51 protein-coding genes, 1 other RNA gene and 3 riboswitches (2 of these 55 running past the window's edge) are annotated in these 57,671 nt (G+C 31.2%); of the genes, 45 read left to right on the forward strand and 7 right to left on the reverse strand.

Annotated features, from left to right (window positions below):
• From ACOMC1_RS02235 to arcC, 6 genes are all read left to right on the forward strand, one after another.
• Positions 1-1,072: the 3' portion of a low temperature requirement protein A gene (locus ACOMC1_RS02235; protein ID WP_420331014.1), read on the forward strand. It extends 197 nt beyond the left edge of the window; 1,072 of the gene's 1,269 nt are visible here — the last part of the coding sequence; its start codon lies beyond the left edge, outside the window; the stop codon is at positions 1,070-1,072.
• A gap of 286 nt (positions 1,073-1,358) precedes the next feature.
• Positions 1,359-3,827, forward strand: coding sequence for a valine--tRNA ligase (locus ACOMC1_RS02240; RefSeq protein WP_420331015.1), 2,469 nt, complete (start codon positions 1,359-1,361; stop codon positions 3,825-3,827).
• 355 nt (positions 3,828-4,182) lie between these two features.
• Positions 4,183-5,394, forward strand: a complete 1,212-nt coding sequence (locus ACOMC1_RS02245) for an arginine deiminase (RefSeq protein ID WP_420331016.1) — start codon at positions 4,183-4,185, stop codon at positions 5,392-5,394.
• On the forward strand, positions 5,394-6,401 hold the full coding sequence (gene argF, locus ACOMC1_RS02250) for an ornithine carbamoyltransferase (protein WP_420331017.1): 1,008 nt from the start codon (positions 5,394-5,396) through the stop codon (positions 6,399-6,401). The genes ACOMC1_RS02245 and argF overlap by 1 nt, the downstream gene beginning before the upstream one ends.
• Before the next feature lie 28 nt (positions 6,402-6,429).
• Complete coding sequence (locus ACOMC1_RS02255) at positions 6,430-8,043, forward strand: hypothetical protein (RefSeq protein ID WP_420331018.1); 1,614 nt, start codon at positions 6,430-6,432, stop codon at positions 8,041-8,043.
• Between the two features lie 9 nt (positions 8,044-8,052).
• Complete coding sequence (gene arcC, locus ACOMC1_RS02260; protein ID WP_420331019.1) at positions 8,053-8,988, forward strand: carbamate kinase; 936 nt, start codon at positions 8,053-8,055, stop codon at positions 8,986-8,988.
• Between the two features lie 35 nt (positions 8,989-9,023).
• Here arcC and ACOMC1_RS02265 read toward each other — a convergent pair whose 3' ends face one another.
• The gene (locus ACOMC1_RS02265) at positions 9,024-9,905 is read right to left on the reverse strand and encodes an ECF transporter S component (RefSeq protein ID WP_420331020.1); all 882 of its coding nucleotides are present in this window, start codon (positions 9,903-9,905) and stop codon (positions 9,024-9,026) included.
• Positions 9,898-10,947 carry a Mur ligase family protein gene (locus ACOMC1_RS02270; RefSeq protein ID WP_420331021.1) on the reverse strand — a complete coding sequence of 350 codons (1,050 nt, stop codon included), beginning with the start codon at positions 10,945-10,947 and terminating at the stop codon, positions 9,898-9,900. The genes ACOMC1_RS02265 and ACOMC1_RS02270 overlap by 8 nt, the downstream gene beginning before the upstream one ends.
• 27 nt (positions 10,948-10,974) lie before the next feature.
• Positions 10,975-11,071, reverse strand: a riboswitch (THF riboswitch).
• An 85-nt stretch (positions 11,072-11,156) separates the two neighbouring features.
• Positions 11,157-11,254, forward strand: a riboswitch (purine riboswitch).
• 45 nt (positions 11,255-11,299) lie between these two features.
• Here ACOMC1_RS02270 and ACOMC1_RS02275 point away from each other — a divergent pair.
• The 7 genes from ACOMC1_RS02275 (at position 11,300) to purB (ending at position 19,381) form a co-directional block, all read left to right on the forward strand.
• Positions 11,300-12,418 (forward strand): BMP family ABC transporter substrate-binding protein, encoded by a 1,119-nt coding sequence (locus ACOMC1_RS02275; protein ID WP_420331022.1) that lies wholly within the window; start codon positions 11,300-11,302, stop codon positions 12,416-12,418.
• Position 12,419: 1 nt separating this feature from the next.
• A complete protein-coding gene (gene mtnN, locus ACOMC1_RS02280) occupies positions 12,420-13,124 on the forward strand; it encodes a 5'-methylthioadenosine/S-adenosylhomocysteine nucleosidase (RefSeq protein WP_420331023.1) in 705 nt (234 codons plus the stop codon).
• A complete protein-coding gene (locus ACOMC1_RS02285) occupies positions 13,124-14,617 on the forward strand; it encodes an ABC transporter ATP-binding protein (RefSeq protein WP_420331024.1) in 1,494 nt (497 codons plus the stop codon). Before mtnN ends, ACOMC1_RS02285 begins: the two co-directional genes overlap by 1 nt.
• Positions 14,617-15,708: an ABC transporter permease subunit gene (locus ACOMC1_RS02290; protein WP_420331025.1), complete on the forward strand. Its 1,092-nt coding sequence runs from the start codon at positions 14,617-14,619 to the stop codon at positions 15,706-15,708. Before ACOMC1_RS02285 ends, ACOMC1_RS02290 begins: the two co-directional genes overlap by 1 nt.
• Positions 15,708-16,628: an ABC transporter permease subunit gene (locus ACOMC1_RS02295; RefSeq protein WP_420331026.1), complete on the forward strand. Its 921-nt coding sequence runs from the start codon at positions 15,708-15,710 to the stop codon at positions 16,626-16,628. The genes ACOMC1_RS02290 and ACOMC1_RS02295 overlap by 1 nt, the downstream gene beginning before the upstream one ends.
• A 58-nt stretch (positions 16,629-16,686) precedes the next feature.
• Positions 16,687-16,783, forward strand: a riboswitch (purine riboswitch).
• Between the two features lie 7 nt (positions 16,784-16,790).
• Positions 16,791-18,074: an adenylosuccinate synthase gene (locus ACOMC1_RS02300; RefSeq protein ID WP_420331027.1), complete on the forward strand. Its 1,284-nt coding sequence runs from the start codon at positions 16,791-16,793 to the stop codon at positions 18,072-18,074.
• Between the two features lie 17 nt (positions 18,075-18,091).
• On the forward strand, positions 18,092-19,381 hold the full coding sequence (purB, locus tag ACOMC1_RS02305; RefSeq protein WP_420331028.1) for an adenylosuccinate lyase: 1,290 nt from the start codon (positions 18,092-18,094) through the stop codon (positions 19,379-19,381).
• A gap of 9 nt (positions 19,382-19,390) precedes the next feature.
• On the opposite strand, the gene ACOMC1_RS02310 is transcribed toward purB, so the two are convergent.
• A complete protein-coding gene (locus ACOMC1_RS02310) occupies positions 19,391-20,203 on the reverse strand; it encodes a hypothetical protein (protein WP_420331029.1) in 813 nt (270 codons plus the stop codon).
• Between the two features lie 242 nt (positions 20,204-20,445).
• Between ACOMC1_RS02310 and infC the strand changes: the two genes are divergently transcribed.
• Genes infC through ACOMC1_RS02340 form a run of 6 tightly spaced genes read left to right on the forward strand, consistent with a single transcriptional unit; the run spans position 20,446 to position 23,485 of the window.
• Positions 20,446-20,964, forward strand: coding sequence for a translation initiation factor IF-3 (gene infC, locus ACOMC1_RS02315; protein ID WP_420331067.1), 519 nt, complete (start codon positions 20,446-20,448; stop codon positions 20,962-20,964).
• Positions 20,964-21,152: a 50S ribosomal protein L35 gene (gene rpmI / locus ACOMC1_RS02320; RefSeq protein ID WP_420331030.1), complete on the forward strand. Its 189-nt coding sequence runs from the start codon at positions 20,964-20,966 to the stop codon at positions 21,150-21,152. Before infC ends, rpmI begins: the two co-directional genes overlap by 1 nt.
• A gap of 10 nt (positions 21,153-21,162) precedes the next feature.
• Positions 21,163-21,519, forward strand: coding sequence for a 50S ribosomal protein L20 (gene rplT / locus ACOMC1_RS02325; RefSeq protein ID WP_131613777.1), 357 nt, complete (start codon positions 21,163-21,165; stop codon positions 21,517-21,519).
• 49 nt (positions 21,520-21,568) lie between these two features.
• Positions 21,569-22,051: a dUTP diphosphatase gene (locus ACOMC1_RS02330; RefSeq protein WP_420331031.1), complete on the forward strand. Its 483-nt coding sequence runs from the start codon at positions 21,569-21,571 to the stop codon at positions 22,049-22,051.
• 34 nt (positions 22,052-22,085) lie between these two features.
• Positions 22,086-22,781 (forward strand): M48 family metallopeptidase, encoded by a 696-nt coding sequence (locus ACOMC1_RS02335; protein ID WP_420331032.1) that lies wholly within the window; start codon positions 22,086-22,088, stop codon positions 22,779-22,781.
• An 11-nt stretch (positions 22,782-22,792) separates the two neighbouring features.
• Positions 22,793-23,485, forward strand: coding sequence for a TrmH family RNA methyltransferase (locus ACOMC1_RS02340; protein WP_420331033.1), 693 nt, complete (start codon positions 22,793-22,795; stop codon positions 23,483-23,485).
• Between the two features lie 31 nt (positions 23,486-23,516).
• On the opposite strand, the gene ACOMC1_RS02345 is transcribed toward ACOMC1_RS02340, so the two are convergent.
• The gene (locus tag ACOMC1_RS02345) at positions 23,517-24,434 is read right to left on the reverse strand and encodes a Cof-type HAD-IIB family hydrolase (RefSeq protein WP_420331034.1); all 918 of its coding nucleotides are present in this window, start codon (positions 24,432-24,434) and stop codon (positions 23,517-23,519) included.
• Positions 24,435-24,626: 192 nt separating this feature from the next.
• Here ACOMC1_RS02345 and upp point away from each other — a divergent pair, with 192 nt between their 5' ends.
• From upp to ACOMC1_RS02375, 6 genes are all read left to right on the forward strand, one after another.
• Positions 24,627-25,250 (forward strand): uracil phosphoribosyltransferase, encoded by a 624-nt coding sequence (upp, locus tag ACOMC1_RS02350; protein WP_420331035.1) that lies wholly within the window; start codon positions 24,627-24,629, stop codon positions 25,248-25,250.
• Positions 25,251-25,285: 35 nt separating this feature from the next.
• Positions 25,286-25,747, forward strand: a complete 462-nt coding sequence (locus ACOMC1_RS02355; protein WP_420331036.1) for a hypothetical protein — start codon at positions 25,286-25,288, stop codon at positions 25,745-25,747.
• The gene (gene cmk / locus ACOMC1_RS02360) at positions 25,740-26,390 is read left to right on the forward strand and encodes a (d)CMP kinase (protein ID WP_420331037.1); all 651 of its coding nucleotides are present in this window, start codon (positions 25,740-25,742) and stop codon (positions 26,388-26,390) included. The genes ACOMC1_RS02355 and cmk overlap by 8 nt, the downstream gene beginning before the upstream one ends.
• Before the next feature lie 11 nt (positions 26,391-26,401).
• Positions 26,402-27,712, forward strand: a complete 1,311-nt coding sequence (der, locus tag ACOMC1_RS02365) for a ribosome biogenesis GTPase Der (RefSeq protein WP_420331038.1) — start codon at positions 26,402-26,404, stop codon at positions 27,710-27,712.
• Positions 27,705-28,703 carry an NAD(P)H-dependent glycerol-3-phosphate dehydrogenase gene (locus tag ACOMC1_RS02370; protein ID WP_420331039.1) on the forward strand — a complete coding sequence of 333 codons (999 nt, stop codon included), beginning with the start codon at positions 27,705-27,707 and terminating at the stop codon, positions 28,701-28,703. Before der ends, ACOMC1_RS02370 begins: the two co-directional genes overlap by 8 nt.
• Positions 28,704-28,835: 132 nt before the next feature.
• Positions 28,836-29,108 (forward strand): HU family DNA-binding protein, encoded by a 273-nt coding sequence (locus ACOMC1_RS02375; protein WP_420331040.1) that lies wholly within the window; start codon positions 28,836-28,838, stop codon positions 29,106-29,108.
• A 38-nt stretch (positions 29,109-29,146) separates the two neighbouring features.
• Here ACOMC1_RS02375 and recU read toward each other — a convergent pair whose 3' ends face one another.
• Positions 29,147-29,626 carry a Holliday junction resolvase RecU gene (recU, locus tag ACOMC1_RS02380; RefSeq protein WP_420331041.1) on the reverse strand — a complete coding sequence of 160 codons (480 nt, stop codon included), beginning with the start codon at positions 29,624-29,626 and terminating at the stop codon, positions 29,147-29,149.
• A gap of 106 nt (positions 29,627-29,732) precedes the next feature.
• Here recU and ACOMC1_RS02385 point away from each other — a divergent pair, with 106 nt between their 5' ends.
• The 7 genes from ACOMC1_RS02385 to rplL all read left to right on the forward strand — a co-directional run bounded on the left by ACOMC1_RS02385 (position 29,733) and on the right by rplL (position 34,912).
• Positions 29,733-30,056: a DivIVA domain-containing protein gene (locus tag ACOMC1_RS02385; protein WP_420331042.1), complete on the forward strand. Its 324-nt coding sequence runs from the start codon at positions 29,733-29,735 to the stop codon at positions 30,054-30,056.
• A 17-nt stretch (positions 30,057-30,073) separates the two neighbouring features.
• An RNA gene (gene rnpB, locus ACOMC1_RS02390) (RNase P RNA component class B) lies at positions 30,074-30,385 on the forward strand.
• A gap of 84 nt (positions 30,386-30,469) precedes the next feature.
• Complete coding sequence (locus ACOMC1_RS02395) at positions 30,470-30,961, forward strand: MHJ_0274 family protein (protein WP_420331043.1); 492 nt, start codon at positions 30,470-30,472, stop codon at positions 30,959-30,961.
• On the forward strand, positions 30,961-31,572 hold the full coding sequence (gene pgsA / locus ACOMC1_RS02400; protein ID WP_420331044.1) for a CDP-diacylglycerol--glycerol-3-phosphate 3-phosphatidyltransferase: 612 nt from the start codon (positions 30,961-30,963) through the stop codon (positions 31,570-31,572). The genes ACOMC1_RS02395 and pgsA overlap by 1 nt, the downstream gene beginning before the upstream one ends.
• A gap of 65 nt (positions 31,573-31,637) precedes the next feature.
• Positions 31,638-33,797 carry an alpha-amylase family glycosyl hydrolase gene (locus tag ACOMC1_RS02405; RefSeq protein ID WP_420331045.1) on the forward strand — a complete coding sequence of 720 codons (2,160 nt, stop codon included), beginning with the start codon at positions 31,638-31,640 and terminating at the stop codon, positions 33,795-33,797.
• A gap of 175 nt (positions 33,798-33,972) precedes the next feature.
• The gene (gene rplJ / locus ACOMC1_RS02410; RefSeq protein WP_420331046.1) at positions 33,973-34,545 is read left to right on the forward strand and encodes a 50S ribosomal protein L10; all 573 of its coding nucleotides are present in this window, start codon (positions 33,973-33,975) and stop codon (positions 34,543-34,545) included.
• A 1-nt stretch (position 34,546) separates the two neighbouring features.
• A complete protein-coding gene (gene rplL / locus ACOMC1_RS02415) occupies positions 34,547-34,912 on the forward strand; it encodes a 50S ribosomal protein L7/L12 (protein ID WP_420331047.1) in 366 nt (121 codons plus the stop codon).
• A 99-nt stretch (positions 34,913-35,011) separates the two neighbouring features.
• Here the strand turns inward: rplL and ACOMC1_RS02420 are convergent, their stop codons facing one another.
• Positions 35,012-36,607, reverse strand: coding sequence for an APC family permease (locus tag ACOMC1_RS02420; protein ID WP_420331048.1), 1,596 nt, complete (start codon positions 36,605-36,607; stop codon positions 35,012-35,014).
• A 505-nt stretch (positions 36,608-37,112) separates the two neighbouring features.
• On the opposite strand from ACOMC1_RS02420, the gene ACOMC1_RS02425 reads away from it, so the two are divergent.
• From ACOMC1_RS02425 to ACOMC1_RS02455, 7 genes are all read left to right on the forward strand, one after another.
• The gene (locus tag ACOMC1_RS02425; protein ID WP_420331049.1) at positions 37,113-40,946 is read left to right on the forward strand and encodes a DNA-directed RNA polymerase subunit beta; all 3,834 of its coding nucleotides are present in this window, start codon (positions 37,113-37,115) and stop codon (positions 40,944-40,946) included.
• Positions 40,946-45,157 carry a DNA-directed RNA polymerase subunit beta' gene (rpoC, locus tag ACOMC1_RS02430; RefSeq protein ID WP_420331050.1) on the forward strand — a complete coding sequence of 1,404 codons (4,212 nt, stop codon included), beginning with the start codon at positions 40,946-40,948 and terminating at the stop codon, positions 45,155-45,157. The genes ACOMC1_RS02425 and rpoC overlap by 1 nt, the downstream gene beginning before the upstream one ends.
• Positions 45,158-45,267: 110 nt before the next feature.
• Entirely contained in the window at positions 45,268-46,455 is a 1,188-nt protein-coding gene (locus ACOMC1_RS02435; protein ID WP_420331051.1) for a phosphoglycerate kinase, read from the forward strand.
• 186 nt (positions 46,456-46,641) lie between these two features.
• Positions 46,642-47,292 (forward strand): hypothetical protein, encoded by a 651-nt coding sequence (locus ACOMC1_RS02440; protein WP_420331052.1) that lies wholly within the window; start codon positions 46,642-46,644, stop codon positions 47,290-47,292.
• 91 nt (positions 47,293-47,383) lie between these two features.
• On the forward strand, positions 47,384-48,121 hold the full coding sequence (gene tpiA, locus ACOMC1_RS02445) for a triose-phosphate isomerase (protein WP_420331053.1): 738 nt from the start codon (positions 47,384-47,386) through the stop codon (positions 48,119-48,121).
• 48 nt (positions 48,122-48,169) lie between these two features.
• Positions 48,170-49,681: a 2,3-bisphosphoglycerate-independent phosphoglycerate mutase gene (gpmI, locus tag ACOMC1_RS02450; RefSeq protein ID WP_420331054.1), complete on the forward strand. Its 1,512-nt coding sequence runs from the start codon at positions 48,170-48,172 to the stop codon at positions 49,679-49,681.
• A gap of 162 nt (positions 49,682-49,843) precedes the next feature.
• Positions 49,844-50,248: a hypothetical protein gene (locus ACOMC1_RS02455; RefSeq protein WP_420331055.1), complete on the forward strand. Its 405-nt coding sequence runs from the start codon at positions 49,844-49,846 to the stop codon at positions 50,246-50,248.
• 46 nt (positions 50,249-50,294) lie between these two features.
• Here ACOMC1_RS02455 and ACOMC1_RS02460 read toward each other — a convergent pair whose 3' ends face one another.
• Positions 50,295-51,482, reverse strand: coding sequence for an acetate/propionate family kinase (locus ACOMC1_RS02460; protein WP_420331056.1), 1,188 nt, complete (start codon positions 51,480-51,482; stop codon positions 50,295-50,297).
• Positions 51,483-51,647: 165 nt separating this feature from the next.
• On the opposite strand from ACOMC1_RS02460, the gene ACOMC1_RS02465 reads away from it, so the two are divergent.
• The 6 genes from ACOMC1_RS02465 to ACOMC1_RS02490 form a co-directional block, all read left to right on the forward strand.
• A complete protein-coding gene (locus ACOMC1_RS02465; protein WP_420331057.1) occupies positions 51,648-53,003 on the forward strand; it encodes an FAD-dependent oxidoreductase in 1,356 nt (451 codons plus the stop codon).
• A 105-nt stretch (positions 53,004-53,108) separates the two neighbouring features.
• Positions 53,109-53,834 carry a type III pantothenate kinase gene (locus ACOMC1_RS02470; RefSeq protein ID WP_420331058.1) on the forward strand — a complete coding sequence of 242 codons (726 nt, stop codon included), beginning with the start codon at positions 53,109-53,111 and terminating at the stop codon, positions 53,832-53,834.
• Positions 53,824-54,489: a hypothetical protein gene (locus ACOMC1_RS02475; protein ID WP_420331059.1), complete on the forward strand. Its 666-nt coding sequence runs from the start codon at positions 53,824-53,826 to the stop codon at positions 54,487-54,489. The genes ACOMC1_RS02470 and ACOMC1_RS02475 overlap by 11 nt, the downstream gene beginning before the upstream one ends.
• 44 nt (positions 54,490-54,533) lie before the next feature.
• Entirely contained in the window at positions 54,534-55,337 is an 804-nt protein-coding gene (locus ACOMC1_RS02480) for an Hsp33 family molecular chaperone HslO (protein ID WP_420331060.1), read from the forward strand.
• A gap of 199 nt (positions 55,338-55,536) precedes the next feature.
• Complete coding sequence (gene pheS, locus ACOMC1_RS02485) at positions 55,537-56,484, forward strand: phenylalanine--tRNA ligase subunit alpha (protein ID WP_420331061.1); 948 nt, start codon at positions 55,537-55,539, stop codon at positions 56,482-56,484.
• Positions 56,484-57,671, forward strand: the 5' portion of a protein-coding gene (locus tag ACOMC1_RS02490; RefSeq protein ID WP_420331062.1) for a phenylalanine--tRNA ligase subunit beta. Its footprint extends 975 nt past the window's final position; 1,188 of the gene's 2,163 nt are visible here — the first part of the coding sequence; the start codon lies at positions 56,484-56,486; the stop codon falls past the right edge of the window. The genes pheS and ACOMC1_RS02490 overlap by 1 nt, the downstream gene beginning before the upstream one ends.

A 57,671-nucleotide genomic window follows, 5' to 3' on the forward strand; every position in this document is an offset into this window, starting at 1 on the left:
ATTCTTTAGACAAAGATTTGAAAAGAATAATATATTCTTCAGGATATTAACAATGGTTAAGGTTATTGCTTTGGGTATAATCGCCACTGGGTTGGATTTAATGATATTTAGATTGAATGTTGTTGCTGATAAGGATCCTGAGTGAATTGCAAAAGTTTCAATGATTATTTGAGTTTCAGGTTTTGCTTTTTCAAGATTAATTTCATCATTCGAATACACATTATCATTGATCGCAAATAGAAAAGATGAAACATTAATTAAATTATTAGTTGGTAAAATGATTTCCAGAATCATTATTGTTATTTTAAATATAGTTCATTTGATTTTATTAATAAGAGGACATTCTATTCCAGTATTGACTTACGTATTCTTACCTTTATATTTAGTAATTGAATTCATGGGTAATATTGCATTTGTAACTGATGCGAACTTAAAGAAAGCTCCTAAGATTTCTATAAAATATGCATCACAAAGATATAAGAAATTAACTTATCTATATATTGGTTCATTATTTATTTCGGGAACAATCCAATTTGCTTATTATTTACATAATTCAAGTGATTTATATATGATTTATAGATTGGTATTTATTTACTTCACAGGATTCTTATTATGATGATTTTATTCTGAATATTCTCATAAATTAATAATTAAAACAAAAGCGAGACACTTAATCAAACTTGCGTTTCTAAATATATTCATTCAAGGATCTTTAGCTGTGTTTGGTGGGGCGATAATCAACTCGCACAATAGTGTTAATGCTCATTATATTATGATTGCTGCACCAACTGCATTAGCAATATTCTTAATAGGTATTCATTTATATCTTTCTTCGTTAAAAAGAGACGATACCGTAACTATATTAAACTTCAAGAAACAAGCATTATTTGCATGTATTTCTAATGTAATTATTTTGATTGCATATGCAATAACAAGTCATTTTATAAAAATGCCTATATGAACAGTATACATTGTTGTAGATTTTGCTTTAATAGTATCAACAGCATTACCTTACATATTAACTAGAAAATATTGTAATGAATTAGAAGAATGTAAACCAAAAGAAAAATAATCTAAGGGTTATTTTTTTAATCTTTAAATATAGAAAACAAATAATCTAATACAACATTTTTATATATAATATATATAACAAATAAATATATTTCAATGAAGAGAAGGTAGATAAGTAAACACTTTCATAGAGAGCCAGGATGGTGGGAGCTGGCAAAGTAAAGACTTAACGAGTTATCTTGGAGAAAAATAAGTTAAACGCTATAAGTTTTAAGAGTCTATACAAGGGTGGTACGTTAGCCCCTTGTTATAAGACTCTTTTTATTTTTGCGACAAAGGAGAAAAATATGATGGAAACAAAATATAACCATAAAAAAGTTGAAGAAGGTAAGAATCAAGAGTGAATAGATAAAGAAGTTTTTTCAAAACACGACAAATCTAAAGAACCATTCACAATCATTCTTCCACCACCAAATGTTACAGGTAAATTACACCTTGGGCATGCATGAGATGTTTCGTTACAAGATGCAATTATCAGATATAAGAAATTAAAAGGATTTGATACTTTATGATTACCAGGTATGGATCATGCAGGTATTGCTACACAAGCGAAAGTTGAAGTTAGACTTCAACAACAAGGTATTTCAAAACATGACCTTGGTAGAGAAAAGTTCCTTGAAAAAGTTTGAGAGTGAAAAGATGAGTATGCTTCAACAATCAGAACACAATGAGGTACATTAGGTATTGCTCTTGATTACAAAAAAGAAAGATTTACTCTTGATAAAGGTGCAAATGAAGCTGTTAATAAGGTATTTGTTGAAATGTATAACAAAGGTCTTATTTATAGGGGTAAAAGAGCTATAAATTGGGATCCTGAACTTCAAACAGCACTTTCTAACATGGAAGTAATCGGAAAAGAAACGGAATCATCAATGTGATACTTTAAATATCAAGTTAAAGATTCTGATGAATTCCTTAATGTTGCCACAACAAGACCTGAAACAATGCCTTCTGATGTTGCCGTTGCAGTTCACCCAGAAGATGAAAGATTCAAACATCTTGTTGGTAAGGTTGCATTATCTCCTTTAACTGGTAATGAATTACCAATTATTACTGATGAATATATCGAAATTGATAAAGGTACAGGTGCTATGAAAGTATCAGCACATGCTGCTATAGATATTGATATTATTAAAGCTAATAATTTAGAAATCAAAGAATCGATTTTAAAAGACGGAACAATGAATGAATTAGCTGGTGAATTCCAAGGTATCGATAGAATGGAAGCAAGACTTAAAATTGTTGAAAAATTATCAAACGAAGAAAAAGTTATTAAAACAGAAACAGTTATGAATAATGTTGGTTATTCAGAAAGAACTGGTATTGCAGTTGAAACACTTGTTTCTGATCAATGATTCGTTAAAATGGCTCCATTAGCAAAAGACTTAATGGAAGACTTACAAGGCGAAGATGGAGTTAATTTTGTTCCTGATAGATTCAGAAATACTCTTGAGCGTTGAATGGAAAATGTTTACGATTGAACAATCTCGCGTCAATTATGATGAGGACACAGAATTCCTGCATGATATAAAGACGGAGAAACAAAAGTTCAAGTAGAAAAACCTGGAGAAGGATGAGTTCAAGATGAAGATGTTCTTGACACATGATTCTCTTCTGGAATTGCTCCTTTCTCCTTCTTAGGATGACCAAACTCAATGGAGGATGTTAAGAGATATTACCCAACAAACGTGTTAGTTACTGGTTACGACATTATATTCTTCTGAGTAGCACGTATGTATTTCCAAGGACTTGAATTTATGGGCGAAAAACCATTTAAAGATGTTCTTATTCATGGGTTAATTAGAGATGAACAAGGACGTAAGATGTCTAAGTCATTGGGTAACGGTATTGATCCAATGGAAACTATTGAAAAATACGGAGCTGATGCATTACGTTGATTCTTATTAACTAACTCAGCACCTGGTAATGATATTAACTACTCACCTCAAAAATTAGAGGCTGCGTGAAACTTAAATAATAAATTATGAAACATCTCAAGATACATTCTTGAAGTAATGGAACATTCAACAGATGAAATAACTGATGCAGATAAATGAATTCTAGATAAATTATCAGTATTAGAAAAACAAGTTTCTATTCGTATGGATAAATATGAATTCACAATTGTCGGGAAAGACATCTACAACTTCATTCAAAATGACTTCTCATCTTGATACATTGAGATGACAAAAGCTCAACCAAATAAAAAGGTTGCTGAAGATGTTCTAAGAAAAACATTGATAATTATTGCACCACTTCTACCATTTATTTCTGAAGAAATTTGATCTAAATTCAATGAAGGAACTGTATTTGAGCAAGAGTGACCAACTATAGAAACAGAAAAAGCTGATTATATAGATGATGTTATTGAAGTTGTTAAATCAATTAGAGAATTCAGAGTAATACATAATTTACCAAACTCTCAAGAAGTTAATTATTCAACTACAAAAGAGATAAATGAAAAAACTAAACTATTTATTTCTAAATTAGCTAATGCCTCATATGAACTAAATGATGATGCTTTATTCAATCTAAAAGATTTTGATATTAATATTAAAATGACTGAAGAAATGAAAGAAGCTGAAAAAAAACGTATAGACCAAGAAATCAAACGTCTTAAAGGTGAAATTAAACGTTCAGAAGGAATGTTAGGAAACGAAAGGTTTGTTAATAATGCTTCTCCTGAAAAAGTTCAGAATGAAAAAGATAAATACAAGAAGTATAAAAAAGAATTAGAAACATTATTGAATATCTAAACAAAAGAGGCATCGCCTCTTTTTTCATTAAATTTAAATATTTATCAATGTTTTTTTGGGTATATAAATATTAACGCGCACGTATACGCACATGTGTAAGGGGCTGTCGAAAATAGATATAAAACAACTTAAAACAAAAAAGATATTTAAAAATAACAATATTTTTTTTGAATATTTTTGATTTACCCCTTATATATAAAAATTAAAAAAAGAGTTGAATTTTAGCAGTTTTCATATTTTTTTAATTTTTATCAATTCTTGTAAAACACAATTTTTTCAACTTATACCTACAAATTTTAAATAAGTTGTATATATAAGTTGAAAGGGGAGTATAATTTTTTTGGAGGCGAAAAATATGAAAATTAAAGTAAATTCAGAAATTGGTAAACTAAAAAAAGTTTTAGTTCACCGTCCAGGTAAAGAAGTAGAAAGATTATACCCAGAAATATATGAAAGACTGCTATTTGACGGTATTATGTACACCGATGTAGCACAACAAGAACACGACGTATTCACATCTAAATTAAGAGAAAACGGCGTTGAAGTATTATACATTGAAGAACAAGTGGCTGAAGCACTAACTCTAAAACCAGAAGCAAAAGAAATATTTGCTGATAGATACGTAGAGTTAGCTGGTATTGAAAACGAAGCTGTTAAAGTTGCAGTTAAAAAATACCTATTATCATTTAAAGACAATAAAAAAATGGTAGATGCATCAATTGCTGGTATTAAAAAAACAGAAATCCAACCAGATTTCAAAAATAAATTGTCAGACCATATTGAACAACACCAAGAATACCCATTCTATGTTGATCCAATTCCTAACATTTTATTCCAACGTGACCCGATTGCATCAATCTTTGGTGGAATGAGCTTACACAACATGAATAGAGAAACAAGGAAAAGAGAAAAACTATACTACGAAATAGTATTTAAATTCCATCCAGATTTCATGGATATCGACAACCATATTCTTCCAACAAGTATTGGAACAATGGAAGGTGGAGATGTTCTAGTTATTTCTAAAGAAACAATTTTCGTTGGTATTTCAGAAAGAACAACAGCTAAAGCAGCTGAAGAACTTGCCGAAATCCTATTTGAAAAATATGACCATCTAAAAAGAGTTATTGGTATCGAAATACCTCACTCACATGCAACTATGCACTTAGATACAATCCTTACACAAATGGATAAAACATTATTCTCAATTGACCCAGATATGTACAAAGAAAACTATACATATTATGAAATCACAAGAGACGGACTTGAAGTATTTAAAAACACACACATTCTTAACTTATTAAGAAAATATGTACACCCTGACACAGAAGTAATTCAAGTTGGTGGTGGAGATATCGTTCGTGCTAAAAGAGAACAATGAAACGATGGAGCAAACTGTTTAGCAATTGCACCAGGTAAAATTGTTGTTTACGAAAGAAACGTTATCACTAATGCTCTAGTAGCAGAAGCAGGAGTTGAAGTTATTGCTGTACCATCAAGTGAACTATCACTTGGTAGAGGTGGACCTCGTTGTATGTCAATGCCATTAGAAAGAGAGGACATTTAATGTTATCAGGAAGAAATTTTACAAAATTAATTGATTACTCTAATGAAGAAATTAATTACTTACTAGATTTATCACACGAGGTTAAATCAAAAAAGAAAAATAATATCCCACATAGAGAATTAGAAGGTAAATCAGTTGCTCTTCTATTCCAAAAAGATTCAACAAGAACAAGGTGTGCTTTTGAAGTAGCATCATATGATCTTGGAATGAAAACAGTTTACCTAGGACCTTCAGGTTCACAATTCGGTAAAAAAGAATCTGTTGAAGATTCAGCTAAAGTTCTCGGAAGCATGTTTGATGGTATCCAATTTAGAGGTTACAAACAATCAGACGTTGAAGAATTAGCTAAAACATCAGGTGTTCCAGTTTGAAATGGACTGACAGATGAATGACACCCAACACAAATGATTGCCGACTTCATGACAATTCAAGAAGAAAAAGGTAAAGATTTAAAAGGACTTAAATTAGTTTACGTTGGAGATGGAAGAAATAACATGGGTAACTCACTAATGATTACCTCAGCTAAATTAGGAGTTAACTTTGTATGTTTAGCACCTAAAGCATTACAACCAGAAGCAGAATTAATTGCTACAGCTACAAAAATTGCTGCAGAACAAGGTTCAACAGTAGAAATGTTTGAAATTTCAGAAAAAGAAACAGCTCTTGCAAACGCAGATGTTATTTATACAGACGTTTGAGTATCAATGGGTGAAAATGACTGAACTTCAAGATTAGATCTATTACACCCTTACCAAGTTAACATGGAAATGATGGCTATGGCTAAGGATGATGCAATATTCTTACACTGTTTACCAGCGTTCCACGGTTTAGACACTGAAATCGGTGCCGCAAAAGCCAAAGAATATGGTGATAAATACCCTGCTATGAAAAATGGTGAATTTGAAGTTACAGATGCGGTTATTAAATCAAAACACTGTAAAGCTTTCCAAGAAGCAGAAAACAGACTTCACTCAATTAAAGCAATTATGCTTGCTACAATGAAATAAAATTTAAAAAGGGGGCATTCCAATGGAAATGACCAAGAAAGCACGAAAAAAACGTTCTTTCAAAATGCCTACAGCTTTTACAATCATTATATTAATAATGCTTGTTTTTATTGCATTGTCTTGAATAATGTATGCTGCAGGTATTAAGACTGAAGTTTGAGAAAAAAACGATAAAGGTGTCCTAGTAGCAACACAAAAATCATTACAAGGATTAGGGATATTAGATATTTTCCCTGCAATCTGGCATGGTTTTGTTGCTAAGGCTGAAATTATCGCCTTTATTCTCTGTATTGGTGGTGTTCTAGGACTTATGGCTAGAACAAAAGCTATTGATGCAGGTATTGCGAGAGTAGTCGCAAAATTAAACGGAAAAGAAATAATTATTGTTCCGATTTTAATGATTATATTTGGTTTAGGGGGAACATCTTACGGTATGTGAGAAGAAACTGTTGCCTTCTTCCCAATATTGATCCCAGTATTTAAAAAAGCTGGATTTGGACCAATCACAGCTGTATTCGTAATCCTAATTGGTGCGGGTGCAGGTAACTTGGCATCTACTATTAACCCATTTGCTACTGGTATTGCATTCAGTTCAGCAAAAGACGTTATCGGTAATACTGATTTAAAAGCTGCAACATCACAATCAGTAATGTTTGGAACAAGATGAGTAATGTTTGCTATCTTCCAAGCAGTTGCCATTGCATTTGTTACATGATTTGCTTTAAGAGTTAAAAAAGGTAAAATCGTTGTTACAGGAATTGATGAATCAGCAGTTGAAAGAGATTTCATGAAAAACGATGGAGACATTGAATTTACATGAAAACGTAAACTAACTTTAACTATATTCATTCTTGGATTTGTATTTATGATTCTTTCATATTTACCTTGAACAGATTGAGTTGGAGAATCAGCATTAACTAAAGCAGATTCAAACTACAACAAAGGAATGTTCTGATTAGCTTCTACTCATGGACAATGAGCACAATGAGGTCAATGATACTTAGTATCTGTATCCGCAGCATTCTTAATGATTGGATTTGTTGTATTCTTACTTAACCATAAAGATTTCGTGGAAAAAGGAGAATCAAAAGAAGAAACATATATTAATACATTCATTGATGGATCAAAAGATGTTTTATCAGTTTGTTTATTAATTGCTGTTGCTTCAGGATTAGGGGTTATCCTAGAAAAAACACTAATCGGACCATACATTGCTAACTCTGCAAAAGGACTAGGAAATATGGGATTATTAGGATTTGGTGTAGTAATCTTCATACTATCTCTAGTATTATCATTCCTATTACCTTCTACTTCAGGATTCGGTTCAGCATTTATTCCTATATTTGCTTCAATTGCCGCAAAAGCCTTTGGTGGAAATGACTTACACCCTGATGCTGCACATATCCAAGCATACAAATCAGCTCTTGGATTAATAATATTTGCATACATATTTGCGGAAGGGGTTGTGAACTTATGTTCTCCAACTTCAGCAGCACTTATGGCTTATACAAAAATGTCACATGTTCCTTATAACGTATGACTAAAACACACTTGAAAAATCATTGTTATTTTATTAGTATTATCATTTGCAATGATGTTAATCATAGGAGGTATCGCACAAGCTGGACATAGTCTATTCTAATGCGACAACATGGAAAAACAAAAAATATTAATCGCTCTAGGTGGAAACGCTTTAGGTAAAAATTATATAGAACAAAAAGAAGCTGTTAAAGAAACAGCAAAAGCTATTGTAGATCTTTTTGCTGCAGGGCACAGTGTTATCGTTGCACACGGTAATGGTCCTCAAGTCGGAATGATTAACAATGCATTTGGTGGTGCTTTAAATGAAAAGGTTGTTAATGAAGCAATGCCTTTCCCAGAATGTGGTTCAATGTCTCAAGGATATATTGGATTCCATATTCAAAACGCTATTAAAAATGAATTAAACAAAAGAAATATCGAAGGAGAAGTAGCTTCTGTTATAACTCAAACTATTGTTGATAAAAATTCACAGGCTTTCAAAGAGCCTACAAAACCAATTGGACCTTTCTTAACAGAGGAACAAGGTAAAGAGTTGGCAAAACAAAATGGTTGAATTGTAAAAGAAGATTCTGGTAGAGGATGAAGAAGAGTGGTTGCCTCACCAAAACCTATTGATATTGTTGAAAAAAACATTCTTAAAAAACTATCTGATGATAATGTAATATTAATCGCAGGTGGTGGAGGTGGTATTCCTGTTTACAAAGAAAATAATGATTTAATTGGTATTGATGCTGTTATCGATAAAGATTTCACATCTGCTACAATGGCTGAATTAGTTGATGCTGACACATTCATCATCCTAACAGCTGTTGATAAAATAATTATTAACTTTGGTAAAGAGAATGCAAACCCTCTTTCAGAAATTAGTTTAGAAGAACTTGAAAAATATATTGCAGCAGGAGAATTCCCAGCTGGATCAATGGGTCCAAAAGTAGAAGCGGTTGCCGGTTACGTAAAAAGAACTGGTAAAAATGCTTATATTGGTGATTTAAAACTTGCAGGTAAAATTCTTTCAGGAGAAGCTGGAACTAAAGTCTATAAATAATAAAAATACACACTTAAATGTGTGTATTTTTTTAATTAATATTTATTTTTTTCAAATTTGTTAACCGTTAATTCACAAGCTTTGTAAAGTGGAATTAAAATAGATACATAAATTGGAATTATGATTGGGGTTTTAAGTATTCTTGCTCATAAAGCTATTTGATAATATCTTTCATAAGTGTAATGTGAAGTTGGATAACGAGAATGTCCTTGGTTTGAAAGTCTTTGTAAGAACCTTACATAAGCAATAGGGCCTCAAATTCAAATTCAAACAATGATTATCATAGTTACTAAAGTCGTTATGGAAATTAAGAGTTTTAAATTCTCATTTTTCTTGAAACCATACAATATGAACATCCCTAGTTGAATGAATGCAAATAAACCTGAGATTGTGTAAATCATTATTTGGGTATTTGTATCAAATTTTAATGTTTTTTTAGAGGCTTTGTGTATTAAGGGATTATCATATGAGATTATAATAACCGCGAGTACACCCATGATTGCAATTAAATTAACTACAATCATTGATATCCATCAATTCTTCTGTTTTGTATTAAACATATGTTTAAATAATCATGCCATGATAGGAATTCCAACAGTTATTATCTCGTATTCCCACATTCAAGCACCAATACCGTATTTACCTAGTGATAAGGTTATAGTGTCGGCAATTAAAGCTATAAAGACCCCTTTTACAGGCCCGAAAATTAAACCAAATATTATTAAGAATATGAATGTTATACCTACATTCATAACACCTTGTATTTTTATATTTATAAATAACCCTGAAATTATAAATAATCCAACAAAAATACCTGCTAATACCATCTCATAAATTGAGATTCTTATGTATTTATCGACAAATCTTTTTCATTTACCTTCTTTGGGTAAGTCTTTTTCATTATTTTCTTTATTCATTTTTTAAAATACTCCCTATTGAATGGAAACTACCGATATATAAAGTGTTTTTATTTTGTTTATTATAAAAAGCTTTTAAATTATTAATATCTTTTGCTTCTATATCTTTTGCCAAAATAAAGGAATCGTTTAATGTGTATACAAAAATATCTTTGTCTTTAAAAATGTTTTGGAGATTAGAAAAGTCTTTTCTTTTTGCTATTGTGATAACAACTTGTTCAAAAGGAATTTGTTTATCTTTTAAATATTCTAAAGTTGCTAAAATACCATTTTCATTATGTGCAACATCAAGGATTGCTATTGTATTATTGATTTTTTGTAATGTTGCTCTCCCAAGTGGTTCATTAAAATTCGCAACTATATCAAATTCATTTTTAAGTATTTCCTTAACTAAGAGTTGATTCCTTGTTTTGTAGTGTTTCGCTTGATTGTCTACTATGAAATGCTTACTATTTAATTCATTTGCTTTTTCAGTTATGCATTTATTCATGACACCTAACTCGCTTCCTGAATAAAAATGCATTCCATTATTAATAATTCCTATTTTATCATTCATAACATCTTGTAATGTTTCTCCGAATATTTCCATGTGATCATAACCTACAGAAGTAATAACTCCTATATCACCATCTAAAATATTTGAAGGGTCGTGTTTTCCGCCGATACCAGCTTCTAAAATAACGACGTCACAATTCATATCATTGAAATATTCTATTGCACAAAGAAACATAATTCCAAAAAAGTGGATATCTTTGTCTTTATATCTTGAAATATATTTTTCTAATTGAGGTGTTGATATATTCTCTCCGTTAACTTGTATTCTTTCGTTTGCTTCGAAAATATGCGGTGAAGTGAAGGTTCCAACAGTTAATTTTTGTTTTAAATTCTCAGTCAAGTAATGTGAGACACTACCTTTACCATTGGTACCAACAACATTGATGATTTTAAAATCGCATAATAAATTAAGCTTATCTAAATAAGTTTTCAATACTTTATTACTTGTATTCTTTCTGTTATTAAAAATTGATTGTATAAGATTCATATAGTAGTCCAGCCACTATACATAACCATTAGTGGATGAAGTGTTTCACCGCCTACATAAATGTAGTTCGCTCAAAAGCTATACTCCCGTCTTTTGATACTTAACGCTCGACACCGGCTCTAATAGTGGCTTTTAAATTATACTACTAAGACCATTTATAAGGCACTTGTTATTATTATTTCACTTTTAGTTTTTATTGTGAACTATATGATAATATTAAAGTGGAATGATATTTAAGCTTACAATATGGGTAAGCGTTTCTACGAAATACCGTAAATATTTCCCAATGTCAGATGACTTATTTTAAAAATATCCTTCCGTTTAAAAAAATACAAACAAGGAGCATATTAATATGACTAAAAAAAGAATAGCATTAGGTGCGGTTACAGCCGTATCGACATTTATTATACCAATCGCAGCGGTAGTATCATGTGGTGATAAACAAGAAATGGGTAAAACTGCCCTTTTAATGGATAAGACAACTAACTTAAAAACAAACTCATTTTCACGTGGTATATTGACAGGTATCAAAGGCGCTGATGCAACAGGTTTTGCAACCAATGTTAAAGAAGATACAACATCTTCACATGCAGATAAAATTAAGGAACTAAAAGCTCGTGGGGTTAAAAATTTCGTCTTAGGTTCATTTGCAATGGATCCAGAGAAAATTTCAAAAGTTCTCGGTGAAAATAAAACACCTAATTTAATATCAGTTGACCAAGATAAGAGTTCAACTACAAACAAACATATTGCATCAGTCTCAGCAAAAGCACAAGAAGGAGCATTTTTAGGAGGGTATTTAGTTGCTAAGCATATGCATTCTCCAGAATTTAAATCAAAACAAGCTTTCCAAGATGGAAAACTAAAATTCGGATATGTTTTTGGTTATAGATTCTCATCTGTTACTGATTTTCTTTATGGAATAATTAATGGAATGAAATATTATGAGAAAGTTAATAAAATATCTCAAAAAGATGCAATTGAAATAATTGGTGGAAACGGGCATGATAAAGATTTCTTTGCTCAAGCTTGAAATTCTGCGGATACTAAATATCAAACAGTGTGAAATAGATTAATTTCAAATAAACCTGATGTAGTTATTGGTTCTCCAGAAAATGCAATTAAATTCAATAAAACTAAGAGTGGAAATAAATTACCATGAATTGGTACAGACATCGATGCAACAAAGCAATTCCCATTATCAAAAGATCAAGTTCTATTATCAATAAGAAAACATATAGGTATTGGTGTTGCTAAAGTTCTTGAAACACTAAAGAAAAATAACTTTGATATGACTAAGTTAAATAAAAAGGAAAGATTTTTCAAAGGTGGTATTGCAGATGGAACAATGGATCTTACTGGAGGAATCATCAGCCAAAAAGATATAAACGACATTTATAAACCAAGCACAGGAGCCTGAAAAAATGCTTTAGATGTTAAGGTTAATGATGTAACACAGGTGCCAGAATAATATGAATAAATTAATAGTAATTGGCGCTGCCATGGATCAAGAATTAAATCCTATTTTAAAAGAATCAAAAATCAAAAAAGAAATTAAAGTTGCAAATTTAACAATTTATGAAGTGGAACTTCTAGGTAGAGAAGTCATTTTATACAAAACAAATATTGGTAGAACAAATGCGTCTTTAGCAACCGCCATTGTTCTTCAAAGATATAAAAAAGATATAAAAGAAGTTATTAATGTTGGTTCGTCGGGTGCTGGTAGAGAGGATCAAGGTATTATGAAAACAGTTATTTCAGATGAGTTGAATTATTCTGAAAATACAGTTGAGGGTTGAAAAAAAGGTCAAGTACCTTATATGCCGGAAGTTTATAAAACGGATGGAAAACTTCAAGAAAAATTTAAAAAAATCATGAATCCGGAAATTCATGAAGTTGGTAATTTTGTATGTAGTGAATCATTCTTATCATCGCAAGCTGTATTAGCTGAGGCAATATTATCAAACCCAATTGAAATATCTTCAATAGATATGGAATCCACTGCGGTCGCTCAAGTTTGTTATGCATTCAATGTTCCATTTATTGGTCTTAGAACAATCTCAGACAATATTTTCTTAGAAAATGCAAAAGATAGCAACGAACAATTTGAGGAAAATATAAACCATGTTCACAAGGGTTATTTTACTCTTTTGAAAAAATATCTTAAGGAAAACTAATGCAAAAAATAATTCTTAAAAATATCATTATGAGATTTGGCGAATTAATAGCTAATGACAATATCGATATAGAATTCAAGCCTGGTGAAATCCATACTTTATTAGGTGAAAATGGTGCAGGTAAATCTACACTAATTTCTATATTACAAGGAATCCTTACACCTACAAGTGGTGAGATTTTCATAAACGATAACAAAGTAAAATTAAATCCAAAAAAAGCGAAAAAAAATGGGATTTACGTTGTGCCTCAACATTTTAATATCATTGAAAATACAACAGTTATTGATAACGTTATTGCTTCATCACTAGATAAAACAAAATATATTATAGATAGAAAAATTGTCGAAAAAGAATTAAAGGATATACTGAAGAAATATCAAATTGAAATTTCTTTAAAAGCAAAAATATCTGATTTAACATTAGGACAAAAACAACTTGTGGAAATAATAAGGATGTTATATAGGGGAAGTGAAGTAATAATTTTGGATGAACCAACCGCCATTTTGAATAAAAAAGAAATTACAAATCTAATAAAGTTATTGAAACAAATGAAAAAGGAAATGAAAACCATTATATTTGTTTCTCACAAACTGGAAGAAGTACTTGAGTTAAGTGATGTTATTTCAGTGCTAAGAAAAGGTAAGTTGACCAAAACTTTTTATGGTAAAAATAATACTAAAGACATGTTGGTTAAAGCTATGGTTGGCCAAAGAAAAATAACCAATATCAAAAAAACAACCAGTAATATAGGTAAAAAGATACTTGATGTTAAAAATATTTCCATTAAGGGTAAAAATCAACAGAGGACTATTGATGACATTTCATTAAAAATACATGAGGGAGAAATAGTTGGTATTGCTTCAATTGATGGGAATGGAGAGCATGAATTAATCGAAGCGATCGTTGGAGAAAAAGAGGTAGCAAAAGGACAAATTTCTTTTTTGGATAGCGATATTACAAAGCTTCCCATAAAAAATAGGCATGAAATGGGTATGGGTTATGTCCCTGCGGAAACATTAAAGCATTCCATCGCTAAAAATCTACCTATATTCCAAAATTTAGTTTTAAATACAGTTAATAAAAAAGAGTATTTCCTCCTTAATTTTATTTTCAATTATAGAAAAGCTAAAAAGAAAGCAAGGGAAATTATTGAAGATTTTGATATAAGAGGGGTTCAATCAGTCAATAAGTTAGCTATTCAATTATCTGGAGGTAATCTTCAAAAAATTGTGGTGGGTAGAGAAATAACTGCAAACCCAAAATTGTTAGTTTTTGCTGAACCAACTAAAGGGTTGGATATAAATGCTATCAATAATATTTACAATAGAATTATTGAATACAAAGATCAAAACAAAGGGGTTTTACTATACTCTTCAGAAATAAAAGAATTAGTTGATGTTTGCGATAAAGTTTATGTCATAAGCGAGGGTGAAGTGCGTGGTATTGTTGAAAAAAATATTACTGAAAAAAGAATAATGGAGTTGTTGATATAATGAGAAAATTTACAAACATATTCGGATTAATATTTTCGATATTAATTACATACATGATATTTTCTGCAATTACACAAAATTGATCAATATTTTTCGATGGATTATTCTCTTCGTTTGATGGACCATTATTTATTGAGAAGTTATTAACTAAAATGACAATAATAATTTTAATTTCTACGGCAATGCTTATATTGAAAAAGGTTGGTATTTTTGATGTTGCTGCACCAGGAAAATTTCTTATTGCAATTCTCTGTATTTATTTATCAAGTTATTCAACAAGTGGAAGTGGTTCGACAAAAGTATTCGTTGGATGTATCGTTGGAATTATTGTTATGTTTACACTTTCAGGGGCAATTCTAGCTTTAAAAGTAAGGTTTAATGTTAATGAGGTTGCATTTGGATTAATGTTTAACTTTATAGCACTATTTATATATAAGGCTGTAATGGGTTCTCAATCTAGTTCAGTTTCATGAATGGATAACTTTGGTAATCTTGCTGAAATGGGTAAACTAACAAACTTCCATTCTGGTGAAGGAGAATTAACCGTTTTCATAATTCCAGCAATTATAATCCCTATATTAGTTTGATTCTTCTTTAGGTATACGCCAACCGGTATGAAAATAATTATTGTTGGAGAAGGTGAAAAATTAGCAAAAACAATGGGTGTTAAAATAACTAAAAAATATTTTATAGCGACATTCTTATCATCATCCATTATGGTGTTGGCATTGCTTGCTCAATTATTTTCGAAAGAGTCGGGACAACTTAGTCGTTCTATTACCGCCACTCCTTCAATTGTTTGGACGGGTATAGCTATTTCATTAATCATTACTTCGAATCCATTTACTATATATGCATATTCTTTCATCTTTGCTATGGTTTATAGGTCGACCACTTATATGCAAGCAATTGCAAATATCGATCCACAAACTATCGATATGATTACTGGTATCCTTATGATATCCGTTGCAATAATACCTTTCTGTATCAAAAAAATCGATTTAAAAGTTGGACATAAAATCGAGAAGTTCGAGTCTAATGTATATTCAAAAATACAAAATACAAAAATAATTAGGAGGTTGAAAAGATAATGGAAATATTTAATCAAATAATACTGATGATGTCAATAATTTCGATTGCTACCGCTGCAGGTTGAATATTAGAGAAATCTGGAACGATGGCCATTGGTATTGAATCATTATTAACCATTTCTGCTTTTTCATTTCTTGCTTTTTATAAAGTGTTTGGTGGGCAAAATTCTGCATTTGTACCTTCAATAATAATGGCGATGATTATATCGGGTATAACGGGAGTATTTTTACAAGTGTTAATTACATTTTTAAAGGGGAATCAAGCATTAGTTACTATTGGCTTCAATATCGTCTTGCCGGCTATGTTGTTCTTGATATCAAATAAATTTACAGAGGGTGGATTTGGATTACCAATACCTGACATGTTGTCTATGATGAGTCATGGATACAACTTGTTGTTTGTGGTATTCTTAATTATTTCTATTGTGATAATTGCGATAATATCATTCTTTGTGTTTAAAACTAAATTCGGACTAACTCTAAATGCTATAGGGGAAAACCCTCATGTAATTCAAAGTTCTGGTAAAAACATTTTTATTGAAAAATTAAAAATTGCTTTTATTGCAGGGGTGGTAGCTTCTTTTGCGGGAGTTTTCTTGGTATTTTTCTGGTCCGTTTGAACTAATGGAGGTTATTACAATGGATTATCTGCTGCAGCAGGTTTAGGCTATATTTCTTTAGGGATAATTATTTTAAGTAAATGAAAATTTAAGAATTATTTATTTGTTACATTCGTTATGAGTATTCTTATTGGATTATTTTACAACTTCTTATATATTTATAATAAAAATATTCCCTTAATATTTATTATGCGTTCAATACCTTATTTAATACCAATGGTTATACTACCATTCATTTCTAAAACAAATGGTTTCCCCACACAATTGGGTATTCCATTCAAGAAAAACAAACGTGGATAAAAATGTTCAATTAAAAATGAACATTTTTTTATATTTAAATAGTTTCTTTTAGTTTAAAAGTATATAATACTTTGGTGGATATTTATACTCATAATATGGTTGAGTGTTTCTACAAGGCACCGTAAATGCCGCTAATATCAATATCCCATTTTAAGGAGAAAAATGTATAAAACAAAAGTTGTAATTGGAGCCCAATGAGGTGACGAAGGAAAAGGTAAGGTTTCAGATTACCTTGCACAGAAAGCTGATCTAGTTGTTAGATACCAAGGTGGAAACAATGCTGGTCATACGATTGAATTTGGTGGAGAGAAGTATGCTTTAAAACATATTCCTTCAGGAGTATTTAATCCAAAAACAAAAAACATAATGGCACAAGGGATGGTTATTAATCCAAAAATGCTTTTAGATGAAATTGCTGAATTAAAATCAAAAGGAATTACTGATTTCCAACTATTGATTTCAGATAGAGCTCATGTCATCCTTCCATATCACTTAGATTTAGATGGAGCATTCGAAGAATTAAAAGGTCCAGAGAAAAAAATTGGTACTACTAAAAAAGGGATTGGACCTTGTTATGAAGATAAATACGCAAGAATTGGAATTAGATTTGGCGACTTTATCAATGAAGAAGTATTTTTAGAAAAATTAGAAGATGCATTAGTTATTAAAAATAGAGTTCTTAAAGCATTTGATTTAAAAACATATACTGCAAAAGAAATTTTTGAAGAATACAAAGAATATGCAGCTATCTTGAAAGATAGAGTTGTTGAAACAGGTTCGTTACTTGCGAAAGAAATAGAAGCTGGTAAAGATGTTGTTTTCGAAGGGGCACAAGGTGTAATGCTGTGTATTGATAATGGTACTTATCCATTCGTAACTTCTTCTTCACCAACAGCTTCAGCAATTCCTTTATATGCTGGACTTTCAACAAAACACGTTGCACAAACAATTGGTATTGTTAAAGCTTATACAACACGTGTTGGTACTGGTGCATTACCTACTGAAATCATGGAAGAAGAAATTAATGCTGATATTCGTGAAAGAGGTAGAGAATACGGAACAGTTACAGGTAGAGCTAGAAGAGTTGGTTGATTAGATACTGTAGTTCTTAATCACTCAGCCAGAGTTTCTGGATTAACAGAATTAACTGTTACTCTTCTTGATGTTCTTGATAATAGAGAAACTATTAAAATTGGATACTCATACGAACTTGATGGTAAAGAAATTGATTACATACCAGGTTCAAACAAAGAATATGAAAGAGTTCAAGTTAAATACTTAGAGATGCCAGGATGACAAGAGGATACAACTGGTGTAAAAACATTTGAAGAACTTCCTGAAAATGCAAAAGCTTATATTAAGAAAATTGAAGAATTAACAAATGTTCCTGTAACAATTTTCTCAGTTGGACCAGATAGAGAACAAACAATAGAAATTAAGAAATAACACTTTAAGGAGAAAAAATGATTTCAAGATATAGTACAGAAGAAATGAATAAAATTTGAAGTGAAGAAAATTTCTATGATTCGTGATTAAAAGTTGAATTATTTACTGCTAAAGCTTTTTCAGTTTTAAAAAATGAAATTCCTAGTGAAGATATTAAAAAACTATTCGAAAATGCAAAATTTGATTTAAAAAGAATCAAAGAAATAGAAGCTATTACAAGGCATGATGTTATTGCTTTCACAAGATCTGTTTCAGAATCATTGGGCGAAGAAAGAAAATGAGTTCACTACGGATTAACTTCAACTGATGTGGTTGATACTGCATTCGGTTATAGAATTAAACAAGCAAACGAAGTAATAAGAAAAGACTTAATTAACTTTTCAGAAACCTTAAAAAAAATTGCATTAGAAAATAAATATACATATCAAATTGGAAGAACACATGGTATCCACGGTGAAGTAACAACATTTGGATATAAAGTTGCTCTTTGATATGAAGAAATGCAAAGAAATATCGAAAGATTCAATAATGCTGCGAAAGGTATTGAGTTTGGAAAAATCTCAGGAGCTGTTGGTAATTATGCCAATATCGACCCTGATATTCAAGATTATGTATGTGAACAATTGGGGATTGGTTCTTCTAAAATTTCTACACAAACATTGCAAAGAGATAGACATGCTGAATACATTTTTACAATTGCGTTAATAGGATCTACATTAGATAAGATTGCTGTTGAATTAAGGCACTTACAAAGAACAGAAGTTGGAGAAGTAGAAGAGGGGTTTGCTAAAGGACAAAAAGGTTCTTCAGCAATGCCACATAAGAAAAATCCGATTTCCGCTGAAAATATTTCAGGTCTTTCAAGATTACTACGTGGTTTTGCAATCCCTGCATTAGAAAACATTCCTTTATGACATGAAAGAGATATATCTCATTCATCAAATGAAAGAGTTATGTTTCCAGATGCGACAACACTAATTTCTTATATGTTAAGAAGACTTAATAGAGTTCTTAATAATCTTAAAGTTAATAAAGATAAAATGAAAGAAAACATTGGATTAACACATGGTGCGATATTCTCTCAAAGAGTTATGCTTACAATAATTTCAGAGAATGGTTTAACTCGTGAAGAGACATATGACAAGGTGCAACCTATTGCAATCGATTGTTATTCAAATAAAAAGGACTTTAAAGAAGAATTGCTAAAAGCAAAAATAATTACAAAAGCTCAAGCTGATACAATATTTAATTTTGAACATTATTCAAGAAATATTGATATTGTATTTAATAGATTAGGGATAAAATAAAAAAAGCGATTATTTCGCTTTTTTGTTTTGTCTAAATGCAACTTCAAATGTTGCTGATCAAATCATTCCTCTTTTTAGTTCTATGATTCCATCTTTTTTAGTAACATCTGCTGGTGCATCGTATCATGCGTCATTTGTTCCATATCAAGGTTCAATACATACAAAGTTATCATTTTTTGGTTTTCATACTTGTAAGTGTGGAGAATCAAAAAGGAAATTCATTGTATAGTCATTAGTAACAAGACTAATTTTCTTTTTCTCTATATCTTTTGCTATTAATGTATCGTAATCTTCACCGAAACTTAAACCACTTAATGGAAATTTATCGATTGATATTTGTTTATCTTCTAATTCACCATTCATATTTATTATGTTTGTTTCAGGAATATTTCTTATATATGAACTATCTTGTATTTTGAATGCTGGGTGAATTCCGAATTGGAAAAAAGCATCTTCTTTACTTAGATTTGCAAGTTCATAATTAATATATAAAGAGTTTCCATCTAATCCAATTCTCTGTATGATATCAATCATAAAAGGGAATTTTTCAGGATCTATTAAGGTTGCGACAGACAACATTTCACCATTTTCAAAGAATGTTTGTCAGTCTAATTCCTTTCAAAAACCATGTTTTGGCATGTCATATTTTTTACCTTTATATTCGAAACCTTTTGAAAAACCTAATGATGGAAAAATAATAGGGAATTGTTTTTTTCAGCTTTCATTAGCTTGATAAAGTGTTTCCATACCTCTAAATTTTATTGATTTTACTTCTGCGTTGCTATTCAGTTCTATTTCTATATTTTCATTATTTAATTTCATATACTAATATTATCATGTAATGCATGTAAAAAAAATGCTCATTTTCAAAGTTTTTTGTTATACTATAAGAGCAACATGTGTTGCAAAAAGTAGATTACTTCTCACCTGATGGTTATACCATGGGTCTTGCTACACAATATGTAGTTTGTGAGAAGTGGTTAGAACCACTTTTTTAAATTTTACAATAGAAGGAGCTTATTATCGCTAGAATTCATAATAGAAAAAAACCTAAAGCAGAGCATTTAGTAAATAGAGACATACCCTTTCCTAAGGTATTCGTTATCGGTAACGATGGAGAAAAATTAGGAGTTATGCCAACAAGAGCAGCAATTGAAAAGGCTAAGGAACAAGGATTTGATTTAGTTATCATCTCTCCAAACCCAAAACAGCCTGTAGCAAAAATTCTTGACTACGGAAAGTTCAAATATGAACGTAAGAAGAAAAGAAAAGAAGCTAAGGCTAATCAAGTTGTTACTAACAACAGGGAAGTAAGATTAACACCTATGATTGGTGATCATGATCTGAAAGTTAAAGCTAAGAAGGCAAAAGAATTTATTCTTGCTGGAGATAGAGTTAAAGTTTCTCTTAAATTTAGAGGTCGTGAAATGGCTCGTCAAGAGCTTGGACATGAAACTTTAAAAAGATTCTTTGCAGAAGTTGAAGATGTTGCAATGATTACAAAGCAACCACAACTAAATTCTAGGTTCTTAGATATGTATATTCAAAGGGATAACAAGAAAAAACCTAAGGAGGCTGAATAATGCCAAAAATGAAAACAAAATCAGCTGTAACAAAGCGTATTAAAGTGACAGGTACTGGAAAAGTTAAAAGAGGTCAAGCGTATAGATCTCACCTTGCACAAAATAAATCAACAAAACAAAAAAGGCAATCTCGTAAGTCTGATCTTATGTCAAAAGGTGACATGAAAAGACTTAAGGGACTGTACTAGGAGGTAACTAATGGCTAGAGTTAAAGGCGGAACAGTTACAAGAGCAAGAAGAAAAAGATGACTAAAACTTGCTAAAGGGTACTGAGGACACAAATCAATCGGTTTCAAAGTTGCTAAGCAACAAGTTGTTAAATCATGAACATACGCGTTCAGAGATAGAAAACAAGTTAAAAGAAACTTTAGAAAATTATGAATTGCGCGTATCAACGCAGCAGTTAGACCAATGGGACTAACTTACTCAAGATTCATCAATGGACTTAAAAAAGCTGATATTACAGTTAACAGAAAAATGTTATCTGAACTAGCAATCCACCAACCAGAAACTTTTAAACTGATTGTTGAAGAAGCTAAAGCAGCATTAAAATAATTTATTTTAAAAGCAAACATTGTTTGCTTTTTTTATGTAAAATAATTATATGGACTTTACAAGAATACTAAATATGCAATCCGAGCTTGATAGAAACATCGAAAAAGCACACGGAGTTGAAAACGAAGACTTAACAAACAGAAAGCTTGTCGCACTAATTGTCGAAATTGGAGAATTCGCAAATGAAATCAGACCTTTCAAATATTGAAAAAAAACAATGGATATTAACGAAGATCACGTTAAAGAAGAATTTGTTGATGGAATACACTTCTTTTTATCATTAACATTAAAAGCTGGGGGTAGCCCAGTTGTAGATCCTATTATTGTATCTGAGGATCAAAACATTCAATTATCAACATTATTTGAAGAAACTTCTAAATTGAATTCGGAGTTTACAGGTGAACAATTAGCTAAGGCTTTCGGTATCTATATGGGTATGGGAAAATTGGTAGGATTGAAAGAAACAGAAATTGAAAAATTTTATATTGAAAAGAACAGAGTAAATTATGAAAGAGTTTTAAACGGATACTAAGATAATTAGTGTCTTTTTTCTTTATAATTATTTAATGGAAACCTTAACTTATTACTTTGACAGAAAAATATTCAAAATAGACATCAAGAGAACTAATAATAAAAATATGTACTTGAAGATGGATGGCGCTAAAGTTGTCTGCTCAGCACCCAAAAACACTAGTTTAGTAGATATCAAGACGTTTGTTGACCAACATGCTTTAAAATTCTACGAACATTCTAAAAAAGTTAAAGTTAATGAACTATATTCGTTGAAAGATGATTTTCTATTTCTGTTTGGTAGAAAATATCAAATAATAAGATTGACTGGCTTCGCTAGAACAAAAATAGAAATTATTGATAATAAAATATATATTAAATCAAAAGATAATTCTGACGAAAGAACAGAAAAGAACATTAAAAAAATTCTTAAGGACAAAGCTGAAAAGTACATAAAAAATAGGCAAATATATTTTGAAAAGAAAATGAATATTCCAACTCATACAAATAAATTTGTTTATAAAACAAGCACTTGAGGATCTAATTATGTTAAGGAACATAGGATAATTTATTCTACGAAATTAGCACATTATAGAGAAAGTGTTATTGATTATGTTATTGTTCATGAGTTAGCACATCATTTAGAACCTAATCACTCTTCTAGATTTTGAGTTGAAGTAGAAAAAATAATACCAGATTGAAAAGAACTAAGAAAGGAACTACGAGCTGATAGCAAGATGTCAGATGAGTAGAGGTAAAAAATATGAGAGAAATGATAAAATCACTTGAAAATTCAAGAGTTAAACAATGAGCGAGATTATTAACTAAAAAAGGAAGAATGAGTTCAGGTTTATTTTTGGTTGAAGGACACAACATTGTAAATGAAGCGACTGCATCTGGGAATGTGGTTGAATATATTACAACCGACCCGCAAATTGAAGGTATTTTAGTTTCAACAACAGTTATGAAAAAAATAACTGGTGCTGTAACACCTCAAAGTATTGTTGCAGTTTGTAGGAAACCCTCTGAAAGAGAATTAGGCAATAAAGTGTTGGTATTGAGGAATGTTCAAGACCCAGGTAATGTAGGTACTTTAATAAGAACTGCAAAAGCATTTGATTTTTCTGATGTTATTGTTCAAGGTGCAGATCCTTTTTCAGATAAGTCTTTAAGATCCTCGCAAGGAGCTATATTTAAAATCAATTTAATACACACAAAGGAAGCACTTGATTATTTGAATGATCATAAAATAATTGCATCATTATTGGATAAAGATGCAAAAACATATGATGATATTGAATTACCTGAAAAATTCGCATTAGTTATGGGTAATGAAGGTCAAGGGATTGATCAAGCGATGATAGATAGAGCTGATATAAAAGTTTATATCCCAATAGAATTTGAATCACTTAATGTGGCAATTGCGGGTGGTATATTAATGAATGAATATAAATAAAAAAAGAACGGAAGTTCTTTTTTATTATTAATTAATGAGAAGGAGTAATTTTTTCTTTACGTTCAAATTTTCTTTTTCTTATTTTGGCATATTTTGCAACTTCTTTTTCAGTGTTGTCAAGGAAGTTGTTGATGAAATGTCCAACTCCACCTTCTTTATTAGTTTTCTTTGTAACAATTAATGCTTCTTTTTGGATGTCTTTTGAAGAGTTTGCCATAGCAACACCAATACCAGCAACACTAAACATAGAAACGTCATTATAACCATCTCCGAATGCAACAACATTATCAATATCTACATCGTAGTATCTTGAAAGTAGTGAAATAACTTTAGATTTTTGAACTCCAACACCAGTTATATCAAATACGGGAGTTAAACCTTCGCCTTTAGATCATGAAGAGAATTCTGCAAGATCTCCATATTTTCTTGTTAAGTAATCTTTTAATTCAGGTACATTAACACCTTCTTTTGTATCAAAAATAACACCTGTTGGTTTAAGAGGTAATTTTTCAATATCAATACCTATTTTAAGTTTTGAAGCTGTATTAAACCCAAAAACTCTTGCTAAATCTTTATCTTCTTTTTCTAGTTGAACTCATCCAGGACCTTCAATGGCTAAGTTTGATTTAGCGGCTTTAAGTTTTTCATCTCCTAAAATATACATAACTTCATTTAAGTTTAAGTAGTTGATATAGTGATTAAAGTCATAATCTGATGGATTGTGAATGTGAGCACCATTGTAGTTACCTACTATAGTGTCTAATCCTAGTTTTTCATAAGTGTTTTTAGTTGCTCTTCAAGGTCTACCAGTAATAATACATACTATGTGTCCTTCATCTCTTGCTCTTTGTATTGCTTCAATTGTTTCTTCGTGAATTGCACCATTAGATGAGTCTGCTAACAGAGTTCCATCTAAATCAATCGCGAATAAAAAAGTTTCTTTTTTCATATTTTCTCCTAGTTCTTAATATTATTTTATCAAAAAAAGTAATTTTGTTGAATTTATACAATAAAAAATAACTTTTTATTAATAATTATCTTGAAATTTGAGTGTTATTTTTACAGGAGTTATCTACATTTTATAAGTGAGTTTCTTTTTCTTAGTGTAAAATATTAAAAAGACATTAAATGGAGGCCTAAAATGGTAAAAGTATTATCACACCCGCTTATTGAGCAAAAGTTAACAAAAATGAGATCAAAAGAATGTTCATCATTACAATTTAGAAAAAACCTAAATCAAATTGCGTCACTTATGACATATGAAATTCTTATGGATTATGAAATGAAACCAAGAACAGTTACAACACCAACAGGTGCAACTGCAGAAGGAAGCGACTTCGACAAAGAAATCGTTATTGTTCCTATTCTTAGAGCTGGTCTTGGAATGGTTCAAGGGATTGAAGAATTAGTTCCACAAGCTAGAATTGGACACATTGGTATGTATCGTGATGAAGATACTTTCGAAGCAGTTGAGTATTTCTACAAAATGCCAGCTGTTCCTAAAGATTCAAGAATGTTAGTTGTTGATCCAATGTTAGCGACTGGTGTATCAGCAGCTGATGCAATTTCACAATTGAAAAAAGATGGCTTCACAAACATAACATTAGTTTGTTTAGTAGGTGTACAAGAAGGACTTGATAGAATCCATGAAGAACACCCTGAAGTTAAAATTTTCTTAGCAGCTAAAGATCCAATTCTTAATGATAAAAAATACATTATGCCTGGTCTGGGTGATGCTGGAGATAGAATATTCGGTACTAAATAGATACATAAATGTATCTTTTTTTATATAATTTTTATATGAAAACACAAATGACTCGTATGGAAAAATGAAAAACCTATAGAATAGAGATACAAAAGAATATTTCTTTGCAAGAATCTATAGTTGTTTCTAATGAAAAATTAAGCATACTTACAGCAAGATTATTAGAAGCATTTCCTGAGTATAAATTTAAATATCCTATTGAAAAGGATAAAGAGTTAAGTGAAATTAATTTAAATAATATTGATGGTCCTGAATTGTTTTCAATCGAAAAAGCATCGAAAATCATTGAGGAAATAAACTCAAATGAATCTAACGAAATGCAATCGTTGCAATATATCGAATCTTTTAACTTCTCTTCTGGGGAATTAGATGATGCGATTGCTGAAGTTAAAGTAGGTAAAGTTGCCAAAGTTAAATATATAGATATTGATAAAGATACTCAAGTAGATATGAGATTTAAAAAAGTATCAATACCAAAAGGAGAAAAGAATGAATAAAAAAAATATAGCAATAGATGGTCCAGCTAGTTCAGGTAAATCAACCGTAGCCAAAATAGTTGCGAAAGAGCTAGGTTATGTTTACATCAACACAGGATTAATGTATAGAGCGGTTGCTTATAACGCTATCCAAAAAGGAATAGATTTACAAAATGAAGAACAAGTTTCAAAATCTTTCATTTCTGGAATGATTAAATTACTTCCGAATGAAATTGTTGAACTTAATGGTAAACAGTTAATTAATGAATTGCGTGATGACATTATTTCTAATGGAGCATCCACAGTTGCTAGATACGAAAGTGTTAGAGCAAAATGTGTTTCAGAACAACAAAAGATGGCTGAAGATAAAGGTATTGTAATGGATGGTAGAGATATCACTTCAATCGTTTTACCTGATGCAGAAATAAAAGTATTTATGTGAGCCTCACCAGAGGAAAGAGCAAACAGAAGAGTTAAGCAAAATCAAGAATTAGGCTTCTCAACTGATTATGAAAAGATTTTAAAAGAAATCAACGATAGAGATTATCAAGATATGAATAGAAAAATTGGTCCTTTAGTTCAAGTAGAGGATGCGGTTAAGTTAGATACTACTGATTATTCAATCGAACAAGTTGTCGATGAAATTATCAAGATGGTTAAATAAAAGGAGCAATTATGCGTAAAAATTTAGTAGCAATAGTGGGTAGACCCAATGTAGGTAAATCTACATTAGTAAATAAACTAATAGGGAAAAGAGCATCAATTGTTCATGACGAAGAAGGTGTTACAAGGGATAGACTTTATTACGATGTAGAGTGATCAGGTGATAAATTTGAAATTATCGATACTGGTGGTATTTCTATCGAAGGTAAACCTTTCCAAGAACAAATTAAAATTCAAGCTCAAATAGCAATTGAAGAAGCTGATGTAATAGCTATGGTTGTTGATGGTGTTGATGGGTTAAATCCAGATGATGAATTCATTATTTCACTATTAAGAAAATCAGGTAAGAATGTAATGATTCTTGCAAACAAATTAGAAGGTAATAGAGAAATGGATTATTCAATTTATTCTTCTGGTTTTGATGTTTTCCCTGTTTCTGCGATTCATGGAGAAGGTATTGGTGATGTTTTAGATAAAATAGCTTCATATTTAGATTTCAGTGAAACAGCATCTGATAATTATAGAAAACTTGCTATTATTGGTAAACCAAACGCAGGTAAATCTTCATTACTTAATTCATTATCAAACAAAGAAAGAGCTATTGTTTCTCCAATAGCTGGAACAACAAGGGATTCAGTTAAAGCGGATATTGATATTAATGATCATCCTTTCCGTGTTGTTGATACTGCTGGTATAAGTAAGAAATCAAAATTAATTGAATCAGTAGATCACTATGCTCTTGGTAGAGCTAAAGCATCACTTGCTGAATCTGACTTAACTCTTTTAGTTATTGACGCAACAAAAGAACTTTCACATTTCGATGCACGTATAGCGGGTTATGCGATGGAAAAAATGAAACCTATTATTCTTGTAATTAATAAATGAGATTTAATAGATAAAAATACAAACACAATGCACGAATATGAAAAAATAGTAAGAAAAGAATTTAAATTCCTTTCATGAGCACCAGTAGTATTTATTTCAGCTATTAATTCTTCAAGATTAAATAGATTAAAAGATACAGTTATTAGAGTTGATGAAAACTTAACAAAAAGAATTAAAACAGCTCTACTTAATGAAATGTTATTGGATATTCAAATGATGCAACCAGCACCTTCATTCAATGGTGGTAGGTTCCACGTTTCATTTGTTAAACAAGTTGAAGCTCCAATTCCAACATTCGTTCTATTTGGTAATAATAAAAACTATGCACACTTTACATATATGAGATATATAGAAAATCAATTTAGAGAATACTTCGGTTTCGAAGGAACTCCAATAAAACTTATTATTAAAAACAAAAAAGGTGGATTTAATGAATAAAAAAATTACAATTATTGGTTCTGGAGCGCTTGGTACTTCATTAGCAAAAGTATTAGTTGATGCGGGGCATGCAAACGTTGTTGTTTATGGTATTGATTCTAATGAATTAAAAGATTTAGAAAAAGGATTCAATACAAAATATTTCCCTGAGACAACAAAACTTCCAAAACTAAAAACAGAATCAGATTTAAAGAGTGCACTTGATGGTGCATCTTATGTAGTTACTGCCGTACCTTCATTTACAATGAAAAAAGTTATTGAAGATATTCAAGAGAAAATGAATTCCGAATTCTTATTAATTAATGGATCAAAAGGATTCTTCCCTGAATCTTCACTTTCATTACACGAAGGAATGACACTAGCAACAAAAGATAATAAAAACATAAGAGGTGTAGTATCTTTAATTGGACCTTCACATGCTGAAGAAATAGTTAAGGAAGCTCCAACTACAATTTGTGCTGTTGATTTTAATGAAACTGCTGCAGAAGAAGTTCAAAAGTTATTTAGAACTGATTATTTCCGTGTTTATGTTCAAACAGACGTAAAAGGTGCGGAAGTTGGTGCTGCTTACAAAAATGTTCTAGCTATTGCAGCTGGAATGATTGTTGAAGAAGGTATGGGTATAAATACTTTAGCTGGTCTTTTAACAAGAGGTCTTAATGAAATGTTGGTTTTCGCAAAAGCAGTTGGTGGAAAAGAAAAGACTGTTATTGGATTAACAGGTGTTGGTGATCTTATTGTTACTGCAATGTCTGATCATTCTAGAAATAGACAATTCGGAAGAAGTTTTGTTAGAGAAGGAGCAGAAAAGGCTCTTGGGACAAACAAAACTGTTGAAGGGTTAGTTGCACTTAAAAATATATATAAAATAGGTAAAGAAGAAAAACTTGAATTACCAATTGTATATTCTCTATATTCAATAATTTATGAGAATGAAAAATTAGAAGATTTACAAACAGATTTTTGAAACAGGGAATTAAAACCTGAATAATAAAGTTCCCGATGGAACTTTTTTTATTTTCAACTTACAACTATTTTTTAAAAAAAGCCTAAAACTTGCTCTATGAGTGTATAATTATTATGTCAAACAAACATCATTGACTATACATTTAAAGGAATAAAAATGAACAAAGCAGAATTAATTGAACAAATTTCAGTAAAATCAGGTTTAACAAAAGCTGATGCAGAGAGAGCGCTTAACGCATTCATCGAGTCAGTAACAATGTCAGTAAAAGAAGGGGACAAAGTAACTATTGCAGGTCTTGGAACATTCGAAAGAGTTTCAAGAGCAGCGAGAACAGGTATCAACCCTCAAACTAAAGAAGCAATTCAAATTGCAGCTAAAAACGCTCCAAAATTCAAGCCAGCAAAAGCATTTAAAGAACTTGTAGCTTAATTTTTAAAAAAAGAGGTTGCCTCTTTTTTTATTTCTTTTTATAAGAAGGCAGCAAAATCCAAAATACCTGGAAACGTTAATTCTAATTCAATTCCATAAGCATAAGCATCATCTAAAGAAAAAGACTTCTTATGCATGGTTTCTATTGTGTCTGTATACACCATAAAATATTTATCATATGTTTTAAAAGCAAAAATATAAAAAGATATACCTCCATGATTTTGCACATCATGCAAATATTTTCTTTGGTGATATTTAATATTTGATAATGGTAATGATTTTAAATTTGTACTCTTCGCTTCGAATGCTATAAATTTCCCTTTAAATACCCCGTAATAATCAGAAGTAGATTTAGATTTTATGTATGCTTCATCTATTTTTATTTTATTCTGAGATTTGATTACCTTTCCAAATGAAATAGGTATCTCCTTTTTATGGAACAACCCAATATTATTTTTCTTGTATAAAGCTATGGTTGTATTTAGTAATGATTCAAGCAACATGCCCCTGTTTTTCATATTACCACCCCTAATTAATATGTATTTAATCTTGCTTTATTTGAATTTTTCAAAGAAACTCTCTCAACAAATATCAAAAACAATGAAATACCTTTATAATATTTTTATGGCTAAATTAAATTTAAAATCAGAACTTGTACTAAATAAAAAATTCTCTACAGAATTATCGGGATATAACGCTAAGGAAGTAGATGAATATCTAGATGAAATCTTACAAGATTACAGAACATTTGAAGAACTTGTAGCAACTCAGAAAGCAACCTTAACTGAAAAGACTGATTTACTTGGTGATAGAGATGAAAAAATAGAACAATTAGAATTAGAAATCGAAACATTAAAATCACAACTAGTAAGAACTGAAGAAGGTACTAATTCAAGTCTAAAAAAAGAAATTGAAGAAATCAAAAGACGAATGTCTAAAATGGTATAAGTAATATATAATAAGAAAGCACTGGTTAACTGCTGCAAACTTGATTTGTAGAGGAAAGTCCGCGCTGGTACAGCCTGCGATGGTTGTAGTGATCGTGTCAGCCTTAATAAGGCTGAGCTTAGACGTCAGGGAAGAACTCTTGTAGTTTGAACCTAAAGTGCCACAGAGACGAGAAGGGGCGACCCGGAAATGAAACGCGGTAAACACCACGAACCAGAAACCCAAATTATGGTAGGGGAATCGAGCTTAGGGAATTGAACCAACGCTTGGTATCGAAAGATAAGAGAAATAGTTAGCGCCCGCAAGGGAACAGAACGCGGCTTATAAGTGCATAGAGGGGTCTTGCCCCTTTATTTTTTTTGCTCTTTTTTTGATACAATTTAATTAATACATTTTAAAAACAGGAGGTTATGATGAATAGTATTGCAATGTGAGGGATATTAGGTGGATTAATTGCTATCGTAATTGGATTTTTAATTATTTCTGCTTTATTAGATAGAAAGAAACGTAAAAAAGCCAAGATCGAAAAAGCTGAAATTGATAAGTTAAAAAATGCTGCGGTTGGGAATATGGCAATTTTAATAAACTTAGTAGTTGAAAAGAATAAAAAGAAATTAAAAGAGTTTGTTCCTTCAGTGGGGAAACTAAAAATGTCAGATATTAACAATATGGCAAAAGATGAAATGAAGAAGATTGAAAAATCAGATTGATTCCCTTATTTAAAAGAAGAGGACATTCTTATGGAAAACTTTTTAGTTATTTCAAAAGAAAAATCAAATAACTGAGAAAAGAAAAATCAAAAACAAATTAAATACTTCAAAGAACTTGAAGAAGCACTTGATAAAGAGTTATACAAAGAGTTCACAAGAGTTCAAAAATCACGTTTAACAAGGAAGTATAAATAATGACAACAGCAAACAAATTTACCATTGCAAGATTAATAATGGTTATTCCATTTATTGCAATGATGTCAGCGGTTATTTACTTAACTCAAATGAATGGTGAAGAGCTTAATTTTAAGAATATAAGTAATGCAACTATTATATTTGTTTCTGCAGGAGCTTTATTCGCTATTGCAATGATTACTGACTTTATTGATGGTTATATTGCCAGAAAAACAAATACAGTTACAACATTTGGAAAATTATTTGATCCTTTAGCTGATAAATTTATGACAACTTCTGCATTAATTGCATTAGCGGTATTAAACATCGTTCCTGTTTGAGTTGTTATCATCTTCGTTCTAAGAGATGTCTTAGTTGATGGTTCAAGAAATATTGCTGCGAAAAATAATCTTGATGTTGCGGCTAACATGTGAGGAAAAATGAAAACTGTTTTCCAATCACTTGCAATAATAATGTTATTTGTTCTATGACCTGTATGCATGCAATGTCATGATCAAGCAAGCATCAAATATTACGCATTAAATACAGTTACATTTGCAGCTCTAATTCTATCAGTTGTTTCAGGTGTGATTTACTTCAAACAAATTAAACATATAATTAAACTAAAATAGTGCTAATTAGCCTATTTTTATTTTTTTATAATATAATTAAAGAACAAACAAAAGGGGACTATAAAATGAACAAAAAAATATTTTTTTATGAAGTTGAACCTAAATTTTTTAGGGATTCAACAGGGAATGGATGTGGAGATTTAAAAGGGTTAGCAGATAAGTTTGATTACTTCAAATTTTTAGGTGTAGATATGATTAATTTACCTAATTTACTTTCTGCATATTCAGATGACACAGAACAAGGGTTTAAAGCTGTTTCAAAAACTTATGGTTCAATCGCTGATTTAAAAAAAGTAATTGAGTTAAGTAAAAAACACGGGATTAAAATTTCTGTTGAAATTAACATAGGAACAATCAAAGATACTCACAAATGATTCAAAAATGCGAGTGATCAAGAATTTTCATTTAAAGATATCGTTGACTTCAAACCGGAAATCAACTCAGATATCACAGAAGGTGAATATAAATATAATGAAAAAACTAAATCATATTACCTTATAAATGAAAGAACGCAAGAAGTTGTTTTAAACTGAACAAGTGAAGAAACTGTTAAGAAATTTATTGAAGTAGTTCAATTTTGACGTGACCTTGGTATTGAAGGGTTCGTATTCACTAATTTCGAACAAATTAATTATGGTTCAACTGATGGTGAACTAATGACTGATGAAACTCTAAGACAATTACGTAATTTTTATCAATCAATTAAAGAAATTGATGAAAATATCATTGTTGTAGGTAAATCAAGTAAACTAGATGAATGAGCCGCAAAAGATTTCACAAAAGGCGAAAGACAAGTGTTCGATTACACACAACTAACAGCAATCTCATTACTAGGAACTTCAAAACAATTTGGTAATGATAAAATTGGTAAATTCACACAAGGTTCATTAGTTAAAAAAATATCAAGATTAGTTGATACTAATAAAAATATATTAACTTTTGGTTCTTCAGAAGTTGGACGTATTACATCAAGATGAGGAGATGCTAATCAATATCATGCTGAGTCAGCAAAAGCAATTGCGTTGTTATTACTTACAACACCAGGATCTTCATCTGTTTATTACGGTGATGAATTGGGTATGAAAAATATTGGATTAACTAATTTAGATGATTTCCAAGATATAACAATCCATGAAAGAAAAAGAGCTTTAGCTAATCAAAAAGTTTCTGAAAAAGAATTTATGGCTGCACAAATTCTTCAACATCCAATTAACGCAAGAGGGTTGATGGCATGAAATACTGATAAAAATGGTGGGTTCTCAGAGTCAAATGAAACAGTTACACCTATCTCTGAACAATTTAAACAAATTAATGTGGAAGCTCAATTTATGAATAAATATTCTCCATTAAATTTCTACAGAGAAGTAATTAAACTTTCTAAAGAATCTAAATACAAAAATATATTTAATGAAGGAACATATAAAATTTCTTCTCAAAAACTAGGACTTGGAGTAATTCAAATCGTTAGAAAATATAAAGATCAAGAAATACATATGTTAATAAACTTCTCAAATAAAGAGAAAAACGTTACATGTCCAAAAACAGGTGGAATGATTCTACTTTCTACTTATGGTCAAAAAAGATATTCTGAATTACCAAAATCATTATTACCTTTTGAAGGTATCGTTATAGTTAAAGGTTACGAAGAACGAATAGTAGAACCAAAACCAGCGATAAAACAAGAACCAATCAAACAACAAATAAAAGAAGAGCAAGAAATTGTTTCAAAAGAAGTTGAGGTTGTTGAACCAAATAATGAAGTTTTAGTTGAAGAAAGTCAAGAAAACATTTCAAAAGAGGTTGTTAAGGAAAATATAATTCCAGAAGCAGAACTTGAAAAACAAATAATAGAACAAGAAGCTCCTGTAGAAGCTCCTGTAGAAACAAAAACTCCAGAAGAAATAGAAAAAGAACGTCAACACCAAGCACATCTAGCTACTCAAAGATTAATTGAAGCTGATCAAAAAGCGCAACGTGAAAAACTAGAAAGAAAACACCAACTTCAAAAAGAAGAGTTTGCACGTAAAAAAGCGCAACAACATAAAATCGCACAATTAGAAAAAGAAACAACACATGAATTAAAAGTTGCTATAAATAACGAAGAAATAAATGAAGAACTTGAAGAAGAAGTTATCTTAAGAGATATGACAACAACACAAGATTCACACGTCGTTAAGAGTCAAGAAAACACACCACATAATAAAGAACAAGTGGACAAATATTAATAGAATAAAAAAATACGAGAATACAGCACAAAAAGCAAAAACTTTGCTATAATAAAAAAGCCATACATAAAGACCGCAACGGGCAAAAGCCTTAATAAGTTGCCGAGTGTATTCTCGAATGGGTCTTTGCACCCATTTTTTTATTTGTATGAGCAGAACAAAAAGAGGAGGTTTCATGAACGCTTTAAGACAAGCAAAAGAAACGCAAGTTAAAGAAATTTCAGAAAAAATTTCTCAATCAGCAGGACTTGTTGTTGCTGAATACCACGGACTTACAGTTACTGAACTGCAAGAACTTAGAAACCTTTCAGCTGAAAAAGATGTTGAATTAAAAGTTTATAAAAACAGAATTTTCAAAATCGCAGCTAAAGAAAACGGTATCGAAGCAATTAACACAGAACTTGTGGGACCAAATATCTTCGCTTTCGGGAAATCAGACGATATCTCACCAGCTAAAGTTTTAGCAGAGTTTGCAAAAACACACGAAGCTCTTAAACTAAAAGCCGGAACATACGAAGGTCAAGTTATTGGTCTAGAAGAAGTATTACAAGTTGCTACTCTTCCTTCATTAGAAGAAGCACTTACAATGCTTGCAACATCAATGATGGCTCCACTGAAATACGTTTCAGTTGGAATGAACACATTGGTAGAAGATGGCCTAATTGGTTCATCAGAAGCAGCCGCACCAGCAGCTGAAGAAGTTAAAACAGAAGAAAAAACAGAAGAAACAAAAGAGGAGGCTAAATAATATGGCTAAACTAACAAAAGAATCATTTATTGAATCACTTAAAGAAATGAACATCAAAGAAGTTATGGAACTTGTTGATGCAATGAAAGAAGAATTCGGGATCGACCCAACTGCAGTTGCAGTAGCAGCAGGACCTGCAGTAGCAGCAGAAGAAAAAACAGAATTTAACGTTACACTAAAATCATTCGGTGGAAACAAAGTTGCTGTTATTAAAGCAGTTAAAGAAATTACAGGAGCAGGACTAATGGACGCCAAAAAAATGGTAGAAGCAGTTCCTTCAGTAGTTAAAGAAGCAGTTAAGAAAGAAGAAGCTGAAACAATGAAGGCAGCACTAGAAGCAGCTGGAGCAGAAGTAGAACTTGCTTAATTACTAATTAATTAACAAAGAATAATCCTTATGGGTTATTTTTTTATTAATCTTTTTATATAAAGTAGAAGTATCATTTAGGTGATAAAAAAAGAACCATTATAGGTCCTTGTTTTCTTTTGTTAACTTCTTGTTTGTTTCTTTTGTATCAGCCTTTATATGACCTCTTTTTATTTGTATTTTGTATATTGTAATAGGAAGTGTTATAAAAGTTATTAAAGTTATAAAGAATATTATAGCTGCTTGATAATTTAGTATCTTAGTTGCGCCATGGAATACTCCGTAATGAGTTTGTCCCATTGGATCTGTTATAACCAATCACAGTGAAGCGTAGAATATTTCATAACCGATAGATAATATAATCCCAATAATTGAAATGATTGCTAATGGATAAAATAATCAAGGGTTTATATTTTTAGTTTCAACTTTCTGTTTTTCGTATTTTTCAATGTGTATCTTTTTATTTTTAAAGGAAATCTTTTTAATTTTCAATCTATTTATCATTTGACTAATAATTAGAACTGTATAAAGCATAAAGAAGAATAGCACTGGATAATTAGAAGAAGCATCAATGATTGAGTCTGAATCCATAATTATTGCTGGTATCCCAATAATAATAGCTACAATCATATAAATCATCAATGTATAAACAAAACCGTATAGTTTTGGTAATTTCTTTTTGAATAATTTTGAACCTAATAAAAGATTCTCTTCGATTGCAGCTTCAGTTGATCTAACTTGAGACATTATGAATCCGTTACACACGCCCAAAGCAGCAATAGCTATGAATATATTCAGGAGTCTAGCTATTATTTGTCTAGCATGTTCTGAACTAACGATAGAAGAAAGTAAACGAGATGGATTAGATTGACCTGTAATTAATTGAGCAAGTGTAATTAATAAGTATAAGACAAGAACACCTGACATCCCAATTATGATTCCAAGTGGAACATTTTTCTTTGGGTTCTCTATATCAGTCGCTATATTTGTAACATGTATGAAACCATCAAATGCGAATAAAGCAGCTGGGAGTATCATTATTAATGCTGAAAATGAAAATTCTGATACAAGATGAGGTTTATTTCCATCTGCTGGGATTCAATTACCGCTTGTGAAAACACTACCACTATGAATTCCATTAATACCAACTAACCCAACAACGGCCACAATAACCAAAGGGATAAATTTTAATATTACAGAAATGTTTTGGATTATTCCAATTGCTTTGGTTGAAATAATTGTTAATACTCAGAAGAATAGGTAAATTCCTGCAGAAAGTAAGATTACATAACCCATATGAACTGTTGGGCTACTAATGCTTATAGTATTAGGTAAAACAGCTTGCAAGAAGGCTTCCGATGCATAACAAGTTAAGGCAAATATTAATAAACTATGATAGAAAGTTGGTTCAACAATCTTACATAATTTACCAAACTTCTTACCTACTAACTTGTAAACGTAGTTTGATAAACCAGCCTTACCATGTACTCCTGTACCAATCTCTGAAAAGGCAAGCGCTGCACCCAATGCAATTAGACCTGCAAATATTCAAGCTAATAAAATCACAACTCCGTTACCGCCAGCACTACTGAAAATGGGTATATTTTTAAAGAAAATACCTATTCCAACAATAGAACCTATGATAAGTGAAATTGCAGTTCATAAGCCAAATTTTTTAGCTTTTTTCTGCGACATTTTATCTCCTTTGTTTTTCTGTTCGTCATATACAAGACTGTATTAAATAATTAAATATCAACAAGACTTAAATAATCTATATAAATAATACCATAAAGACAATTTTTGCAGTTGAGTTGGTCTAGTAAATAAGGTTATTTTTTTCATTTTTTGACTTATTTTTATAAAGGGGGATGTGGGAAAATAAAAGAAAGGAGTATTTTTTAAATAGTTATCAACATTGGTGTTCAATTGGAACGATAATATTTAAAAATAATTTTGAATAAAAAATAACTTTGAAATAACTTCCAAACAAAAGACTAGTTAAAATAATTAAAAAATTAAAAAAAGTGGGTAATATCTGATAAAAGTGCATTTTTATGAGTTTTTTTAATTGGTGTTTTTTTATGTGAAAAAGACCAAAAAAATACATTGGTTTGTACTGTAATGTGTTATACTTTATAGGCATATTGTAAATATGGTAGATTCTTCACTTAAAAAGAAGAACTAAAACGAAAGAGGCAAAATGGCAGAACTTAAATATCAATTAAAAAAATTCGGACCGCTTACAGAGAGAAGAGATTACTCTAAAACTACTAACGATCTAGCAACACCAGATCTACTAGAAGTACAAAGAAAATCTTTTAACGAACTTTTAGATAAGGGGCTTGAAAAATCAATTCAAACAATTTACCCAATAACATCAACAAGTGGAAAAACAACAATCCACTTCTTGTACAAAACTCTTGGATTCGTCACACCAGTTGACCAAAGAAAAGATAAAGAAAAAAGATTAGCATTAGCTAAGAAGAAGAACAACTCAAAAACTGCTCTTAAATTCTCAAACGAGATTGAGCAAATGCCTAAAAATGAGTATGGTTGATTAAAACAACACAAACAAAAAGGTTCAACATACGAAGCAAAGATTAAAGCAGTCTTATTACGTATCAACGAAGAGAACCCTTCTGATTCAAATTTAGAACAACTTAAAGATGTTGAGCTAGATAAAATGTTAGACAAAACACAAACAAAAATTAGAATCGCAAATCACGAAACAGGTGAAATCATTGAAACAATCGATGTAGCACTTCTAATTAAAAATGCAGACGATTTAACAAAAGATGCTAAATCAAAAGCAGAAGCTAAAAAAGCTAAAAACTTTGGTATTGTAGCTAATGAAGTTCTTTTTGGAGCAATTCCATTAATGACTGAAGGTGGTACTTTCCTAATTAACGGTTCAGAAAAAGTAATCGTTTCACAACTTATTAGATCACCTGGTGCTTACTATGGACTACGTGTTCGTAACCAACAAGGTGGGGATGACCTTTTCAATAAATTAGAAATCCTTCCACAATTAGGATCATGAATTGAAATATTCCACCGTGTTACAGGTAATTCAATTGACTGAGTTAAAATTAGATTAGATAAAAACAAACGTGTTCCTATCTCTGTATTCTTAAGAGCAATGGGTATGACAAAAGAAACAATGACTGAACTATATGGTGAGTCACAAGTTCTTTTCAACACTTTTGCAAAAGATAAATTCACTACAGAACAAGAAGCACTTGAAGGTCTTCACCGTGTAATTAGAAAAGGTGACCGTATTACTGAAGAGTCTAAGAAAAACTTAATTTCTAACCTACTTTTCAATGATAAAAGATACAACCTTTCAAGAACTGGTAGATATATGCTTAATAGAAAGCTTAACCTTGTTGAAAGATTAAGAAATTCTATTCTTGCTGAAAACATTGTTTCTTCAAATGGTGTAGTACTTTATAAAGCAGGTACTTCAATCACTAACGAAATGGCTATTGAAATTCAAAGAGCATATAACTCTGGAATGATTGAAACAGTTGAAATTCCTAACATTACTTCTGAAGTATATGGTTCACAAATCAACGAAAATAAAGAACTTGAAAAGAGAACAAAAATGGCTCTTGTTAAAGTTTACCCAACTAAAAAATGAATGGATGCTGGGAAACCAATGATTAACGTTATTGCCAACGATCCAAAAACAGTTGAAACACACATTGTTGTTTCTGATTTAGTTGCAGCAATTTCTTACTACTTCAATATTATTGAAGGTCTTGGTAACGATGATGATGCCGATTCATTAATTAATAAGAGAATTGTTAATGTTGGTGAATTATTAGAGAACCAATTCAAAATTGGTCTTACAAAAATGGAGAAAAATGCTAAAGAAAGAATGTCTTCAAAAGAAGTGGATAAAATCACTCCTAAAAACATTACAAATAACAAACCTATTTACAATCAATTCAAAGCATTCTTCAACTCATCACAACTTTCACAATTCATGGATCAAATTAACCCATTAGCTGAAATTTCAAATAAACGTAGAATTACTTCTCTTGGACCTGGTGGTCTAAATAGAGATACTGCTCAATTTGATGTTCGTGATGTACACCCTACACACTATGGTCGTATTTGTCCTATTGAAACACCTGAGGGACCAAATATCGGTCTTATCCTAAACTTCGCTAACTACTCACGTATTAATGATTTAGGATTTGTTGAAACACCTTACTTCCCAGTTAAGAATGGAGTAGTTGTTACAACACCTACTTACCTATCTGCTGTAGAAGAAAAAGGTAAATCATTTGCACAATCAACAGTTACATTAGATGCAGAAGGTAGAATTACAGATGAAACAGTTACAGTTAGAAAAAATCATAACTATACAATCATCCCAGGTTCAGAAGTTGACTATATTGATGTTTCATCAAAACAAGTTTCTTCAATTGCCGCAGCATGTATTCCTTTCCTAGAAAATGATGATGCCAACCGTACACTTATGGGTGCCAACATGCAACGTCAAGCTGTTCCTTTATTAAGAGCTGAAGCTCCTTATGTTGCAACAGGTATTGAGTCAGAAATCGCTAGATATTCAGCAATGAATGTTAAAGCATCTAAAGATGGAGAAGTTACTTTTGTTGATTCAACAGAGATTAAAGTTAAACATGGTTCAAAAACTGAAACATATAACCTTAGAACTTTCGAAAGATCAAACCAAGGTACAGTTATTTCTCAAAAACCAATTGTTCACGTTGGACAAAAAGTTAAAGCGGGAGATATATTAACAGATGGTTCATCATTTGATAACGGTGAATTATCAATCGGTAAAAACGTTCTTGTTGCCTTTTCAACATGAAATGGATTTAACTACGAGGATGCTGTTATCCTTTCAGAACGTTTAGTAAAAGAAGATGTTTATACTTCATTACATATTGAAGAATATTCATTACAATTTAGAAAATCAAAAGCTGGTGATGATGAATTAACAACAGAATTACCAAACGTTTCTTCAAATGCTAAGAGATTCTTAGATGAAAGAGGAATTGTTACAGTTGGTTCAGACGTTTCTGCTGGTGATATTCTAGTTGGACGTATTTCTCCAAAAGGTGAAGAAAACTCTACACCTGAAGAAAAACTAATTGCTGCTATCTTCTCACAAAGATCTAAAAACCTTAGAGATACTTCTCTAAAAGTTAAACATGGTCAAGGTGGAACAGTTATTAATGTTGAAATTCTTTCAAGAGATACTGGAGATAAATTAGAAGATGGTGTTGATAAAATTGTTAAAGTTTATATCGCACAAAAAAGAAAAATTAAAGTTGGGGATAAAATGGCTGGACGTCACGGTAACAAAGGTGTTATCTCAAGAGTTCTTCCTGTAGAAGATATGCCTCACTTACCTGATGGTACACCATTAGATATCATGCTTAACCCACTTGGGGTTCCTTCACGTATGAATATCGGACAAGTACTTGAGCTACACTTAGGTATGGCCGCTAGAGAACTTGGTGTTAAATTCGTTTCTCCAATCTTCGATGGTATTAAATTTGATGATATTAATGCTGCTTTAGAAGAAGCAAAATTACCAACAACTGGTAAATTCAAACTAACAGACCCAATGACAGGTAAACAATTCGATAATGAAGTTTCTGTTGGGGTTATGTACATGCTTAAACTATCACACATGATTGATGATAAAATGCATGCTCGTTCAGTTGGTCCTTACTCATTAATTACACAACAACCACTTGGAGGTAAATCTCAAAATGGTGGACAAAGATTCGGTGAAATGGAAACATGAGCTATTGAATCTTATGGTGCAACAAACATTCTTCAAGAACTTCTGACATATAAATCAGATAATATTGATGGACGTAACAGAGTTTATAACGCACTTGCAACAGGTACTCCAGTTCCAAAAGCGGGTATGCCTGAATCATTCAACGTTCTTGCTTACGAATTACGTGGACTTGGACTTAAATTAGAAGTTGAAATTGATGATGAAAAACAACAACAAGAAGAAAGTACAGAAGGGGAGGAAGAATAATGGCTAAAATTCAAAAAGTAACACGTAAGTACGCTAACGTGGCACCTAATGCTGTTAAATCAGTTTCTCTATCATTAGCTACATCAGAAGATGTAAGAGAATGATCACATGGAGAAGTTAGAAAACCTGAAACAATTAACTATAAATCATTCAAACCTGAAAAAGAAGGTTTATTTGATGAATTAATTTTCGGACCTACAACAGACTATAAATGTGCTGTTTGTGGAACAAAATATAAAAGAACAAACGAAGGTCAAACTTGTGAAAAAACAGAAGAATGTAAGTTAAAACAACCAGAAATTCTTCCAAAATCTTCAAGACGTAGTAGAATGGGGCATATTGAACTTGTTTCACCAGTTCTACACTTCTGATACTTCAAAGTTGATCACTCAATCATCTCTAAACTACTTGGTTTAAGAGAAGAAGGAAAAACTAAATTACACCCTAGAGTAGCAATTGAAAACTTAATTTACTTTAAGTCTCATATTGTTGTTGAATCAGGTGATATTAAAGCTCTTCCAAAAAATGCAATCATCAATATTAATGATGCTGCTATCCTATATAGAGATGCTTTAAAAGAAATTCAAGCTAAATACTCAAAAGACTCAATGGAATTTGAAGATATTCAAATGGCCGTTGAAGAACTTGAAGAAACAGCTTCTTCAAAAATGGGTAAAGATTATGGTATTGATTTCTATGAAATTAACTCTATTATTGAACAATATTCAGAAGCTAAAATCATGACAGGTGCAAAAGCAATTGAGTACCTATTAGAAAACATGGATCTTAACGAAGAAACAAAAATCATTAAAGCTCAAATTGATAAAATTAATGGTTTATTCAAATCAACAGGTAAAATTCCTGCTACAAAAATTCAAGAAAGAAACAAACTTTACAAAAGACTTCAAGTTGTTAATGCATTCATTGAATCTGGTCAAAAACCAACTTCAATGTTAATTAAGAATTTACCAATTCTTCCAGCTGATTTACGTCCTCTAATTCAATTAGATGGTGGTAGACACTCAACAACTGATGTTAACGAATTATATAGACGTATTATTATTAGAAATAACCGTCTTAGAAAATGATTTGAACTTGAAGCACCTATTCTAATCGTTCAAAACGAAATGCGTATGCTACAAGAAGCTGTTGATGCGTTAATCGATAACCAACGTAGAAAACCAGCTCCAGTTCCTTCAAAAGATGGACGTCCTTTAAAATCAATCTCAGATGCCTTAACAGGTAAAAAAGGTAGATTTAGACAAAACTTACTAGGGAAACGTGTTGACTACTCAGGACGTTCAGTAATTGTTGTTGGACCATCTCTTAAGATGCACCAAGTTGGTATTCCTCGTGGAATGGCAGCTAAATTATTCGAACCATGAATCGTTAAACAATTAATTGATGCTGAAATTGCTTCATCAATTAAAATGGCTAAAAAATTAATCGAAGAACAAGATAATGTTATTTGACCACATGTTGAGAAATCAATTGAAGGAAAACAAGTTCTTCTAAACCGTGCGCCTACACTGCACCGTCTATCAGTTCAAGCATTTGAACCAGTACTAGTTAGAGGTAAAGCTATTAAACTTCACCCATTAGTATGTGGTGCCTTCAATGCCGACTTCGATGGTGACCAAATGGCTGTTCACGTTCCTATTTCACCAGCTGCACGTCGTGAAGCTAAAGAATTAATGCTTGCTAACAAAAACATTCTTGGTCCTAAAGATGGGGAACCAATTATCAACCCTTCACAGGATATGATTTTAGGTTTATTCTATCTAACACAAGAAAAAGCAGGAGCTAAAGGTGAAGGAAGATACTTCGGTACTTTCGAACAAATGGAAAAAGCATATGATCTTAATGAAATCTCAGTTCATGCTCGTGTTGCTTTACCAACTTCAGCATTTGACAAACCAATTTTATTAGAAAAAGAAGGATACATAATCTCAACTGTTGGTAAATTTATTTTCAATAAATCATTCCCACAAGATTTCCCATTCATTTTCGATAACCAATCAGCAATGGTTAACAACGCTGATGTAATGAACTACAACGCTCCAAAAGGTACAGATTTCTCTGAATTCATTAAAGGAATGAAGATAAATAAAGCTCTTGGTAAAAAAGACATTGCTAAGATTGTTCGTGCAGTATTTGATACTTATGTAGCAACAATCACAATGGGAGATATCGCAGAAATTATCCAACAATTAAACGAAGATAACTATGAAGATACTCTAGGTATGTTCTCACAAATAAAAGACTTTAGAAATAAAGAACTTTCTTACAAACATGCTGTTTCATTAGCTGGATTTGTAAAAGAAGGATACGCAAAAATCATGCGTGAATTAACACTTGTTAATGAAGGTGTAACACCATTCTTCAATATCGATGATAAAGTTAGATTACTAGATTACGTATGATTCAACTATACAAACCTAGTTGCTGACGTTCTAGATAAAATTAAAGCACTTGGATTTAAATTCTCAATGCTTTCAGGATCTTCAATTTCAATTTCAGACATCATTAAATCTGATGTTAAAAATGAAAAAGTTAAAGAAGGTGAAGATTACGTTGATCAATTATTTGAAATGTATGAAGATGGATTCATCACTGAAGCCGAAAGATATACATTAACAATTGGTCGTTGAGCTGAAATTAAAAAAGAAGTTGAAGCTGACCTTCAGAAAAAAGTTGATGAACACCCAGAAAACTCAATCTTTATGATGATGGAATCTGGTGCTCGTGGTAATATTGCCAACTTCGTTCAACTTGCTGGTATGCGTGGACTTATGGCCAACAACTCTAAGACATTTAAGGCTGATGCAGAGAATGACGTTCTTGTTAAATCAACAATTGAAGTTCCTGTTAAATCTTCATTCTTAGAAGGTCTTACTGGTTTCGAATTCTTCTCATCAACACACGGGGCTCGTAAAGGGCTTACTGATACAGCGCTTAACACAGCTAAATCTGGTTACCTAACTAGACGTCTAGTTGATGTTGCTCAAAATATCGTTGTTAAAGAAGAAGATTGTTTCTCTGATTTTGGTTTCGCAGCTAAAAACATCATTGATACAAAAACAAACACAATAATCGTTTCAATGGAAGAACGTATCACAGGTAGATTTATTAATAAAACTGTATTTGATAAGAATGGAGAAATTCTTGCTCAATCAGGTGAGTTAGTAACTGCTAAATTAGCAGCTAAAATTGCTAAAGCTGGTATTGAAGTTGTTGAAATTAGATCAATCCTAGGATGTCATACACGTCATGGTGTATGTAAGAAATGTTACGGTGTTGACTTAGCTACAAACAGAATCGTTAATATTGGTGAAGCAGTTGGTATTATTGCTGCTCAATCAATTGGTGAACCTGGTACACAGCTAACAATGCGTACATTCCATACAGGAGGGGTTGCTGGTGTTGAAGATATCACAGGTGGATTTACTCGTCTTATCGAATTAATCGATGCTTACGATAAACCTTGAGGTCGTCCAGCGGTTATTTCAAAAACAAAAGGTGAAGTTATTTCAATTGAACAAGTGAAAGACGCTCAAAATGAAACATTAATGCAAGTTGAAGCTAAAAACACACAAGGTGAAATTGTTAAAACTTACAAATATAAATTCTCAAGTGATAGAAAAATTAGAGTTAAAAAAGGACAAATGGTTATGCCAGGTCAAAAACTTGTTGAGGGACCAATTATCCTTAAACAACTTCTTGAAGTTGCCGATTCTCGTGAAGTACAACACTATCTATTAAAAGAAATTCAACGTCTTTACAGAATGCAAGGTATTGCAATTTCTGATAAATATATTGAAATTATTATTAGACAAATGCTTTCAAAAATCTTAATTTCTGACCCAGGAGATTCTTCATTCTTCGCTGGTTCATTAGTTGATGTTTATGATTACCAAGATGAAAATACTAAATTACTTTCAGAAGGTAAACATCCAGCATTTGGTGAAATTATTATTAAAGGGGCTAAGCAAACACCTCTTCTATCTTCATCATTCCTTGCTGCTGCTTCTTACCAAGAAACAGCTAAAGTTCTTGTTCACTCATCAATTTCTGGTAGACGTGATAATCTTATCGGTCTTAAAGAAAACATTATTCTTGGACATAGAATTCCTGCAGGTACTGGTGCAGCTTACGAAGAAAAAGGTAAGTTTGACATTAGAGATCCTAAATCATACTTCATTAATAAATAATGAAATAGAAAAAATAGCCTTTATGGGCTGTTTTTCTTTTTTATTCTGGTGATAAGTAGTATAATTTTTAAGAAATATTCATAAATTTCAATATTTAAGGAGAAAAATAAATGAAAAAATCAATTAACGATGTTCAATTAAAAGGTAAGAAAGTTTTAGTTCGTGTGGACTTCAACGTTCCTATTAAAGATGGAGTTATTACTTCAGAAAAAAGAATCGATGCAGCACTTCCAACAATTCAGAAAGTAATTTCTGAAGGTGGTAAAGCAATCTTATTCTCTCACCTAGGGAGAATTAAATCAGAAGAAGATAAAGCTGAAAACTCATTAGAAGTTGTAGCTATTAAACTTGCTGAAAAATTAGGAAAAGAAGTTAAATTTGTTAATGCAACAAGAGGTGCTGAATTAGAAGCAACTATTGATGCAATGAACGAAGGTGACGTAATTATGTTCCAAAACACAAGATACGAAGACTTAAACAATAAAGCGGAATCAAAAAACGATCCTGAACTTGGTAAATACTGAGCTTCACTTGGAGAAGTATTTATAAATGATGCATTCGGTACAGCTCACCGTGCACACGCATCAAATGTTGGTGTTGCTTCAAACATTGCTGAATCAGCACTTGGATACTTAGTACAAAATGAAGTTAAAATGCTTTCACAAGGTCTTGATACACCTAAAGCACCATTCGTTGCTATCGTTGGTGGAGCAAAAGTTTCAGATAAAATCGCAGTTATCGAAAACTTATTAGTTAAAGCTGACAAAATTCTTATTGGTGGAGGGATGGCTTATACATTCCTTGCAGCACAAGGATATGCAATCGGTACTTCATTATTAGAAGCTGATTACATTGAATTAGCTAAAAAATTCTTAGCAGAAGGTGGAGATAAATTAGTATTACCAATTGACCACGCTATCTCAACAGGATTTGCTGATAATGCAAGACAATGTACAGAAGGAATTGAAGTTCCTGAAGGTTACATGGGACTTGACCTTGGTGATAAATCAATCGAACTTTACAAAAAAGCTCTTGAAGGAGCAAAAACAGTTGTTTGAAATGGACCAATGGGTGTTGCTGAGTTTGAAAACTTCAAACAAGGTACAGAAGCTGTATGTGAAACAATCGCTAACCAAGAAGGTGTATTCTCAGTTATCGGTGGTGGAGATTCAGCCGCAGCTGCAATTAAATTAGGATTTGAAGAAAAATTCACACACATCTCAACAGGTGGTGGAGCTTCACTTACTTATATGGAAGGTAAACCATTACCAGCCATCATTGCAATTCAAGATAAATAATAATTGTAAAAATCAATTAATCCGCAAGGATTAATTTTTTTTGTTGAAAAACATACTTTTATTCAAGGTAAAATGCACTTTTTAAAAGTATTAAATTGAAACATATATAAAATATATGCTATAATTATTCTAGTTTAAATAGAGGAATGAATTTAAATGAAAATTAAACACATAAAGGGAGAAGACATGGCAGAAACAAAAACAATAAAAAAACCTGTAGCAAGTGTGAATTTCACAGTTTCTAAAAAAGGTGAAAAAGAATGAACAGTTAAAAGAGATGGTGTAGATCGTTACTACCACCACAAATCAAAAGGTACAGCTTTCGCTGACGCTGAATCAAAAATTAAATCTGTAGCAGGTAGATCAGGAAGAATTAAAATTCATGAAGATGGAAAATATACTTCAAACTGATTTGTAGAAGCAAACAAAGTTACAAAACTTGCATCAGGAAATCAAGATGTTGAAATCTTAGCTTTAATCAAAGAACAAAAAGAGAAAATTGACGCTTTACAAAAACAAAAAGCAGCCACACCAGCCAAAGAGGATGCTAAAATCGCTAAAGAAGCAGAAGATGCTCTAAAAATCGCTAAAGAAGCTAAAAAACTTTCAGAAGAAGCAAAAGAAGAAAACAAAAAACTTAAAGACGAAAATGTTGCTTTAACTAAAGAAGTTGAAGTATTAAAAACACAAGTTGTTAAATTAAAGAAAAACCCAGCAACAAAAGGTGGAAGATCAGTATTTGAATCTGCTTTACTAGGATTTATTCTTGTATTAACAATAACAATATTCGTATTCTTAATGTTAGCACTATTCCACGTTGTTGACTTAGGAAAATAGAAATAAATAAAATAACCGTAAAGGTTATTTTTTTTACTAAAAAATGTTAAAATATATACATAAAATAAATTTATAACAAGGAGAAAGAAATATGAGAAATCAAGTTATTGTAGGAAACTGAAAAATGAATAAAACTCCAGCAGAAGCAAAAGCTTTCATGGAAGAATTCAACACATTATTTGAAGCAAACAAAGATAAAATTGCATCAACAATGAAATTCGGTATTGGGGCACCAGCTGTTGACTTAGCAACAGTTTCAGGTGAAGCAAAAGGTGACTTTATTGTTGCTGCTGAAAATATGCACTTTGAAGCAAATGGAGCATTCACAGGTGAACTATCTGTTGAAATGATTAAAGCTGCAGGTTCAAACGCTGTTATCTTAGGACACTCTGAAAGAAGAGCAATGTTCAATGAAACAGATGCAGATGTAAACAAAAAAGCTAAAGTTGCTTTAGCAAACGATGTAACACCTATCGTATGTGTTGGTGAAACACTAGAAGAATATGAAGCAGGAAAATCTAAAGATGTAGTTAAAGCTTCAACATTAGCTTCTCTTGAGGGAATTACTGATTGAGCTAACGTTGTTATTGCTTATGAACCAGTTTGAGCAATCGGAACAGGTAAAACAGCTACAGCAGCTTACGCTGAAGAAATGTGTGCATTCATTAGATCAATTACTTCAGAAGAAGTATTAATTCAATATGGTGGTTCAGTTAAACCTGAAAACGTTGAAGAATTAATGTCACAACCAAACGTTGATGGTGCATTAGTTGGTGGAGCTTCAGTTCAAGCTGACTCATTCATTAAATTACTTACATTAAACAAATAATTAAATAATAAAAAGTGGGTAAAACCATTTTTTAATTAAGGAGAAAATATGAAAAAACCAGTAGTATTAATGGTTATAGATGGTCTAGGAACACTGGACAAAGTAGAAGGTAATGCAGTAAAACAAGCAAATACACCAGTATTTGATAAGATTTTTGCTGAATACCCAAATGTATTAGTTAAAGCCGCAGGAGAATCAGTAGGTCTTCCAGCAGGTCAAATGGGTAACTCAGAAGTTGGGCACTTAAATATTGGTGCTGGACAAGTAGTTTATACAGGATTATCATTAATTCAAAATTCAATTGATCAAAACACTTTCAATAAAAATGCTTCATTCTTAAATGCAATGAACCATGCAAAAGAAAATAATTCAACATTACACATAATGGGATTATTATCACCAGGAGGAATCCACTCATTAGATAAACATTTATGAAAAATAATGGAAATGGCACATGAACAAAATGTTAAAGATGTAACATTACACGTATTTTCAGATGGTAGAGATGTTGCTCCTGATGCATTCGCAGAATCATTAGAAGAATTAATGCCAAGATTAGAAAAATACGGATTCAAATTAGGATCAGTTTCAGGTCGTTTATATTCAATGGATAGAGATGAAATGTTTGAAAGAACAGAAAAAGCCTATCAAGCAATCATGGGTTCAGCAAATGAAAAATTTGATGATATCTACGAATATGTTAAAGGTCAATATGCAGCAGGAAATACAGATGAATTCATCGAACCTGCAATAAATTCAAATTCAAATGTAAAATTCTTACAAGACAATGACTCAGTTATTTTCTTCAACTTCAGACCAGATAGAGCTAGACAACTTGCTCACTTAATGGTTGGTTCTTCATCAGTTTATGATGTGAAACCTTCAACACAACTTAAAAACGTACCAGTTGTTTCAATGATGAAATATGAAGGTGTTGATACTGATGTTGCGTTCGATATGATGGAAGTTCCAACACCAATCGGTAAAGTTGTTTCAGATGCAGGGTTAAAACAATTACGTATTGCGGAAACTCAAAAATATGCTCACGTTACATTCTTTATGGACGGTGGAGTAGATGTTGAATATCCAGGAGCAGATAGAATTTTAGTTGATTCAGTTAAAGTTAAATCATTTACAGAAGCACCTAAAATGTCAGCTGAAGGAATTGCTACTGAATTAATCGAAGTTGTAGATCGATATGACCTTACAATTATGAACTTTGCTAACCCTGATATGGTTGGACACACAGGAGATTTACCATCAGCAATTATTGCTATGGAAGAATTAGATCTACAAGTTGGACGTATCCTTGATAAATTAAATGAAATCGGTGGAACATTATTCATTACAGCTGATCACGGTAATGCCGAGATTATGATTGATGAAAAAGGTGGACCAGCAACTAAACATACATCATCACCAGTGCTATTTGTATGTTCAGATAAATCAGTTTCTTTAAAAGAAGGTGGAAAACTTGCTAATGTTGCCCCAACAGTTCTTGATTATATGGGAATTGAAAAAGGTTCTTCAATGGATGAAGATTCAATTTTAGTTAAATAATAAATATAAAAAAGCGACTAATTAGGTTGTTTTTTTATTTTCGTTGTCAATAACAAAAAAAATTAATGAATGTCTTTTTAAAATAAAAAGGTATATAATTTTATAGATATTGAATCAAAAGAAAATATCATATATAAATATAAAAAAAGGAGAAATAAAAAAATGATTAACAATCTTAAATCAAAACCAAAATTATTAATTTCAGTAGTAGTTATGTTTTTTGCAGGATTACTAGGTATTATACTTGGATCTGTAGCACTAACAACAGAGGACATGACAGGAACATTCACACTGACAGATGGACTTAAACATTTAGATGGTACACCAGAGTATTTTAAAGCACACATACAAGCTGCTGCTGCTATGGCATCACTTGCTATTATTCTAGGTTTAGCTGCTTTCGCACTTGGAACAGTAACAATGTTAGGTTTAATTAAATCAGAAACAGTTGCATTAATAATCGCAGGAGTACTTTTAGTACTAGTTATTATTTTTGGAGCAATCGGTGTTCAATTCGCTAAAGACGTATTTGACCCAATTTGAGTTGCTAAACACGCTATCTCATAATTATAAGAAATGATTAAAAAAACACCTTCATGGTGTTTTTTTTAGTTTATTTAATAATCTCTAACAACTCATTAGCTATAACTAATTCTTCGTTAGTTCTCATTGCATATAAATCTATTTTTGAAGATTCATCTGAAATTTTGTTGTATGACTCATATTCTGATTGATTTTTTTCATCAGAAAGTTTTGTACCTAGTATTTTAACTTGTTCTAAAATAACTTTTCTGATTTCTCAAGAATTTTCACCAATACCGGCGGTAAATACAATTCCATCTAATTTTTCTCCGATTTGATTTGCATAATCAACAATATATGTTGCAATTCTCTTGGCAAACATTCTTACAGTACGCTTAGCTTTTTCATCTCCCTTTGCAAGTGCAACTCTGATATCACGCATATCAGAAGAAATCCCTGAAAGAGCAAGTAAACCTGATTTATGATTTAAATCATCTACAATTTCTTCTGCACTACGACCAGTTTGTTGACTCATGTATCCAACTATTGCTGGATCTAAATCACCAGAACGAGTTCCCATGATTAATCCCGCTAAAGGAGTTAAACCCATTGAAGTGTTGATAACTTTTGAATTTTTAATCGCTGATAATGATGAACCATTACCTAAGTGACAAATAACTAAGTTGACACTTTCCTTGTTTAAAATAGTTTTCATTTGATTTGTTATGTATTTGTGTGAAGTTCCGTGTGCTCCATAACGTCTAACATCATATTTTTCATATCATTCATTGGGAACTGCATAAAGAAATTCTTCTGCATCCATTGTTTGATGGAAAGAAGTATCAAAAACTCCTACATTTTTAACGTTGGGAAGAAGCGTTGAGAATGCTTCTATAATATCTGCTTCACCGGGGTTGTGAAGTGGAGCTAATTTACTTAATTCCCTAACCTTTTTAAGATTTTCAGAATCAATTATTGCTGATTCTTTAAATATTTCTCCACCTTGAACAATCCTGTGACCTATACCAACTATTTCATTTAAAGAATTGATAATATTTTTTTCCTTTAGTTGTTGGATAAGTAACTGAATTGCTTCCTTATGATCATTTAAATCTTGTTCGATTGTAAACTTTCCTTCTGCTGTCTTGATTGTGAAAGAACCATCTACTTGTATTCTTTCAGCCAAACCTGAAGAAAGAACTTCTTTTGTTGTTGAATCCATTACTTGGAATTTTAATGATGAAGAACCACCATTAACGATTAATATTTTACCTTGCATTTTACCGTCCTTTATTTTTTATAACATTATAATTTTAACCTTAATGTGAGAGTAATCAATAAAATATTTTAATTTGTAAACCTATTCAAAAACTATTTACTTGTTAAACAATAATATTGAGTTGTATAATTTTATTGATATAGAAAAATATCTGAAGGAGAAATAATGAAAATTATAGTTATGGGAACAAATCACGCCGGAACATCTTTTGTTAGAACACTTGCTAACTTAACAAAAGAACATGAGATAACAGCATATGACAAGAATACTAATATATCCTTTTTAGGATGTGGTATTGCATTATGAGTTTCTGATGAATTCAAAGATTCAAAAGGTCTATTTTATTCATCACCTGAAGAATTGGAAAATATGGGTGTTGATGTAAAAATGCAACATGAAATTATTGAAGTTAATTCTAACGAAAAATATGTAATGGTAAAAAACCTTAAAACGAATGAAGTATTCAAAGATGAATATGATAAATTAGTTTATTCTATTGGAACTTGACCAATAGTTCCTCCTATCAAAGGTATTGATAAAGAAAACATATTCCTTTCTAAATTATTCCAACATGCTCAAAAGATTAAAACCAAAGCCAAAGATGAAAATGTTAAAAATGTTGTAGTTGTTGGTGCTGGATATATTGGTATTGAACTTGTAGAAGCTTTCTCGAAAGCTGGTAAAAAGGTAACATTAATCGATATGGCTAATAGAGTTACTCCTTCATATTTTGATGAGGAATTCACAGAACCACTTCAACAACGTATGAAAGAAGCGGGAGTTGAATTAAGAATGGGTGAGACTGTTAAAGAATTCAAGGGAGAAACAAAGGTAACTTCTGTTGTTACTGAGAAAGGTGAATACAAAGCTGATTTAGTTATTCTTTCAATCGGTTTCAAACCTCTAACAAAATTAGTTGAAGATCAATTAGAACTAGAACAAAAATCTAAATCAATTATCGTTAACGAGTATCAACAAACATCAAATGAAGATATTTATGCAATTGGTGATTCAGCATCCTTAATGCACAATTCTACACATAAACATTCACATGTAGCTTTAGCAACTAATGCTGTTAAAACAGGATTGGTTGCTGCGTATCATGTTGCAGGGATTAACTTACCATTTCCAGGTGTACAAGGTACAAGTGGTATAAATATATTTGGATGTAAGTATGCATCAACAGGTATTTCGGAAGCGTTTTGTAAAAAAAATAATATTGATGCTAAATCAGTATTTTGAAAAGATGCGGATAGACCTGAATGAATGTCTACTGTTGAAGATGTTCAAATTAAAATAATATATGATCCAAAAACTTTAAAACTACTTGGAGCACAAATTGGTTCTTTCGGAACAAATAATCATTCGGAAGCAATCTTTATGTTATCACTTGCGATTCAAAAAGGAATGACATTACCTGAAATAGCATTAATTGATGTGTATTTCCTACCACATTACAACAAACCATTTAACTTTATACTACAAGCATTATTGAATGGTATAAACGAAACAAAAAAATAAAGCGTTGAGCTTTATTTTTTTGCGATGTTATACTTTATTTGTAGTTAAAAATAAACCCTACTTATCATAGAGGGTATTATTACTGCGAATAATTTTAGGAGAAAAATGAAATTATATTTTGATATTGGTAATACCAGTATAAAGATGAATTACAAGTTGGGTGAAGAGGAGTTTTATATCTCTTTCAAAACTAAAAACGACTTTTCACCTGATTCTTTATTTAGTTTTTTACCAGAAGAGGTAAAAACATCTAAAGTTGAAAGTGCTTGAATATCATCTGTAGTTCCAAATCAACTTGGAACAATTGAAAGAATGATTGAAAAATATTTTGGAATCAAACCAAATATTATTAAGTTTCCTGTAAAAACAGGGATAAATTTTAAAGCGACAAACCCTAAAGCAATAGGTTCGGATGTTATTTCGCTATCTGCTTTTGTTGCTGATAAATCTGAAAATGGAATTATTGTTAATTTAGGTACTGCAACTACAATAACTCATATTAAAAACAAAACTATGTTGGGGACTATTTTTGCACCTGGTATTGCTATAGGTGCTGAATCATTAATTAAAAACGCTTCAAAACTTCATGAAATTAATATGAACTTAATTAATAAGACTCTTGGTAACAACACTGAGGAGTGTTTATCAATCGGAATATTAAAAGGACACATTCATATGATTAGAGGTTTTATAAGAGAAATAGATTCTGATGCGGATGTTTTCATATCAGGAGGCAATTCAAAATTAGTAAAAGATATGGTTGCAGCTACTTATGTAAAAGAAGCTACAATTGAAGGAATAAAAGTAATTGAAAAATTTAATGAAAAATAATCTTAACGATAAAGATGCATCACGCAAAATAAAACCGAGAACAATAGCATTTCTAGGGATATATGTTTCTATATTTCTACTTATGACCTTTGTTCCTCAAGTTGGCTATATAAGGATTGGTGCATTTAATGCAACCATGATGGCAATACCAGTTGCATTAGCAACTATCCACTATGGATGAAAGGGTGCGATATTCGGGATTACTTGTTTTATAATTTCGTCTATTATTGGAACCATATTTTTTACACCACCAATAATAACCTTTGTAGGTGGTTGGGGTAATTTATTGGTTGTATTTATAATCGGAAGAATAATGATTTTAATACCATTGATGTTTGTTATATGAATAGCGAAAGTTATTCGAGATAAAGCATCTACAACAAATCATAGGACAATTATGATTGCTAAATATGCATACGCTTTCATTTTAGGGTTAACCATTTCTATATTTAATACTATTTTTGTGGCGACATTGATTTATGTTTATGCGCATAACTCTGGTCAATTAAATGACTCTTATTGAATTTTTATGATTTCCATTGGAATCAACATCAGCATTGAATGAACAGTACCTCCTTTCGTAGCAATGCTAGCTTCTAGTTTGGGGTTTTATTTAGAAGCTAAAGAAAAGTCAGCAACAAAAGAAAGATACTAATAAACATCACATAAAATGGTGTTTTTTTGTATAATTAATTAACTATGGCAAAAGTACAATTATTAACAAAAAACAACATAAGAATTTATGTTTCAAATATGACGGACGTGGCTAATGTAGCGGTTGAAAAACATGAGGCATTACCATTAGGAGCTTTAATCTTAGCAACATCAATTGCGGTGTTTGGACCATTAACAGCAATCAAAAGAAATACAAAGAATTCAGCAATCTTGAATGGTGATGGATCAACTGGTACTGTAATTGTTGAATCTACTGAAGAAGGATTCGTTAGAGCATCAATTGCAAATCCAAAAGTTGTAACTGAATATGATAAAACAAGACCGAATGATTTACCTCTTGGTGTTGGTATTGGTCAAGTTGGTACACTTAAAATATTAAACACTGCTGGTGATTTAACTTTCGGTGGAGAAGTTAAGTTGGCAAAAGGTGATGTTGTAACTGATATGGCTTATTACTTTGAAAAATCAGAACAAACTAGAACAGCTGTTTTATCTTCTGTATTATTAGGAGAAAATTCACACGTTGAAAGAGCTTATGGTGTAACTATGCAAATGTTACCTGGCTACACAGAAGAAGATGTTCAATGAGTTGAACAATTCCTGAAAAAAAATAAACTAGGTGAGATGGAATTAGAAGAATTCGTTTCAAATATGGAAGCTATTAAACTAGAAGAAAAAGAATTGATTTGAAAATGTTCTTGTTCAAAGGAAAAATTCCAAATAATGTTTGATTCGATTCCTGCTGATGAAAAAGCTAAAATCATAAAAGAACATGGAGCAATAGAAATCAAGTGTAACTTTTGTAGAGAGAAGAGTACTTTTAAGTAATTAATGTATAATTAAGTCGCTTAGAAAATAAGAAATTAAATATAAACAATGAAATCGGAAGTAGTATGGAAAGTTTGAATTCGCCGATTGAGTAATGCTAAAAACATTCGTTTGTCGCGTTAAGACAAGAGAGAGTCCTAGATTGGGGTGGTACGTTGGCCCCCAATCTTGGGCTTTTTATATAAAAATGGAGGTAGATATGAACTTATCACACGTAAAAACACTAGAAGAACTGAAGTTAGAAAAGAGTAAATTCTTTGGTAAAGATGGAGAAATCACAAAATTACAAAAAGCAATTAGAACTGCAGAACCATCAGAGAAAAGTAAAATAGGTAAACAAATCACTGAATTAAAAACAAAAGCAGAAAAAGCTTTTGCTGAAAAAATGAAAGAGATAGAACTTAATGCTATTGCTGAAAAGGTTAATAGTGAATGAATTGATGTTACTGAACCATTAGAACAATCAGGATCTTTACATCCTTTAACTCTTGTTGCAAATAGAGCGAGACATTGATTGAATCAAAATGGTTACTTTGAAACAACTGGTCCAGAAATAGAAACTGACGAATACAACTTCGAACGTTTAAATATACCAAAAGATCACCCAGCAAGAGATATGCAAGATTCTTTATATATCAATAAAGAAACTTTAATGCGTACTCACAATACTGGATTTACAGCAAGAACTCTTGAAAAACATGCAAATGAAGCATTTGCAGAATTTGCTATTGGGCGTGTTTATAGAAATGATGATGATGATCAAACTCATTCACATCAATTTGCACAAATTGATTTAGCTAATATAGGGTATGTATCATTCCCCAATTTAATATGAACAATTAAATCATTAGTTTCATACATATTAGAAGAAGAAGTTGATGTAAGGTTACGTCCTTCATTCTTCCCATTCACTGAACCTTCAGTAGAAGTTGATATCTTTTATAAAGGAAGATGAATTGAAGTTCTTGGAGCAGGAATGCTTAATGAGAAAGTTTTAAAAATGGCTGGATATACAAATGATATGAATGGATTCGCATCTGGAATTGGTGTAGAAAGAATGGCTATGATTAAATACGGTATTAATGATATTCGTGAATTCTATCAAAACGATTTAAGATTCCTGAACCAATTTAAGGAGGTAAAATAATGTTATTTTCATTTAATTTATTAAAAGAGCTTTCAAACGCTCCAAAAAATTGAACAGTAGAAGATATGGTTATTGCATTCAATAAATTAGGGTTTGAAGTAGAAGGTACTGAAAGGTTTTCTGAAGCTGAAGGTGTTAAATTTGGAAAACTTCTTTCAACTTCAAAAAACCCAGAAGGAACAAAACTGAATGTTTGTGAAATCAAATTTGATGATGCGGTAAGAACAATCCAAACAACTGATGATAGTGTTGTTGGTAATGAAGGTAAAGTTGTTATGGCATTTGTTCCAGGTTCAAAACTTGGTGATATGACTTTTACTGATAGAAAAATGAAGGGTATAGTTTCTCAAGGGATGCTTTGCGCATTTAGTGAAATAGTTAAAGATAAAACTAAAGAATCATTACCTGAAGGGTGAGAGGAAAAACTTCAATTATTTGACGAAGAAACTGACTTAACACAAGACCCACTTAAATTATTTGGATTTGACGACCACATAATTGAAATTGACATACTTTCAAATAGATCTGATTCGAATTCATACTTTGTAATGGCTCAAGAATTAAAGGCTTATTTAAACATTGAGGACAAACCTAATTTCAATTCAATTAAAAAAGGTGGATTTGACACTGAGTATAATGTTTCAAATGGAAGTGCAGATGTATTATCTATTGCTGAGGCTAATATTGAAGATTTAGAAATAACTCTTGAAGAAAAATTACTTCTATTAAAATCAGGTATTAAATCAACAACACCAATAGTTGATATCACTAACCTAGCATTATTAATGACTGGTCAACCAGTTCATGCTTATGATAAAAATAAGGTTACAAAAAATATCATTGCAAAAGAAACTACTACAAAAGCTACTTTATTAGGTGGAAAAGAAGTTGAGTTCGAAAATTCTCTATTAATATGAGATGATGAAAAAGCCATTTCAGCTGCAGGTGTTATGGGATTCCAAGGAACAGCGGTTGATAATGAAACAAAAGAAGTTATTTTAGAAATTGGTAATTTCAATATTAAAAAAGTAAGACATACAGCTAAACAAACTAAGTTAGAATCAATGTCTTCAAGACAATCTTCTAAAAAACTTGGTGTTGGTACACAAGAATTAGGATGAACTTATCTTACAAATAGAATAACTAATATTTCTAATGTAAAAGGTCTACCTAAGGAAAATGAAAAA

The sequence above is a fragment of the Mycoplasma todarodis genome (genome assembly GCF_965212735.1).
In the GTDB taxonomy this organism is placed as follows: Bacteria; Bacillota_I; Bacilli_A; order Mycoplasmatales; family Metamycoplasmataceae; genus Mycoplasma_K; species Mycoplasma_K todarodis_A.